The organism is Sphingomonas sp. Leaf230 (genome assembly GCF_001421745.1).
Lineage (GTDB): Bacteria > Pseudomonadota > Alphaproteobacteria > Sphingomonadales > Sphingomonadaceae > Sphingomonas.
The window spans coordinates 461,374-518,190 of record NZ_LMKW01000008.1; the positions used below are offsets into that span (position 1 = coordinate 461,374).

At 65.9% G+C, this 56,817-nt stretch carries 51 protein-coding genes (2 of these 51 cut by a window edge); 22 read left to right on the forward strand and 29 right to left on the reverse strand.

What is annotated here, in order from left to right; translation table 11 throughout:
• Both ASE82_RS07725 and ASE82_RS07730 read right to left on the reverse strand, forming a co-directional pair.
• A protein-coding gene (locus tag ASE82_RS07725; protein ID WP_056061059.1) for an ABC transporter ATP-binding protein crosses the window boundary here: on the reverse strand, nucleotides 1-317 show its start. 592 nt of this gene lie to the left of the window's left edge; 317 of the gene's 909 nt are visible here — the first part of the coding sequence; it begins with the start codon at nucleotides 315-317; its stop codon lies beyond the left edge, outside the window.
• The gene (locus ASE82_RS07730; RefSeq protein ID WP_056061063.1) at nucleotides 317-1,426 is read right to left on the reverse strand and encodes an ABC transporter permease; all 1,110 of its coding nucleotides are present in this window, start codon (nucleotides 1,424-1,426) and stop codon (nucleotides 317-319) included. Before ASE82_RS07730 ends, ASE82_RS07725 begins: the two co-directional genes overlap by 1 nt.
• 62 nt (nucleotides 1,427-1,488) lie before the next feature.
• On the opposite strand from ASE82_RS07730, the gene ASE82_RS07735 reads away from it, so the two are divergent.
• Entirely contained in the window at nucleotides 1,489-2,193 is a 705-nt protein-coding gene (locus tag ASE82_RS07735) for an HAD family hydrolase (protein ID WP_235524634.1), read from the forward strand.
• Between the two features lie 469 nt (nucleotides 2,194-2,662).
• Here ASE82_RS07735 and ASE82_RS07740 read toward each other — a convergent pair whose 3' ends face one another.
• The 5 genes from ASE82_RS07740 to ASE82_RS07760 form a co-directional block, all read right to left on the reverse strand.
• On the reverse strand, nucleotides 2,663-3,832 hold the full coding sequence (locus tag ASE82_RS07740) for a hypothetical protein (RefSeq protein WP_056061066.1): 1,170 nt from the start codon (nucleotides 3,830-3,832) through the stop codon (nucleotides 2,663-2,665).
• Nucleotides 3,833-4,598: 766 nt separating this feature from the next.
• Nucleotides 4,599-5,867, reverse strand: coding sequence for a DUF445 domain-containing protein (locus tag ASE82_RS07745; protein WP_082441370.1), 1,269 nt, complete (start codon nucleotides 5,865-5,867; stop codon nucleotides 4,599-4,601).
• Nucleotides 5,868-5,945: 78 nt separating this feature from the next.
• Nucleotides 5,946-6,224, reverse strand: coding sequence for a hypothetical protein (locus ASE82_RS19375; protein ID WP_156348814.1), 279 nt, complete (start codon nucleotides 6,222-6,224; stop codon nucleotides 5,946-5,948).
• Nucleotides 6,225-6,368: 144 nt separating this feature from the next.
• On the reverse strand, nucleotides 6,369-9,590 hold the full coding sequence (locus tag ASE82_RS07755; protein ID WP_056061076.1) for an efflux RND transporter permease subunit: 3,222 nt from the start codon (nucleotides 9,588-9,590) through the stop codon (nucleotides 6,369-6,371).
• Between the two features lie 4 nt (nucleotides 9,591-9,594).
• Entirely contained in the window at nucleotides 9,595-10,785 is a 1,191-nt protein-coding gene (locus ASE82_RS07760) for an efflux RND transporter periplasmic adaptor subunit (RefSeq protein WP_056061077.1), read from the reverse strand.
• Nucleotides 10,786-10,992: 207 nt separating this feature from the next.
• Between ASE82_RS07760 and ASE82_RS07765 the strand changes: the two genes are divergently transcribed.
• A complete protein-coding gene (locus ASE82_RS07765) occupies nucleotides 10,993-11,730 on the forward strand; it encodes an SIMPL domain-containing protein (RefSeq protein ID WP_056061080.1) in 738 nt (245 codons plus the stop codon).
• Between the two features lie 234 nt (nucleotides 11,731-11,964).
• On the opposite strand, the gene ASE82_RS07770 is transcribed toward ASE82_RS07765, so the two are convergent.
• The 3 genes from ASE82_RS07770 to ASE82_RS07780 form a co-directional block, all read right to left on the reverse strand.
• Complete coding sequence (locus tag ASE82_RS07770; protein WP_056061084.1) at nucleotides 11,965-12,222, reverse strand: GlsB/YeaQ/YmgE family stress response membrane protein; 258 nt, start codon at nucleotides 12,220-12,222, stop codon at nucleotides 11,965-11,967.
• A gap of 93 nt (nucleotides 12,223-12,315) precedes the next feature.
• Nucleotides 12,316-12,615 (reverse strand): CtrA inhibitor SciP, encoded by a 300-nt coding sequence (sciP, locus tag ASE82_RS07775; RefSeq protein WP_056061087.1) that lies wholly within the window; start codon nucleotides 12,613-12,615, stop codon nucleotides 12,316-12,318.
• A gap of 103 nt (nucleotides 12,616-12,718) precedes the next feature.
• Complete coding sequence (locus ASE82_RS07780; protein ID WP_056061089.1) at nucleotides 12,719-12,946, reverse strand: hypothetical protein; 228 nt, start codon at nucleotides 12,944-12,946, stop codon at nucleotides 12,719-12,721.
• 195 nt (nucleotides 12,947-13,141) lie between these two features.
• On the opposite strand from ASE82_RS07780, the gene mnmA reads away from it, so the two are divergent.
• Together mnmA and ASE82_RS07790 are read left to right on the forward strand one after the other, a co-directional pair.
• On the forward strand, nucleotides 13,142-14,263 hold the full coding sequence (mnmA, locus tag ASE82_RS07785; protein WP_056061092.1) for a tRNA 2-thiouridine(34) synthase MnmA: 1,122 nt from the start codon (nucleotides 13,142-13,144) through the stop codon (nucleotides 14,261-14,263).
• A gap of 14 nt (nucleotides 14,264-14,277) precedes the next feature.
• Nucleotides 14,278-14,526: a UvrB/UvrC motif-containing protein gene (locus ASE82_RS07790; RefSeq protein WP_056061094.1), complete on the forward strand. Its 249-nt coding sequence runs from the start codon at nucleotides 14,278-14,280 to the stop codon at nucleotides 14,524-14,526.
• Between the two features lie 180 nt (nucleotides 14,527-14,706).
• On the opposite strand, the gene ASE82_RS07795 is transcribed toward ASE82_RS07790, so the two are convergent.
• Genes ASE82_RS07795 through pdxH form a run of 3 tightly spaced genes read right to left on the reverse strand, consistent with a single transcriptional unit; the run spans nucleotide 14,707 to nucleotide 17,060 of the window.
• A complete protein-coding gene (locus ASE82_RS07795; RefSeq protein ID WP_056061096.1) occupies nucleotides 14,707-15,498 on the reverse strand; it encodes a PhzF family phenazine biosynthesis protein in 792 nt (263 codons plus the stop codon).
• A gap of 39 nt (nucleotides 15,499-15,537) precedes the next feature.
• Nucleotides 15,538-16,485 carry a cation diffusion facilitator family transporter gene (locus ASE82_RS07800; RefSeq protein ID WP_056061098.1) on the reverse strand — a complete coding sequence of 316 codons (948 nt, stop codon included), beginning with the start codon at nucleotides 16,483-16,485 and terminating at the stop codon, nucleotides 15,538-15,540.
• Nucleotides 16,482-17,060, reverse strand: a complete 579-nt coding sequence (pdxH, locus tag ASE82_RS07805; RefSeq protein WP_056061794.1) for a pyridoxamine 5'-phosphate oxidase — start codon at nucleotides 17,058-17,060, stop codon at nucleotides 16,482-16,484. The genes ASE82_RS07800 and pdxH overlap by 4 nt, the downstream gene beginning before the upstream one ends.
• 110 nt (nucleotides 17,061-17,170) lie before the next feature.
• Here pdxH and ku point away from each other — a divergent pair, with 110 nt between their 5' ends.
• The 4 genes from ku (at nucleotide 17,171) to ASE82_RS07825 (ending at nucleotide 24,574) form a co-directional block, all read left to right on the forward strand.
• Nucleotides 17,171-18,052, forward strand: coding sequence for a non-homologous end joining protein Ku (gene ku, locus ASE82_RS07810; RefSeq protein ID WP_056061796.1), 882 nt, complete (start codon nucleotides 17,171-17,173; stop codon nucleotides 18,050-18,052).
• A gap of 111 nt (nucleotides 18,053-18,163) precedes the next feature.
• On the forward strand, nucleotides 18,164-20,677 hold the full coding sequence (ligD, locus tag ASE82_RS07815) for a DNA ligase D (RefSeq protein ID WP_056061101.1): 2,514 nt from the start codon (nucleotides 18,164-18,166) through the stop codon (nucleotides 20,675-20,677).
• 392 nt (nucleotides 20,678-21,069) lie between these two features.
• Nucleotides 21,070-23,520, forward strand: a complete 2,451-nt coding sequence (locus ASE82_RS07820) for a circularly permuted type 2 ATP-grasp protein (RefSeq protein WP_056061800.1) — start codon at nucleotides 21,070-21,072, stop codon at nucleotides 23,518-23,520.
• 169 nt (nucleotides 23,521-23,689) lie between these two features.
• On the forward strand, nucleotides 23,690-24,574 hold the full coding sequence (locus ASE82_RS07825; RefSeq protein WP_056061104.1) for a transglutaminase family protein: 885 nt from the start codon (nucleotides 23,690-23,692) through the stop codon (nucleotides 24,572-24,574).
• Nucleotides 24,575-24,711: 137 nt separating this feature from the next.
• Here ASE82_RS07825 and ASE82_RS19380 read toward each other — a convergent pair whose 3' ends face one another.
• A complete protein-coding gene (locus ASE82_RS19380; RefSeq protein ID WP_156348815.1) occupies nucleotides 24,712-24,855 on the reverse strand; it encodes a hypothetical protein in 144 nt (47 codons plus the stop codon).
• A 94-nt stretch (nucleotides 24,856-24,949) separates the two neighbouring features.
• On the opposite strand from ASE82_RS19380, the gene ASE82_RS07830 reads away from it, so the two are divergent.
• The 7 genes from ASE82_RS07830 (at nucleotide 24,950) to ASE82_RS07860 (ending at nucleotide 29,873) form a co-directional block, all read left to right on the forward strand.
• Nucleotides 24,950-25,888, forward strand: coding sequence for a DnaJ C-terminal domain-containing protein (locus tag ASE82_RS07830; RefSeq protein WP_082441371.1), 939 nt, complete (start codon nucleotides 24,950-24,952; stop codon nucleotides 25,886-25,888).
• Between the two features lie 82 nt (nucleotides 25,889-25,970).
• On the forward strand, nucleotides 25,971-26,846 hold the full coding sequence (locus ASE82_RS07835) for a YihY/virulence factor BrkB family protein (RefSeq protein ID WP_235518308.1): 876 nt from the start codon (nucleotides 25,971-25,973) through the stop codon (nucleotides 26,844-26,846).
• Between the two features lie 23 nt (nucleotides 26,847-26,869).
• Nucleotides 26,870-27,661: an enoyl-ACP reductase FabI gene (gene fabI / locus ASE82_RS07840; protein ID WP_056054995.1), complete on the forward strand. Its 792-nt coding sequence runs from the start codon at nucleotides 26,870-26,872 to the stop codon at nucleotides 27,659-27,661.
• 35 nt (nucleotides 27,662-27,696) lie between these two features.
• Nucleotides 27,697-27,909 (forward strand): DUF4160 domain-containing protein, encoded by a 213-nt coding sequence (locus ASE82_RS07845; protein ID WP_235524614.1) that lies wholly within the window; start codon nucleotides 27,697-27,699, stop codon nucleotides 27,907-27,909.
• Nucleotides 27,893-28,246, forward strand: a complete 354-nt coding sequence (locus ASE82_RS07850; RefSeq protein ID WP_056061113.1) for a DUF2442 domain-containing protein — start codon at nucleotides 27,893-27,895, stop codon at nucleotides 28,244-28,246. Before ASE82_RS07845 ends, ASE82_RS07850 begins: the two co-directional genes overlap by 17 nt.
• Entirely contained in the window at nucleotides 28,243-29,310 is a 1,068-nt protein-coding gene (gene aroC / locus ASE82_RS07855; RefSeq protein WP_056061118.1) for a chorismate synthase, read from the forward strand. Before ASE82_RS07850 ends, aroC begins: the two co-directional genes overlap by 4 nt.
• A gap of 56 nt (nucleotides 29,311-29,366) precedes the next feature.
• Complete coding sequence (locus ASE82_RS07860) at nucleotides 29,367-29,873, forward strand: hypothetical protein (RefSeq protein WP_056061121.1); 507 nt, start codon at nucleotides 29,367-29,369, stop codon at nucleotides 29,871-29,873.
• Nucleotides 29,874-29,935: 62 nt separating this feature from the next.
• On the opposite strand, the gene ASE82_RS07865 is transcribed toward ASE82_RS07860, so the two are convergent.
• From ASE82_RS07865 to ASE82_RS07885, 5 genes are all read right to left on the reverse strand, one after another.
• Nucleotides 29,936-31,225 carry an adenylosuccinate synthase gene (locus ASE82_RS07865; RefSeq protein ID WP_056061123.1) on the reverse strand — a complete coding sequence of 430 codons (1,290 nt, stop codon included), beginning with the start codon at nucleotides 31,223-31,225 and terminating at the stop codon, nucleotides 29,936-29,938.
• Nucleotides 31,226-31,255: 30 nt separating this feature from the next.
• Nucleotides 31,256-32,356, reverse strand: coding sequence for an ATP phosphoribosyltransferase regulatory subunit (locus ASE82_RS07870; protein ID WP_056061127.1), 1,101 nt, complete (start codon nucleotides 32,354-32,356; stop codon nucleotides 31,256-31,258).
• Complete coding sequence (locus ASE82_RS07875; protein ID WP_056061804.1) at nucleotides 32,353-32,673, reverse strand: endonuclease domain-containing protein; 321 nt, start codon at nucleotides 32,671-32,673, stop codon at nucleotides 32,353-32,355. Before ASE82_RS07875 ends, ASE82_RS07870 begins: the two co-directional genes overlap by 4 nt.
• A gap of 151 nt (nucleotides 32,674-32,824) precedes the next feature.
• Complete coding sequence (serA, locus tag ASE82_RS07880) at nucleotides 32,825-34,402, reverse strand: phosphoglycerate dehydrogenase (protein WP_056061130.1); 1,578 nt, start codon at nucleotides 34,400-34,402, stop codon at nucleotides 32,825-32,827.
• Between the two features lie 195 nt (nucleotides 34,403-34,597).
• The gene (locus ASE82_RS07885; RefSeq protein WP_056061133.1) at nucleotides 34,598-35,752 is read right to left on the reverse strand and encodes a phosphoserine transaminase; all 1,155 of its coding nucleotides are present in this window, start codon (nucleotides 35,750-35,752) and stop codon (nucleotides 34,598-34,600) included.
• 234 nt (nucleotides 35,753-35,986) lie between these two features.
• On the opposite strand from ASE82_RS07885, the gene ASE82_RS07890 reads away from it, so the two are divergent.
• Complete coding sequence (locus ASE82_RS07890) at nucleotides 35,987-36,640, forward strand: extensin family protein (protein WP_056061138.1); 654 nt, start codon at nucleotides 35,987-35,989, stop codon at nucleotides 36,638-36,640.
• A gap of 46 nt (nucleotides 36,641-36,686) precedes the next feature.
• Nucleotides 36,687-37,571: a TIGR00730 family Rossman fold protein gene (locus tag ASE82_RS07895; protein WP_056061140.1), complete on the forward strand. Its 885-nt coding sequence runs from the start codon at nucleotides 36,687-36,689 to the stop codon at nucleotides 37,569-37,571.
• Nucleotides 37,572-37,709: 138 nt separating this feature from the next.
• On the opposite strand, the gene ASE82_RS07900 is transcribed toward ASE82_RS07895, so the two are convergent.
• Nucleotides 37,710-38,429 (reverse strand): c-type cytochrome, encoded by a 720-nt coding sequence (locus ASE82_RS07900; protein ID WP_056061807.1) that lies wholly within the window; start codon nucleotides 38,427-38,429, stop codon nucleotides 37,710-37,712.
• Nucleotides 38,430-38,575: 146 nt separating this feature from the next.
• Between ASE82_RS07900 and ASE82_RS07905 the strand changes: the two genes are divergently transcribed.
• Nucleotides 38,576-39,478: a prephenate dehydratase gene (locus tag ASE82_RS07905; protein WP_056061144.1), complete on the forward strand. Its 903-nt coding sequence runs from the start codon at nucleotides 38,576-38,578 to the stop codon at nucleotides 39,476-39,478.
• Nucleotides 39,479-39,621: 143 nt separating this feature from the next.
• Here ASE82_RS07905 and ASE82_RS07910 read toward each other — a convergent pair whose 3' ends face one another.
• Genes ASE82_RS07910 through ASE82_RS07920 form a run of 3 tightly spaced genes read right to left on the reverse strand, consistent with a single transcriptional unit; the run spans nucleotide 39,622 to nucleotide 42,057 of the window.
• Nucleotides 39,622-41,019, reverse strand: a complete 1,398-nt coding sequence (locus tag ASE82_RS07910) for a sensor histidine kinase (protein ID WP_082441372.1) — start codon at nucleotides 41,017-41,019, stop codon at nucleotides 39,622-39,624.
• Between the two features lie 10 nt (nucleotides 41,020-41,029).
• Nucleotides 41,030-41,695 carry a response regulator transcription factor gene (locus tag ASE82_RS07915; RefSeq protein WP_056061146.1) on the reverse strand — a complete coding sequence of 222 codons (666 nt, stop codon included), beginning with the start codon at nucleotides 41,693-41,695 and terminating at the stop codon, nucleotides 41,030-41,032.
• 23 nt (nucleotides 41,696-41,718) lie between these two features.
• A complete protein-coding gene (locus tag ASE82_RS07920; RefSeq protein WP_235524615.1) occupies nucleotides 41,719-42,057 on the reverse strand; it encodes a hypothetical protein in 339 nt (112 codons plus the stop codon).
• 97 nt (nucleotides 42,058-42,154) lie between these two features.
• On the opposite strand from ASE82_RS07920, the gene ASE82_RS07925 reads away from it, so the two are divergent.
• Together ASE82_RS07925 and ASE82_RS07930 are read left to right on the forward strand one after the other, a co-directional pair.
• Nucleotides 42,155-43,936 carry an ABC-F family ATP-binding cassette domain-containing protein gene (locus ASE82_RS07925; protein ID WP_056061148.1) on the forward strand — a complete coding sequence of 594 codons (1,782 nt, stop codon included), beginning with the start codon at nucleotides 42,155-42,157 and terminating at the stop codon, nucleotides 43,934-43,936.
• A 98-nt stretch (nucleotides 43,937-44,034) separates the two neighbouring features.
• A complete protein-coding gene (locus ASE82_RS07930; RefSeq protein ID WP_056061153.1) occupies nucleotides 44,035-44,277 on the forward strand; it encodes a hypothetical protein in 243 nt (80 codons plus the stop codon).
• A gap of 44 nt (nucleotides 44,278-44,321) precedes the next feature.
• Here ASE82_RS07930 and ASE82_RS07935 read toward each other — a convergent pair whose 3' ends face one another.
• The 5 genes from ASE82_RS07935 to ASE82_RS07955 form a co-directional block, all read right to left on the reverse strand.
• Nucleotides 44,322-45,125 carry a DUF815 domain-containing protein gene (locus tag ASE82_RS07935; protein WP_056061156.1) on the reverse strand — a complete coding sequence of 268 codons (804 nt, stop codon included), beginning with the start codon at nucleotides 45,123-45,125 and terminating at the stop codon, nucleotides 44,322-44,324.
• Between the two features lie 62 nt (nucleotides 45,126-45,187).
• Nucleotides 45,188-47,098, reverse strand: a complete 1,911-nt coding sequence (locus ASE82_RS07940; RefSeq protein WP_235524616.1) for a tetratricopeptide repeat protein — start codon at nucleotides 47,096-47,098, stop codon at nucleotides 45,188-45,190.
• Nucleotides 47,099-47,201: 103 nt separating this feature from the next.
• Nucleotides 47,202-48,560: a PEP-CTERM-box response regulator transcription factor gene (prsR, locus tag ASE82_RS07945; RefSeq protein ID WP_056061158.1), complete on the reverse strand. Its 1,359-nt coding sequence runs from the start codon at nucleotides 48,558-48,560 to the stop codon at nucleotides 47,202-47,204.
• Nucleotides 48,557-50,596 (reverse strand): XrtA/PEP-CTERM system histidine kinase PrsK, encoded by a 2,040-nt coding sequence (gene prsK / locus ASE82_RS07950; RefSeq protein ID WP_235524617.1) that lies wholly within the window; start codon nucleotides 50,594-50,596, stop codon nucleotides 48,557-48,559. Before prsK ends, prsR begins: the two co-directional genes overlap by 4 nt.
• Before the next feature lie 19 nt (nucleotides 50,597-50,615).
• Nucleotides 50,616-52,004, reverse strand: coding sequence for a TIGR03013 family XrtA/PEP-CTERM system glycosyltransferase (locus tag ASE82_RS07955; protein ID WP_056061161.1), 1,389 nt, complete (start codon nucleotides 52,002-52,004; stop codon nucleotides 50,616-50,618).
• Nucleotides 52,005-52,165: 161 nt separating this feature from the next.
• On the opposite strand from ASE82_RS07955, the gene ASE82_RS07960 reads away from it, so the two are divergent.
• Together ASE82_RS07960 and ASE82_RS07965 are read left to right on the forward strand one after the other, a co-directional pair.
• A complete protein-coding gene (locus ASE82_RS07960) occupies nucleotides 52,166-53,254 on the forward strand; it encodes a mannose-1-phosphate guanylyltransferase/mannose-6-phosphate isomerase (RefSeq protein WP_082441373.1) in 1,089 nt (362 codons plus the stop codon).
• A 477-nt stretch (nucleotides 53,255-53,731) separates the two neighbouring features.
• Nucleotides 53,732-55,546 (forward strand): DUF885 domain-containing protein, encoded by a 1,815-nt coding sequence (locus ASE82_RS07965; RefSeq protein WP_056061821.1) that lies wholly within the window; start codon nucleotides 53,732-53,734, stop codon nucleotides 55,544-55,546.
• A 466-nt stretch (nucleotides 55,547-56,012) separates the two neighbouring features.
• Here ASE82_RS07965 and ASE82_RS07970 read toward each other — a convergent pair whose 3' ends face one another.
• Nucleotides 56,013-56,817, reverse strand: partial view of a glycoside hydrolase family 3 C-terminal domain-containing protein gene (locus ASE82_RS07970; RefSeq protein ID WP_056061166.1) — the end only. Its footprint extends 1,499 nt past the window's final position; 805 of the gene's 2,304 nt are visible here — the last part of the coding sequence; the start codon falls outside the window, past its right edge; it ends in the stop codon at nucleotides 56,013-56,015.

The window sequence follows — 56,817 nt, forward strand, 5'->3', positions numbered from 1 at the left end:
GTCAGCGTCGAGAACAGCGCACCACCCTGGAACAGCACGCCCCAGCGCTTGCGGATCTCGGTCGCCTCGGTTTCCTCGCGGCCGATATTGGGCTCGCCGAACACCGTGATCTCACCCGCGACCGGCGTCTGAAGCCCGATGATCGAGCGCATCAGCACCGACTTGCCGGTACCCGACCCGCCGACCACGCCGAGGATCTCGCCGCGCCGCACGTCGAGGTCGAGCCCCTCGTGCACCACCGAATCGCCGAACGCGTTCTTCAGCCCCTTCACGGAGATGATAAAATCGTCTGTCTTGTTGTCCGTCTTGCGGGGCATCAGTCCCAACCCAACCAGGTGAAGAACACCGCGAAGAACGCGTCGAGCACGATCACTAGGAAGATCCCCTGGACCACCGCCGACGTGGTGCGCAGGCCGACCTGCTCGGCGTCCGACTCGACCTGCATCCCCTGGAAACAGCCTGCGATCGCGATGATCGCGCCGAACACCGGTGCCTTGATCAGCGAGATATACAGATCGGTGATCGGCACGACTTCGCGGATGCGCGCGATGAACGTCACCGGCGGAATGCCGAGCTGGACCCAGCACAGCAGCCCGCCGCCGATGATCGCGATGATCGACGCATAGAAGCCGAGCAGCGGCATCATCACGATCGCCGCGAGCACGCGGGGCAGCACCAGCGCCTCCATCGGCGAGACGCCGATCGTCCGCATCGCGTCGATCTCTTCGGTGAGCTTCATCGTGCCCAACTGCGCCGCGAACGCCGATCCCGAGCGCCCCGCGACCATGATCGCGGTCATCAACAGGCCGAGTTCGCGGATCGTCAGGCGGCCGACGAGGTTGATCGTGAACACCTCCGCGCCGAACTGCCGCAACTGGACCGCGCCCTGTTGCGCGATGACCATGCCGATCAGGAAGCTCATCAGCCCGACGATGCCGAGCGCGGCGACGCCGACGACCTCGAATCGCTGGACCACGGCGTTGAACCGGAAGCGGCGTGGGTGGCGGATGACGCTGCCGAACGCGATCGTCGTCGCGCCGAGAAACCCGAGCAGGCCGAGCATCGTCTTGCCCGACAGCACGACCGCGTCGCCGATCTCGCCGACCACGCGGGACAGCGCACCGACCTTCGCAGGCCTGGCGGCGATCGGCTGATCGGAGGCGACGACCTGGTCGAACAACGCCTGGTCGTTCTCGTCGAGCCCATCGATCGTCGCATCGTTGCGCGCCGCGAACCGGTGAACGACCCACGCGCCGATCGTGTCGATCCGGTCGACTCCGCTGAGGTCGACATGCTTCACCGAAGCCGCGTCGATCGCCTCGAGCCGATCGGGCAGATTGCCGATCTTTGCGAGCGACAGATCGCCGGTAAAGCGAAGCGTGCCGGTATCGGCACCGTCCTGCTGGAAATCGGCCATCGCGCTCATCGGGGGCACCTTTGCGGCAAAGTGACTGGATCGGCAAGATGAATGCGGCGTAAGTGACGACGATGATCGAAAAGCCTTCCGCCCCCCCGACCATCCGTCTCGCGATCTACGACATGGACAAGACGATCACGCACGCGCCGACCTGGACGCCGTTCCTGCTCCACACCGCGAAGAAAGGCGGCGCGCCGTGGCGGCTGGCGCTCGTCCCGTTCGCCGGAGTCGCCGCGCTCGGCTATGTCGGCAAGCTGATCAGCCGCGGCCGGCTCAAATACCTGATGCAGCGCATGATGCTCGGCAAGCGCATGACCCCCGCCGAAGAACGCCGCGCCGCCGAAGCCTTCGCCGACCGCGTCATGCGCGACGGCGTCTTCGCCAGCGCCCGCGCGCAGATCGAGGCCGACCGCGCCGCCGGCTACCGACTGGTCATGGCGACCGCATCGTACCGATTCTACGTCGAGGCGATCGCCAAGCGATTGGACTTCGACGCGGTGATCGGCACCGAGAGCCTGCGCGACCGCGACGGCGTGCTGCTCGCCGGCATCGAAGGCGAGAATTGCTACGGCCCGGCAAAACTGCGGATGATCCAGTCCTGGATGGACCGCGAAGGCATCCCCCGAGACCACGCCCACATCCGCTTCTATTCCGACCATGTTTCGGACGCCCCGACCTTCGAATGGGCCGACGAACCCTTCGCGGTGAACGCGCATGGGCCGTTGCGACTGCTGGCGAAGGCCAAGGGTTGGGCAATGCCGGATTGGGAGCGGTAGCTCCGTTCGACCAGTGACCGCTGCCAACACCTAATTCAGTAACTAACACCCAATCTAGGACGTTTGAAGCCGTCTTCGTCAACCCTACTCCGGTCGCTTATTCAGCTCCAGTTCTGACGTGGGGTGGCCGATCGCGACTCGCCCCTATTTTCAGTTCTGTTCGACTCGCCCCTATTTTCAGTTCTGTTCGAAAGGCAAAGTTGCTGCCCTTATCGACCCAGTGAGCAAGGCTGCGATTAGAGCGGTCAAGCGCATGCCCTGCGCGAACGGAATGTAGCTGCAATAAACTGATGTGCGATGACTGCCTAGGGCTGAGGTAGATAGCGCCAGAATCAGCGTTTTGCTAATTAAGTAAGCTACTTAGCATGCATCGAGAGATAAGTGCGGATAAGTTGGTAAGGACCGGGGCAGGACCAACACCGTTGCTCGCGACGTTGAACTGCTGAGAAGCTTAAAATCTCATTATTGTTTAAGCTAAGGGTTCGGCACTTTGCGTAAGGATTATATAATCTCGCCGGATGCGCTCCCACAATCTTCCAGTGACTAGAAGACGCTGACCTATTTTCATAAGGTCTCGATCAATCATCTCCTGATACTTCTCCGCTAACGGATTCACCGTCGTCTGTCGCCCCGCAGCGTCCTTGACTATAAAGGTCTTAGCGTCATCATTTAATTCAATGATAGTGCCTTTAATTCGCCTGATCGGAGCCTGAATGCTCTGTCTCGCAGCTACTATGTTGTCCCCAGTTCGCTTGTCTATCGAGACAAGTTTCACTCCTGCCTTCGTTCGGAAGCCGACCTGAAGACGAGTCAGTTCGTTCTTAGTTGTGGGAACAATACCGGCAATGCGATCAAGTAGCTCAAAATGAAGATTTGCTTCTGCCTTGGTTAAGCCGTTACCTCGCGCCAGATTTGCCGTCTCTTCAAGTTCCTCTACAAATCTGGCTCCCAAGTCTTCACTTTCGGAGACGAGGCTCTCGGGCGTAAAGCCGGCGGTTTCCTTCGATGATAGTAGTCCTTGCTCGTCAAACTGCGGCTCTTTTATTGCAATAAGAAGGCTGTCAAAACGCAGCGGGAATACTTCTGGGTCGAAAAAACGTCCTTTTCGCCCATAAGACAATCGTTCTGGCATCAATGCGCCACGCACAACGTCAGAAACAGCATCTAGGCGACCTTTAAGAACGCTCAGAGGCATCGACAGCGCCGACATTAGACCCGACTCAAACTTAAAAGACAAAAATGCTTCTGATTGCTCAAGAGTATCAGCCGCTTCGCCAAAACTCGAATAAAGAGCCACGCCCTTATCAGGCAATAACTTGCCGTACTCCTGATAAGATTGTTCTTGATAGCGAATAACTTCAAAATCGAAGTTAATTTCCGCGAGCCATGCTTCGCGGTGACTCATAGCACCACGCATCGATAGATTGCCACTGCGCAGTGCTACCAATTCTTCATCTTCAACGGGAGCAACTAGAAAAACGTCACCCTCGTTCTCTTCTGCAACCTTGAAACAGAGAAATGTCGCCGGCCCTGCGTGACTTGTGAAAATAGCGGGGCCATCAAGCTCGTAAAGAATTTCCGCGGGGCTGACGGCACCGCCATACCATTTCGTAAGGAACGGGCGACCATCAACCCACATCGACTGTAGCCCTATCGACTGGACCAAACGCGAGCTCTGCACGTTCGTCTAGCTTTGTTGAGGCACGTGGCCAGTACGTGTAATGTTCTGCGGATCGCGTCGGTAGCAGAGCCCCCTCGTTCGCGTTCACGTTAGTGGTGTAGACAAAAGCACCTTGAGCAAACGGAAAAAGTTTGCAGGCGTGCCGAATGCCTTTCTCCGTGAGATAAACCGAGAGACCTGACGGAGTGCAATCTTGTGGATCACGCTTAAGCGCGGCCTGCGCCTGCTTCACCTTGCGTAAAGAGGTTGATCTGGCATGTGAGGTATAGTCCTCCGCATCCGGTGGGCTGGCGCCGCAGATTCGATAAAGCGTCGCGGCTTTTTCTTCGGCCTGCGCGGGAGGGCAATGAGCCGGCACGCCATCCTCATACTCTATCGACAACGCTGATACACTCCCCCTTCTCATCCGAGGCCCTATGCAGTATAAATCCTGATTGTGTCCATCGGCTGCGAAAGCCTTCGGCTAATCAGGTCGACTGCACCAATACGTGCCCCCGGTCCTGCCCGAGCAAAGGTGAACCAGCGGAGGGGCCCGCTAAGTCATTGAAGAAATGGTTCTGCCGATAAGGATTGACCCAGACATTCGATGTCGGCAAGCGCCGCCCCATCTCGATCTGTTTTCAAAGTTAACTTCTCCAGGTCTTACTTAACCCAGACGGCCACACGCTACCGAGCGATAATGCTGCCGTTCCGCGCGCGATCGAAACGATCACACGCCGCCCCCTCACAACAGCACATCAACGCTGTGGATCACCAGTCCGACCAGCCCGCCGACGATCGTGCCGTTCACGCGGATATATTGCAGGTCGCGGCCGACGGCGTTTTCCAGGCGGCGGGTGATCGTGTCGGCGTCCCAGCTGCGGACCGTTTCCGAGACCAGCTTGACGATGCCGTCGCCGTAGTCCGCCGCCGCGCCGACCGCCGCACGCCGCACGAACCGGTTGATCGTCCGCGACATGCGCGGATCGTGCTGCAACGTCTCGCCGAGCTGGCGCAGGATGTCGCCAAGCTTGCCGGCCATCGCCCGCTCGGGGTCGCGCGCGATCGCCAGCAGCGCGCCGCGTGCCTGCTCCCACAGGCCGTCGAGCCAGCGCTGCATCGCCGGATTGTCGAGCAGGTCGTTCTTCATCGTCTCGACGCGCTCGCGCATCCGGCGGTCATATTGCAGGTCCCAGGCGAGCCGATCGAGCCCCTCCTCCGCCTTCAGGCGCAGCGGATGCTCGGGGTCCTCCGCCATCTCCGCGAGCAGCTTGTCGAAACCGCTGATGAGCTTGTCCGCGACGGTCGTGTCGAGCCCGGTCCAGCGCAGGATCGAGCCGGCCTTGTCGTGGACCATCGCGCGGACGAGGTGGTCGTTCGCGGCCAGCGTCTTGGCCGCCCAGCGGATCGCGCTTTCGAGCAGCGGCGCGTGGCGGCGCTCGGCGATCGCGGCCTTCAGCAACTGGCCGAGGATCGGCGACACCTCCGTCGCGCGCAGGCGGGCGCCGATCCCGGCCTTGACCATCCCGCCGAGCCGCGCCGGATCGAGACCCTTCAGCACCTGTGCGACCAGCTTCGACGCGCCCTGCCGAAAGCGTCCCCCTGCCCCCTCGGGCGGATCGGTCAGCCAGCGGGCGATCGCACCCGCCACGTCGAGCCGGCGGGTTCGCCTGGCGATGACGACGGGGATCAGGAAGTTCGCGCGGAGGAACTGCGCGAGCGTGTCGCCGATGCGGTCCTTGTTGCGCGGCACGATCGCGGTGTGCGGGATCGGCAGGCCGAGCGGATGGCGGAACAGCGCGGTCACCGCGAACCAGTCCGCGAGGCCGCCGACCATCGCCGCCTCGGCGAACGCGCGGACGAACGCGAAGGCGGGGTGGACGGGGACGAGCGCGCGGCTGACGAAGAAGGTCGCGGCCATGAACACGAGCAGCCCGGTCGCGACGATCCGCATGCGGACGAGGGCGGGCGGCGTTGCTTCGCTCGCCGGGCGCGTGCGGGTTGAAACTGTCATGCCCGAAACAATCCCCCAGCGCGGGGATAGTTCACGACCGCCGCCGACGATCCGGCTTTCGCCCGGCGAGCGCTCGATTCAGGTGCGCTCGGCTGGTGGAATTTTGCCACCCCCGCGCGTGATTGGCTGGGTTCCGAGCGGTCCGTGCTCGACTGCCACACGGCTTTCGACCGAAGCCGGCATGACCGGCCCACGCTCAACCGCCGCGTGTTTGCTTCGCCCGTGCTCGACCAGACGGCTCGCGCTGGTGACGTTCGTGCCGTATTCCTCGACGCCACGCCGACGCGCAATGCTCTTGACCGGCCCGCGCTCGACTGGCCCATGCTCGACCGCGCGGCTTTCGAATGAGTCCGGCATGACCGTTCTACGCTCGACCGGCACGCGCTCGACCTTCCCATGCTCGACCCGACGGCCCGTGCATTCGCCGTTCGTGCCGTATTCGTCGACGCCCCGCCATTACGCAGCACTTTGGAGTCGTTCAACACGAGGGGCGCGATGGCGTCACTCGGCTGGCTGCGTGCCATCGCCGAGCTTGGGGGTTGCCGGTCCGAGCCGTGGCCCCGACGGTCCGGCGAGCCCGATGACTTCGCTGCCGTCGTCGCCAGGGCGATAGGTCAGCAGGCTGCGGCCGAGGCGTGGGCCGATATACCGCTCGATCCCGACCGCGAGGCTGAACGCCGCGGGGACGATCAGCAGCGTCAGGATGGTCGACAGGACGAGCCCGCCGATCACGACGATGCCCATCGGCGCGCGCCACGATCCGTCGCCGCCGAGCGACAGCGCGGTCGGGATCATGCCCGCGACCATTGCGACCGTGGTCATCACGATCGGCTGCGCGCGCTTGTGGCCGGCATCGACCACCGCGGTCCAGACGTCGACGCCCTTGCCCATCTCCTCCAGCGCGAAATCGATCAGCAGGATCGAGTTCTTCGCGACGATGCCGAGCAGCATGAGGATACCGATGAACACCGGCATCGACACCGGATTGCCCGTCGCCCACAACGCGATCAACCCGCCCAGCGGCGCCAGCAAAAGCGACCCCATGTTGACGAACGGCGGCAACGCGCGGCGGTACAGCAGCACCAGCACCGCGAACACCAGGAACGTCCCCGCGATCACCGCGAGGATGAAGTTGTTGATCATCTCCGCCTGGAACTTGGACTGCCCCAGCACGAGTTTGTTCACGCCGGTCGGCAGGTTCGCCATCGTCGGCAGCGCATCGATCTGCTTCTGCGCGACGCCGGAGACTATCCCCGGCGCGAGATCGGCGCCGATCGTCAGCTGACGCTGCTGATTGACGCGGTCGATCTTGGTCGGACCGGAGCCGAGCGTGATCTCCGCCACCAGGTTGAGCGGCACCGAACCACCCGAGGCGGTCGAGACCGGCAGGTTCTGGATCGTCGACAGCTCGCTACGCGCGCCCTGGTCGAGCGCGACGCGGATCGGGATCTGGCGATCGGAGAGCGAGAAGCGCGCCGAGTTCTGGTCGATGTCGCCGAGCGTCGCGATCCGGATCGCCGACGACAGCGCCTGCGTCGTCACGCCGAGATTGGCGGCAAGATCGAAGCGCGGCTTGATGACGATTTCCGGGCGCTGCATGTTGCCGGCGACGCGCGGCGCGACCAGCGTCGGCAGGCGCGACATCTCGGTCACGATCTTCTGCGCGGTCGCATCGAGCAGCTTGGGATCGTCGCCACCCAGCGTCACGCTCATGTCGCGCGTGCTGCCGCCCCAGCCATTCTGAGATCGGAACGAGACGCGTGCGTCGGGGATCGCCGCGAGCTGGGGTGCGAGGCTGCGCTCGAACTCCGTGCTCTTCATCTTGCGGTCGTCTTTCAGCGTCGCGGTGACGCGGCCGGCATTGACCGAACCGTTGGCACCGCTGCGCGCGTAGACGGACTGGACGTCGGGCTGCGATCCGATCAGCGCCGCGACCTTGGTCACCACCGCTTCGGTCTGCGCCAGCGTCGTGCCCGGCACCATGTCGATGACCGCCATCGAGGTGTCGTTGTCCTGCGCAGGCTGGAACGTCATCGGCAGGACCGCGAACATCACGATCGTCATCAGGAACGCGAACAGGCCGAGCCCGAGCACCCAGAACCGGTGATCGCGGAAACGGCTGGTCAAGCGGTGGAAGCCGCCACGGGCGGCCGAGGCCTTCGCCTTGCCGGTCTCCAGCGTCCACTTCAGCGTTGCCATATAGCCGTCCATCAGGACGCCCTCGCCGTGCACAGCGGGGCCGGCGGACTTGAGGAAATACGCGGCGAGCATCGGCGTGACGAGACGCGCGACCGCGAGGCTCATAAGTACCGAGGCGACCACCGTCAGGCCGAAATTCTTGAAGAACTGCCCCGAGATACCCGGCATCAGGCCGACCGGCAGGAACACGGCGACGATCGCCATCGTCGTGGCCAGCACGGCGAGACCGATCTCGTCGGCGGCGTCGATCGAGGCCTGATAGGCGGACTTGCCCATCCGCATGTGCCGGACGATGTTCTCGATCTCGACAATCGCGTCGTCGACCAGCACGCCCGCGACGAGACTGAGCGCAAGCAACGTCATCTGGTTCAGGTTGAAGCCGAGCAGGTCCATGAACCAGAAGGCCGGGATCGCCGACAGCGGAATCGCGAGCGACGAGATCACTGTCGCGCGCCAGTCGCGAAGGAACAGGAACACCACGATCACCGCGAGCACTGCGCCCTCGATCATCGCGTGGATCGCGCTCTCATACTGCATCTCGGTGTATTTGACGCTGTTCGAGCGCAGCACGAAATGCACGTTCGGATTGCGTTTTTCCATCGCCGCGAGCTTCTTCACCGCCTCGTTAAAGACGGTGACGTCGGACGATCCCTTGGAGCGCTGGAAGTCGAAGCTGATCGTCTGGCGGCCGTCGATCGCGGCACGGCTGCGCTGTTCGGCGTAGAGATCGCGAACCTGTGCGATGTCGGCCAATCGCACGGTACGGCCGTTACCGACACTGATCTGGGTCTGGGCGAGTGCGACCGCGTCCTTCGCGTTGCCGAGCACGCGGACCGACTGTTCGGACCCGGCGATCTCGGCGCGACCGCCCGCTGCGTTCAGATTGACCTGACGGAGCTGGGCGTTGACCTGGCTTGCGGTGAGCCCTTGGCTTTGCAGCTTGAGCGGATCGAGGATGATGCGGATTTCGCGACTGACGCCGCCGTTGCGGTTGACCGCGGCCATGCCGGGGACCGACAGCAATTCCTTCGCGACGTTGTTGTCGATGTACCAGCTCAGCTGTTCGACCGTCATGTCCTTGGCGATCACCGAATAGCTGGCGAGATCGTTGTCGGTGGTGTTCGCACGGAACACCTGCGGCTCGAGGATACCCTCGGGCAGGTCGCTGCGGATCTGTGCGATCGCGTCGCGGACGTCGGTGACGGCACGGTCGATCGGCGTGCCGATGCTGAGCTGGACGACGGTCTGCGACTGGCCCTCGGTAACGGTCGAGGTGATCTCGTCGATGCCCTGGAGCGAACGAACGGCCGCCTCGACGCGCTGCGTGACCTGCGTCTCGAGCTCGGTCGGCGCGGCACCCGGCTGGTTGATGACGACGATCGCGATCGGGAAGTCGATGTCCGGATCGTTGTTCACGTCCATCCGCATGAAGCTGACGATGCCCGCCAGGGTCAGCGCGATGAACAGCACGATCGGCGGCACCGGGTTGCGGATCGCCCAGGCCGAGATGTTGCGAAAGTTCATGAGCTCAGCTCGCTTTCTTCGTGACCGGCTTCACCTTCTGCCCGGGCGCCAGGAACCCGCCTGCAGACAACACTACTCGCTCGGTTCCATCGAGTCCGCTGAGAATCGTCACGCCCGCATCGGAGACCTGGCCGATCTTGATATCGCGGCGGGCCGCCTTGTTATCGGCGCCGATGATATAGACGAAGCTGCCCTTCTCGTCGCTCTGCAGCGCCGAATCAGGGAGCAGCGGTGCCTGGGTGGCACCGCCGACGATCGTCGCCGCGGCGAAACCGCCCGGCCGCAGCGCGGGGTCATAGGCGACAGCGATCCGCGCAATGCCCTGGCGGCTCTGCGGGTCGATGACCGGCGAAACCTGCCACACCTGGCCTGGGAAGCCCTGAGTCGTGCCGACCGGAACGACGGTCGCGCGCGCCCCGGCGTGGAGCCCGGCGAGATCAGCTTCGCTCAACTGCGCGCGCATTTCCATCTGGCCGTCCGCGGCCATGCGGAACAGCACGCCCGTACCCGCGCCGACGACCTGGCCCGATTCGACGCCGCGCGTCAGCACGAGGCCGGCGGCGGGCGCACGGATATCGAGGCGACCGTTGCGCGCGCGCGCCTCGCCGAGCGTCGCCTGCGCCACCTTCACGCGGGCGGCGGCGGCGTCGCGGGTCGCGGCCTTGCGCTGGAGATCGGCCTTCGAGATGAAGCCGCGATCGACGAGCTGCTTGGCGCGATCGAGTTCAGCCTGCGCGATCGTTTCGTCGGAGCGCGCGACGCTGACCGAGGCGGCGAGCGAGGCGGCGGTCTCGGTCTGGACCGAGCGATCGACCGTCGCCAGCACCTGACCTGCCGCGACCCACTGGCCCGGCTCGACCAGCACGCGCGTGATCATCCCGCCTTCGCCCGCGACGCCGACCGGCATTTCGCGCCGCGCGGCGATCGTACCGGTGGCGGAAATCGTGCGGTCGACGGTCTTGCGCCCCGGTACCATGACCGAGACGGTCGGCACCTGTTCGACGACCGGACCGGCGGCGGCGTCCTTCTTGCCGCCCTTGAACGCGAAGACGGCGCCGATGATCGCCAGCACGACGACGACCGCGATGATGATGTTGCGGCGGCGGTGCGACGGTGCGGTGTAATCGGGAAGCACAAGCTGGTCCTCGTGCTCGCCACCGTCAATCTGGCCGACGGTCTTCGTCTCGTAGTTCATGCGCGTCACAATCCCAATTTCGACCGGTCTTGTCTCGACCCGCTTCGCCATTCACCGGCTGTGTTATATGAATAGGTCACCGCGCTCAAGCCCTTTGGCTCATGCGGACCGCAGACATGCTTCGATTCCGATCTATCCGCAATGCCGTTCAGCTTGCGTTGAACTGTGTAGGACGACAGGCAGGTCGTGTTCTACCGGAGAGAAACAATGAAGACAGCATCGTTCCTGAGCGCCCTCGCTACCGTCGCGATCGGCTTGCCTGCCGTCGCTGCCAACGCTCAGGCCGCGCCGACGACCGTCGAGCCCATGGTGCCTGCCGCCGGGACCGTTCTGGACGTGACCGCCGAGGGGCGCACCACTCGAGTGCCCGATCTGGCGACAATCCGCGCCGGTGTCGTATCCCAGTCGACGACCGCGGCGGCTGCGCTCACCGACAATGCGCAGCGGATGGCGAAGGTGCTGGCCTCGCTCAAGCGCGCAGGCGTTGCGCCGCGCGACATCGCTACCTCGACCGTCCAGCTTGCCCCGCAATATCGCTACGCCGACAACCAGCCGCCGGTCATCACCGGGTACCAGGCGACCAACACCGTCTCGATCCGCTTCCGCGACGTCGCGAAGTCGGGGACGGTCCTCGATGCGCTGGTGGCTGAGGGTGCTAACCAGATCGACGGGCCGAACCTGTCGATCGACAAGCCTGACGCAGCGCTCGACGAAGCCCGGACGGATGCGATCGCGCAGGCCAAGCGCCGCGCCGATCTCTACGCCAAGGCGGCGGGGCTGCGCGTGTCGCGGATCGTCTCGATCGCGGAATCGGGCCAGGACACGGGTGGTCCGGCACAGCCGATGTTCATGGCGCGTGCGGCGATGGCCAAGGACAGCACGCAGATCGCACCCGGCGAGAAGGACGTGACGGTCACGCTGTCAGTACGCTTCCTGCTGAACTGACCCTCTTACGATCCTCCCCCGCAAGGGGGAGGTGGCTGGCACTTGCCAGACGGAGGGGGAGGAAGGAGCAACCGCTGCTTCTTGCCCTCCCCCTCCGTCACCTTCGGCGACACCTCCTCCTGGCGGGGGAGGATGCAAAGGCCGGCTGCGGATCGGGCAAATAATCTCACGCACGAAAAAAGGGCCGCCCGGTTGCCCGGACGACCCTTTATCTTCGCGTGACGATGCGAACTCTTAGCGGACGCTACCGCGACGCACGAGGTTCACGATCGCGAGCAGGATGATCGCACCCAGAAGCGACACGATGAACGAGGTCAGCGTCAGCGGCTGGTTGTTGATCGAGCCACCCGACAGGATCAGGCCACCGATGAACGCGCCAACGATGCCGACGATGATGTTCAGGAAGATGCCCTGCTGCGCGTCGGTGCGCATGATCATGCTAGCGATCCAGCCGATGACGCCGCCGATGATCAGCCAAAGAATGAGACCCATGATATTTTCCCTCCGTTGAACCCGTATCCGGGCGATGGCGGAAAGACGTGCGAACGGCGTTTTTTGTTCCGCTCGCGTTTTGAGTTTTGCCGTTCAATACTTTTGTTGGCGCTCGTACAACGACTTATAGTGCTGGATCCGCGTCACGCGCAGTCCGGGCATTCCCGACCGATCGATCGCCCGCTGCCAACCGGCGAACTCCTCGACCGTCAGGCCGTAGCGCGCGCAGACATCGTCGACGCTCAACAGCCCGCCATTCACCGCGGCGACCACCTCGGCCTTGCGCCGAACGACCCAGCGCGTGGTGCTGGGCGGTGGCAGGCTGTCCAGCGTCAGCTGCTCGCCCAAGGGCCCGATGACCTTGCCGGGACGGATTTTCTGGTTCTCGATCATTTGAAACCTCTGGTCGGGGCGGGGGGCCCCCTCTCGATACGCACACACGACCTGTAAGCGCAGGTCTTGAAGATCGGCTGAAACGCCGCGGTAAACAGCATCTTCATTCCTCCTTCCAACGGGTCAACGCCGCGGCCATCGGCCCGTTGAACGCACCGTGGAGTGGCGCGAACAACTTCGGATCGATCGTGGCGCGAGCAAATCCCGCCTGCACCGCCGCTGTCGGGCTCGCTGCCTGCCGGGCGGCGATACCGACGATCAGGACGGCCAGGTCACCCGGAAGAACGGTGACCTCTGCGTCGCGATCGAAACGGGGAAAACTCAGGTCCAACGGGATACTCGCTTCATTCTCGGAAGCCCCTGTCTAGGCCAAGGGGATGAAGACTGCGTAAAACACCCGCCACGCAGTGGCCGATTTGTTGCATCGCGACGTTCGCCGGTCGCATTTTTCACTCGCTTCGGCCTGATCGAGGTTAATCGACGCATCTTTTTGCAACGCGGTGCCTCCGCGCTTATGTAGCGCCGCATGGATCAGACCGATTTTCAGCTCGGGGCCAGCGCCGATACGGGCATGGCCGGAAAGCGCATCGTCGTGGCGATGTCGGGCGGCGTCGACAGTTCGGTCGTCGCCGCGCTCGCGCATGCCACCGGCGCCGAGACCATCGGCGTGACGTTGCAGCTGTACGATCATGGCGAGGCGGTCGGCCGCGCAGGCTCGTGCTGCGCGGGCCGCGATATCCGCGACGCCCGTGCGGTCTGCGATCGCCTCGGCATCGCGCACTACGTGTTCGATCACGAGACCAGTTTCCGCGAGCAGGTGGTCGACAAGTTCGCCGACGAGTATCTCGCCGGTCGCACGCCGATCCCGTGTGTTCAGTGCAACATGGGGCCGAAGTTCACCGACCTGCTGAAGCTCGCGCGCGATCTCGGCGCGGACTGCCTTGCGACCGGGCATTATGTGCGGCGTGTCGAGGGCGCGCACGGGGCCGAACTCCACCGCGGCGCCGATCCCGCGCGCGACCAAAGCTACTTCCTGTTCGCGACCACGCAGACGCAGCTCGATTACCTCCGCTTTCCGCTCGGTGGCCTACCCAAAGCACGCGTCCGCGAGATCGCCGCCGAACTCGGCCTCGGCGTCGCGGCCAAGCCGGACAGCCAGGACATCTGCTTCGTTCCCGACGGCGACTACGCCGGGCTCGTCAAAAAACTGCGCCCCGAGGCGGCGGAGACTGCGGGCGACATCGTCGATCTCGGCGGCGCAAAGCTCGGCGAACATCGTGGGCTGATCCACTTCACCGTCGGCCAGCGCCGCGGGTTGGAGATCGGCGGCAGTCCCGAGCCGCTCTACGTCGTGCGAGTCGAGCCTGCTACGAAGCGGGTCGTCGTCGGCCCCCGTCGCGCGCTGGCGGTCGAGGCAGCACGGATGACCGACATCAACTGGCTGGGTGGCGATTTCACCGGGCCGCTGACGGCCAAGGTGCGATCGATGGCGAAACCCGTCCCCGCCCGTCTGGTCGGCGACCGCGTGGTGTTCGATGCGCCGGAATACGGCGTCGCGCCCGGTCAGGCGGCAGTACTCTATGCGGGCGAGCGCGTGCTCGGCGGCGGCTGGATCGCGGAAACCGAAGCGGCACTCGTCGCCGCCTGACGCGTTCAGGGCGGATGGATATCGAAGATCTACGCCGCCAGATGGAAGCCGCCGCCGCGGCGATGGATTTCGAAACCGCGGGCAAGTTGCGTGATCAGATCAGCGTGTTGCGCGGCGGCGGCGAGGTAGCGGACACGGCTGGTCTGACACGGCAACAGCCCGGCGCGATGGGGCTTGGAACGAGCCAGCAGCGGATGACGCCGCCGCCGGGCTGGGTGAAACCGAAAAAGCCCGATCCGATGACCAAGGGGCGGAAGCGGTAGCTCTTCTTCGCCCCCCTCCCTGAAAAAGAGGGGTTGGGGGTGGGTAGGCCGGCTTGAGTCACGCGCGTTCGGAGAAAGCGGAAGCCGACCCACCCCCGGCCCCTCCCTTCCAGGGAGGGGGGAAGCAACAGGAAGATCACCACGATGATCCCCCCGGGGGCATTGTCAGCCGCGCCTAAATCAAGGCAGCAGGAAGGTGCCTTCGATCGTCGTCACGCACGATCCGCCCAGCACCACGCGGTCGCCGTCCAGACGACACGTCAGCTTCCCGCCGCGCGCACTCGCCTGATACGCCGTGAAGCTGTTCCCCAAGGTCGGCGCCCAATACGGCACCATCACCGCATGCGCCGAGCCCGTCACCGGATCCTCATCGATCGCATAATACGGCGTGAACACGCGGCTGACGATGTCGGTCGCCTCCCCCCGCGCCGCCACGATCGCGACGATCGGGAAGGCAGCCAGCGCGGTGAAGTCGGGCTTCAGGTCGCGAACGATCGACTCGTTCTCAACGATAACAAGCGCATAGCCCTTCTCGTGCCACAACGTCTCCACGGGCTCGGCGACGTTCAGCGCGGCGACGATCTCCGGAATCGCCTTCGGGCTCGGCCCCCAAGCCGGCAGCTCCAGCGTGTATCCGCTATCCGCCCGCGCGACCTCCAGCATCCCCGCCTGCCGCGTCCGGAACCGCACCCGGTCGAGCGCGGTGTCCGACGACAGCACGAAATGCCCGCTCGCCAGCGTCGCATGGCCGCACAGCGCAACCTCCGCCCCCGGTGTGAACCAGCGCAGGTCGAAATCGACACCCTCGTCGTCCGAAGCAACGATGAACGCGGTCTCGCTCAGGTTGTTCTCCTGCGCGATGTTGAGGAGCACGTCGTCGTCGAGCCATGCGGACAGCGGCATCACCGCCGCCTGGTTGCCGCCGAACGGTGTGTCGGAAAACGCATCGATCTGAGCGAACGGTATTCTCATGCCTGAATCCTCAAACGCGTTTGCCGAATCCTGAGCGGACTATACCCGCTTGCCGAACCAATGCGGCGTCACGTCCGCCTCGACCAGCGGATTGTCGGTATCGACATGCCCCTCGGGATCGAGATGAATCAGCACCTCGACCTTGGGGAACGCGGTGCGCAGGTTGCGCTCGACCGCCTCGACGATGTCGTGCGCATGTTCCACGGTCAGGTCGCGGGCGACCTCCATGTGGAACTGCGCGAAATCGTGGCTCCCCGAGCGCCGCGTGCGGAAATCGTGAATGCCGCGAATGCCAGGCTGGCGCGCCGCGACGTCGAGGAATTGCGCCCGGAAATCCTCCGGCCATTCCTTGTCCATCAACTGGTCGATCGCGTTCGACGATGCCTGGAACGCACCCCAGGCGAGCCACAACGCGATGACGATGCCGAAGATCGGATCCGCGCCGCTCCACCCGACATATTGATCGAGCACCAGCGCGACGATCACCGAGCCGTTGAGCAGCACGTCCGACTGGTAGTGCACGTTGTCCGCGAGGATCGCGACCGAGCCGGTCTGGCGGATGATGCGACGCTGATAGGACAGCAGGAACACCGTAGCGACGATCGCGACGACCGACACGCCGATGCCGAAATCCGCCCCGGTGGTCGGCTGCGGATCGCCGAATGCGAGGATGGCACGCCACGCGATGCCGACCGCCGACGCGGTGATCAGCATGACCTGGAACAGCGCGGCCAGTGCCTCCGCCTTGCCGTGGCCGAAGCGGTGGTCGTGATCCGCCGGCGTCGCCGCCAGCCGCACGCCGTACAGCGTGACCAGCGACGCGAGCAGGTCGAGCGCGGTATCGGCGAGCGAACCGAGCATCGCCACCGAACCCGTCGACCATGCCGCAAAGCCCTTCAGCAGCAGCAGGAAACACGCCATCGCGACGCTGGCCAGCGCCGCGCGGGTTGCGAGGGGTATGACCCTGCGCCGTTCGTCCTGCGTCATGGGAACAGCAGCCCTTCGCTCCAGTTGCCGTCTTCGCGAACGAACAACCGCCGTTCGTGGAGCCGGTGCGCACGGTCCTGCCAGAACTCGATCCGCGTCGGCTTGACGCGGTAGCCACCCCAATGCGGCGGCCTCGGCACGTCCTGGCCTTCGAACTTCGCGGTCATTGCGGCAAAGCGCTGCTCGAACGTCTCGCGGCTATCGAGCGGCCGGGACTGCTCCGACGCCCAGGCGCCAAGCTGCGAATCACGACCACGCGAGGCGAAATAGGCGTCGGACTCTTCGTCCGTCGCCCATGATACCGGACCCTCGATGCGGATCTGACGGCGCAGCGACTTCCAGTGGAACAGCAGCGCACCCTGCGGATTGGCGGCGAGCTCGCCTGCCTTGCGACTTTCGCGATTGGTGTAGATCACGAAGCCGTCGGGGCCATGCCCCTTCAACAGCACCATGCGCACCGACGGCCGCCCCTCGGCATCGGCGGTCGCGAGCGCAACCGCGTTCGGGTCGTTCGGCTCGGACTGCTTGGCTTCGGCGTACCAGCTATCGAACAGCGTGAAGGGATCGTCTGACATGCCGCGCGCCATAGCGGGATTTGGCGCGGAACGAAACTTTGGAACGACTCTACCGTGCCGATGATTGACCCAGGTAATTGAATCGTTTCCGCAACGAAGGAACACGCAAGGTGGCAGCGCGCGCGTATTGGCAGGGGCAGATCCGGCTGGCCCTCGTCTCGATCCCGGTCGAGATCTATTCCGCGACGAAATCCGGCGCGGCGGTGTCGTTCAAGCAGATCCACGAGCCCTCGGGCCAGCCGATCCACTACGACAAGGTCGTCACCGGCGTCGGCCCGGTCGACGCCGACGAGATCATGAAGGGCTATGAGGTCTCGAAGGGCGAATACGTCCTGCTGGAGCAGGACGAGATCGATGCGGTGAAGCTCGAGTCAAAGAAGACGCTGGAACTCACGCAGTTCGTCGATGCGAGCGAGATCGACGTGCTGTATTACGAGAAGCCGTATTTCGTGGTGCCCGCGGATGATCTCGCAGAGGAGGCGTTCATCGTTCTGCGCGAGGCGTTGAAGCGGACGAAGAAGGTCGGGCTCGGCCAGCTTGCGATGCGCGGCCGCGAATACGTCGTCAGCCTGAAGCCATGCGGGCGAGGGATGGTGCTGGAGACGCTGCGTTATGCCGACGAGGTGCACAAGGCGCAGGGGTATTTCCGCGAGATCCCCGACGACAAGCCGTCCGAGGAGCTGCTCGAACTTGCCGAGGCGCTGATCGAAAAGCGCAGCGCGGACTTCCATCCGCAGGAGTTCCACGATCGCTATGTCGACGCGCTGAAGGACCTGATCGAACGCAAGCGCAAGTCGAACGGCAAGAAGATCATCGAGGACAAGGACACCGGCGGGAAGACCGGGTCGAACGTGGTCGATCTGATGGCGGCGTTGAAGAAGTCGATGGAGAAGAGTGGGGGGAGTGCAGAGAAGGCGCCGGCGAAGAAAGCCCCTGCCAAGCGCGCGCCTGCCAAGACGGCGGCCAAAGCGCCAGCCAAAAAACGTGCTTAAGCTCCCATCCCTGAAAGGGAGGGGTTGGGGGTGGGTCGCTCACCGTAATAGCGCCCCGCCCGCCAAGCAGCCGACCCACCCCCGGCCCCTCCCTTCCAGGGAGGGGTGAAGATGACCAACGATCCCCTCGCGCTCTACAATGCCAAGCGGAACTTCACCAAAACCGCCGAACCCGCCGGCACGCTGGCCCCCGGCAACGGCAACAGCTTCATGGTGCAGAAGCACGACGCCACCCGCCTCCACTGGGACTTCCGCCTCGAAATCGACGGCGTCCTCAAAAGCTGGGCGGTCACCCGCGGCCCCAGCCTCGACCCCAACGAAAAACGCCTCGCCGTCCGCACCGAGGACCACCCGCTCAGCTACGCCACCTTCGAAGGCACGATCCCCGCCGGCGAATATGGCGGCGGCACCGTGATGCTGTGGGACCGCGGCACGTGGTCGCCCATCAAGGGCAAGTCCGCAAAGGATCTCGACAAAGGCCACCTCCACTTCGTCCTCGATGGCGAGCGGATGAAGGGCGAATGGCTGCTCATCCGCCTTAAGCCCCGCGCGAAGGAGAAACGCGAGAACTGGCTGCTGCGCAAGATCGACGATGCGGCAGCCGGCGGCACGGACACGCTGGTAGAAGAAGCGCTGACCAGCATCTCGACCGGCCGCACGATGATCGAGATCGAAGAAGGCAAATCCTCCCCGGCACGGGGAGGGGGACCAGCGAAGGTGGTGGAGGGGGCGGCCCGCAAGAGTACCGCCAGCCGTAAAGTTCTCGCGCGCGGCAAGCCCCCCTCCACCACCGCGAAAGCTAACGGCGGTCCCCCTCCCCGTGCCGGGGAGGAATTTCAGGACCTGCAACTTTGCACTCTCGTCGACGCCGTCCCCACCGGCTCCGCCTGGCTTCACGAGGTAAAATACGACGGCTACCGCGCGCTGATCTCCCTCGCCAACGGCAAGGCCAAGGTCTTCACCCGCACCGGCCTCGACTGGACCGACAAGTTCGCTGCGATCGCCGACGCCGCCGCGAAACTCCCGGTAAAATCCGCGTTGATCGACGGCGAGATCGTCGCGTTCAAGGACGGCCACCCCGATTTCTCGACGCTGAAGGACGCGATCTCCACCGGCGGCAACATGACGTTGTTCGCGTTCGACCTGCTCGCGCTCGACGGCGAAGACCTGACCGGCCTCTCCAACCTCGACCGCAAAGCGCGCCTGCAGCCCCTGATCCCCGAGGATGAAGACCGTCTCCGCTACTCCGACCACGTCATCGGCGCAGGCGAGCAGTTGTTCGAGACGATGTGCCGCGAAGGCCTCGAAGGCATCGTCTCGAAACGCGCCGACGCGCCGTATTCGGGCAAGCGGACCAAGGCATGGCTCAAGGTCAAATGCACGCACCGCCAGGAGTTCGTGATTGTCGGCTGGCTGCCGTCCGACAAGAAACGCGGCTTCAGGTCGCTCTTGCTCGGCGTCCGCGAGGGCAAAGGGTTTCGCTATGCAGGCAAGGTCGGCACCGGCTTCGACCAGGCGTTGATGGACGACATCCGCGACAAACTGGACGCGCTCGACCGCAAGATGCCGACGGTCGAGGCCCCCAAGGCAGCGGTCCGCGGCGCGAAATGGGTGACGCCGAAACTCGTCGCGGAGGTCGCCTTCGCCGAGATCACCCCCGACGGCGTGCTGCGCCATTCGAGCTTCATCGGTCTGCGCGAGGACAAGGCGGCAAAGGACGTCGTCGCCGAGACGCCCGCGCCTTTGCCCGATGCCGCCCCCGAGACGAGCATAAAGGTCAGCAGCCGGGACCGCGTGATCTTCGACAAGTCGGACGTCACCAAGGGCGATCTCGCCGACTATTACGTCGCAGTCTCGGGCATAATGCTCCCGGTAGCGGGCAATCGCCCGATTAGCCTCGTGCGCTGCCCCCAGGGTCGATCGCGCGCGTGCTTCTTCCAGAAACACGATGCCGGGAGCTTCGGCGACGCTGTCCACAAAGTGCCGATCCGCGAAAAGGACGGCTCGACCGAGGACTATCTGTATGTCGACGATGCGGACGGGCTGGTCGCGTGCGTGCAGATGGGGACGATCGAGTTCCACGGCTGGGGATCGTCGAACGCCGCGCTGGAGAAGCCCGACCGCCTCGTGTTCGATCTCGATCCCGACGAGGGGCTCGATTTCGGCAACACCAAGAAGGCGGCGGAGCATCTGAAGAACCAGTTGGCCGAACTGGGGCTGGTCAGCTTCCCGATGCTGTCTGGGGGCAAGGGCGTGCACGTAGTGGTGCCGCTGACTCCGGAGGCGGAATGGCCGGCGGTGAAGGACTTCGCCGACCGCTTCGCGCGGGCGATGGCGGGGGCCGATCCCGAGCGCTTCGTCGCGACAATGGCCAAGGCGAAGCGGAAGGGGCGGATCTTTATCGACTGGCTGCGCAACCAGCGCGGGGCGACCGCGGTGATGCCGTATTCGGCGCGGGCGAGAGCGGGCGCGCCGGTGGCTGCACCGGTGTCTTGGACCGAATTGCGGGATATTGAGACGGCGGCATGCTGGGGAGTGAAGGATGGGACCGAGTTGATCGCCCGGGCCGGGTCACGGGCGTTGGCGGGATGGGGTGTAGCGGATCAGGTTCTGCCGGATTTGTGAGCCATTCCCCCTCCCCACAACCACAACCACAACCATAACCACCCCGGCAAAGGCCGGGGCCCAATTGGAAAGGTGGCGGTAACGGCGCGATGCCCGTCATTAGCGCCGTCCCCCAATTGGGCCCCGGCCTCCGCCGGGGTGGTGGTTTGTGGAGGCGACAGCTCGCCCCCCTTACTGTTCCCTCGCGAACGCGGGGGGCCAGGGTAACTGCACGCAGCGCTTGGAATTCCGGGACCCCGCGTTCGCGAGAGAACAGGAGTAACGCGCGGCCCCCGCGACAATTTATGTTGCACCGCCGCGTCGAAAGGTGAAACACCGCCGCCTGTATTCGGGGGCATGAGGCATTGAACACGGCGGACACGGCGACGCACACCGCGCCCCTTTTCGACGCGATGATCCATGCCGAGCGCTGGATCGCCGACTATTGCGCTCGCACCACTGGCGCCGACGTGCTGTGCCCCGCTGAAGACGGTAGCGCCGACCCCGCCTGGGCAGCGATGTTCGCCGAGCTGGCGATGGTCGCCTCGGACGACCTCGGCCACATTCGCGAACGCGTCCAGCGGCATGCGGTCGACATCGGCACCGGCTTCCGGATCGCCGACGAGCCCGACGAGCGCCCCTGGCCCGTCTCACCCGTCCCGCTGCTGATCGAGGCCGGCGAATGGGCGGGGATCGAGCGCGGCGTGATCCAGCGCGCGACGTTGATGGAGACGGTGATCGCCGACCTCTACGGCGAGGGAAAGCTGGTCGCGGACGGCCACATCCCCGCCGCGCTCGTCACCGGCAGTCCGTTCTTCCTGCGACCGATGGTCGGGCTCGACCCGCCCGGCGGCCGCCATCTCGATTTCATCGCGATCGACCTCGGTCGCGGGCCGACCGGCGAATGGCGCGTGCTCGCCGATCACCTCCGCGCGCCCGCCGGCGCCGGATACGCGCTGGAGAACCGCATCGCCGTCAGCCGCACGCTCGGCGGGTTGCAGGATCGGCTCAACGTGCAGCGCCACGCGCCGTTCTTTGCAGCCTTCCGCGCCGGGATCGCGGCGATGTGCAAGCGGACCGACCCGCGGATCGGGCTGCTCACGCCTGGTCGGTTCAACCCGAGCTACCCGGAGCAAGCGCATCTCGCGCGCTATCTCGGGCTGCTGCTAGTCGAGGGCGCCGATCTCGCCGCACTTGAGGACAAGGTGTATGTCCGCACGATCGGCGGGCTCAAGCGGATCGACGCGCTGTGGCGACGGCTCGACCCGCGGCTGCTCGATCCGCTGGCGTTCGACACGCATTCGCAGATCGGCGTGCCCGGGCTGATCGACGCGTACGCCGCCGGCAACGTCGTGCTGTCGAACGCGCCGGGGTCCGCCGTGCTGGAAGCGCCGGCGTTCTCGGCGTTCCTGCCGCAGCTCGCGAAGTCGCTGCTCGGCGAAGATCTGCTGCTCCCCAACATCGCGACATGGTGGTGTGGGCAGGACGGCGCGCGGGCCCAGGTCGAGGCGAATTTCGATCGCCTGCTGATCGGTCCGGCATTCCATTCGCGGCCTCTCGGCATGACCGGCGGCCCGGTCACGGGTGCCGACATCGCTGGCGAAGACCGGACGCGCCTGCTCGCCGACATGGCAAATCGGCCGCAGGATTATGTCGGGCAGGAACTCGTCCAGCTCTCGACCATGCCGGTCGTGGTCGGCGATGCGCTCGTCCCCCGCCCCTTCACCCTGCGCGTCTTCGCGGCGCGTAACGGCGACGGCGAATGGACCGTCCTACCCGGCGGGTTCGCGCGGATCGGCGAGCATCCCGACGCGCGGGCGGCGGTGATGGGCGAAGGCATCTGGTCCGCGGACGTCTGCATCTACGGTGCCGAGCCGGTCGCGCCGGTATCGCTGCTGACCGCCGCGGACTCGCTTCAGGTGCGGCGCAATCCGGGGACGTTGCCGAGCCGGGTGGCGGACAATTTCTACTGGCTCGGGCGCTATCTTGAGCGGGGCGAGGCTCTGCTCGGCGCGATCCGGGTGATGCTGGGCAATTCGATCGACGTCGACGGCGGTGCTGTGCTGTCGCCAACCACGGTCGGCAAGCTGGTCGGACTGATCGTCGGGGCGGGCAGCGCGCCGCATCCGCCATCGCTGCGTCGCGCCGACCTGACCGCGCTCGCCCGCACCGCGATGGAGGATGAGCGCGGGCAGTCGATCCTGACGCTCAACCGTCATGCGCGCGAGATCGGCGAAGGCTCGCGCGATCGACTGTCGGCTGACATGGTGCGGTTGCTCGAGGCGCCCTTCCCTACGCACCGCGGGATGCTGGAGCGAGCCGGGTCGCTGCAACGGCGCTATGCGGCGATCGCCGGGCTGTCGGCGGAGCATATGGGGCGGACGGCGGCATGGCGCTTTCATGATCTGGGGCGGCGGGTCGAGCGGGCGATGGCGATGGCGCGCGCGATCCGGTTGTTCGGGATGCCGGGCGCGTCGCCGGACGATCTGTCGGTGCTGCTCGACCTTGCCGACAGCCAGATCAGTTATCGGCAGCGCTATCCGACGGGGATCGCGCGCGTGCCGGTGATGGATCTGGTGGCGCTCGATCCGGGCAATCCTCGGTCGTTGGCGTTTTCGGCGGAGCGGATCGCGGCACGGTTGGCGGAGCTGCCGGTGCTGAGCGACGACGAGATGGCGGAGCCGCAACAGGCTCAAGCGACCGGGCTGCAGGCGATCGTGATGACCGCGACCGCGGCGGAGCTCGATGCGGAGACGCTGGGGGATATCGAGCGGCGTCTCGGCGCGGTGTCGGATGCGCTGGCGCGGCGGTATTTCCTGCAGGGTGCGGAGCCGTTGCGGACTAGCGGGCTGACTTTGGCATGAGGGTGGCCGTGAGCAGCCTACTCCCTCTCCCCTCCGGGGAGAGGGTCGGGGTGAGGGGCAGCCCAGCAGTGCTGCGCGTGGAACAGCCCCTCACCCCAGCCCTCTCCCCGGAGGGGAGAGGGAGCAAGAAGAGGGCGTCCCTCTCAGCTACGGGCATCGGTTTGCGGTCATGATCTATGACATTCGCCACGTCACGACGTTCGATTACGGCGCGAGCGTAAAGTTCGCGCGGTGCAATCTGCGGTTGAAGCCGATCGACTGGCCGGGGCAGCGGCTGGATTCCTATGCGCTGTCGGTGCATCCGGCCGGCCGTACCAGTCCAGCGCGCGCGGAGGCGGGGCTCGCCAACGTCACGCGGCTCGTGGTCGACAGCCCAGTCCGGCACCTGACGATCGAGAGCCGGTCGCGGATGACGGTGGACCGCCTCGTGCCCGTGCCCGATGCCAGCGATCCGACGCTGGGCGAGATCGCGGCGATGGCGCGGGCGAGCACCGATCTTTCCGCGGCGAGCCCTGCGAACTACATCTATCCTTCGCCGCTGATCCCGCTCGACCAGGCGATCGCCGACTATTGCGCGGTGGATCTCGATCCTTCGCGAGGAGCGCTGGAGGCCGGAATCGCGCTCGCGCGCCGGATCCAGGTTGAGTTCGAATTCGATGCGGACGCGACGCTGGTCGATACGCCGCCGCACGAGGCGTTCCTCCAGCGCAAGGGCGTGTGCCAGGATTTCGCGCAGATCATGATCACAGGCTTGCGCGCGGCAGGGCTGCCGGCGGCGTATGCGTCGGGGTATATCCGCACGATCCCGCCCGAGGGTCAGCCACGGCTGGTGGGGGCGGATGCGACGCATGCGTGGGTGCTTCTGTGGTGCGGGCCGGTGCGTGGCTGGGTCGGGGTCGATCCGACGAACGGAATCTGGATGGCGAGCGATCATATCGTGATGGCGGTCGGCCGGGATTACGCCGAGATCGCGCCGGTCGACGGCGTGGTGCTCGGGTCGGGGGCGCAGAACATGGATGTTAGTGTGGATGTCGCGCCTTTGGAGTCCGCATAGGGGCGATGCGATCCTCCCCTGCAAGGGGAGGTGGCTGGCACTTGCCAGACGGAGGGGTGACGCCCTCTCGATGGCGGGTCACCCCTCCGTCAGCCCAAGCGGGCTGCCACCTCCCCTCATAGGGGAGGATGAAGGCGTTACTTCTCGTCGTGCGGGTTAGAATACGAGCCGCCGCCGCTCTCGCCGTCCTTGTCCTTGGCCGGCGCGTCGTTCACGCCATCCTTCTCCTTCGCGCCGTCGTCGTTCTTCGGCACGCCTTGCATCGGTTGTTTGTCGGTCATGATCGTTCCTCTCGTGCAACCAAACACCCCGCGCGCAATTGCGTTGCGCGGGCGATCCCCCCACATAGACGCGCAAGGTATAATGGGGACGTAAGTGGCCGATCCGTACAAGACTCTGGGTGTAGCGCGCGACGCGACCGAAGCCGACATCAAGAAGGCGTACCGCAAGCTCGCGAAGGAGCTTCATCCCGATCGCAACAAGGACAATCCGAAGGCGTCGGAGCGGTTCAGCACGGTCACCAACGCGTACGACCTGCTGAACGACAAGGACAAGCGCGCCCGGTTCGATCGCGGCGAGATCGACGGCGACGGAAATCCCGCGTCGCCGTTCGGGTTCGGCGGCGGTGGCGGCGGACGACCGCAGCCCGGCGGCGGCTTCCGCAGCGAGGGCTATGAGAGCGGCGCCGGCGGGGCCGACATGAGCGACATCTTCGAAGGGCTGTTCGGCGGCGCGCAGCGTGGCGGCGGCGGCGGGTTCTCCGGCGGCTTCGGTCGGCGCCCGCAGCCCAAGGGCGAGAATGCCGCGTATCGCCTGCAGGTCCCGTTCGTCGAGGCGGCGACGCTGGAGCCGCAGCGCGTGACGCTCGCGGACGGCAAGACGCTTGACCTCAAGCTCCCCGCTGGTGTCGAGACCGGCACGCAGATGAAGCTGGCCGGCAAGGGCGAGCAGGGTCCGGGCGGCGCAGGCGATGCGATCCTGACGATCGAGGTCCAGCCGCACAAGTTCTTCACGCGCGACGGCGACGACGTCCGCCTAGACCTTCCCATCACGCTCGCCGAAGCCGTGCTAGGTGGTTCGGTCAAGGCGCCGACGGTCGACAAGCCGGTGATGCTGACGATTCCCAAGGGTACGACGTCTGGCAAGACGCTGCGCCTGAAGGGCAAGGGTTTCCACAAGAAGGGCGGCACGCGGGGCGACCAGTTGGTCACCCTCATGATCGACATTCCCGCCAGCGATGCGGCACTGACAGCGTTCGTCGAAAGCTGGGATGGTCGCGAAGCGGGGAACCCGCGGGGGGCCATGGGCGTCTGAACGCCTTGTGAATGACAATACCCTAACGCCCGAAGCGCGCGCGCACGATCATGGTGCGACGCGCGCCCGTCTCACTCGTGGCATGGCGAAGGTCAGGCCGGGCAGCTACGCGTTCGAAATCGTCAAGCGGGCCGCGGTGGGCGTGTTCAACGATGGCTTCATCCACGCGGGGAACCTTGCGTATCTCGCACTGATGACGGTGTTCCCGTTCTTCATCGTGGCGGCGGCGATCCTGTCGATCTTCGGCCAGAGCGTCGAGACGGTGCGCGCGGTCGAGTCGTTCCTCAACGTCCTGCCGCCCAACGTCGGCGACCTGTTGCGCAAGCCGATCGCCGACGTGCTCGCCGCGCGGACCGGGTCGCTGTTGTGGCTTGGTGCACTCGTCGGGCTTTGGACGGTCGGCAGCTTCGTCGAGACGATCCGCGACATCTTCCACCGCGCCTACGGGATCAAGGCGACCGCACCGTTCTGGAAATCGCGCCTCGGCTCGTCCGCGGTAATCATCCTCTCGGTGGTGATCGCGCTGCTGTCGTTCCTCGTCCAGGGTATCCTGACTGCGGCCGAGCAGTTCATCTATCGCCTCGTCCCCTTCGCGCAGGACGCCGCCGGCTGGGTCGGGCTGTCGCGACTCATCCCCGGCCTGCTCATGTTCGGCGCGCTGTACCTGCTGTTCTACTCGGTCACCCCATCGCGCTATCGCTATTCGAAGTGCCGCAAATGGCCGGGCGCCCTGTTCACCACCGCCTGGTGGGTCAGCGCGACTGCGCTGCTGCCGGTGATCCTGTCGCGGCTCGGCGGTTACGACCTCACCTATGGCAGCCTGGCGGGCGTCGTCATCATGCTGTTATTTTTCTATGTCATCGGGCTCGGGCTTGTATTCGGCGCGCATCTCAACGCAGCACTGGCGGAACCACCCGAAACAACGCTAGAGCAGCCTGCTACGGATATGCAGGTATAGGCGGGGACGGCGTGAACGGTTTGATGGCGGGCAAGCGTGGGCTGATCATGGGCTTGGCGAACGACAAGTCGCTGGCCTGGGGGATTGCCAAGAAGCTGTCCGAGGCGGGTGCGGAGCTCGCGTTCAGCTACCAGGGCGAGACGATGGAGAAGCGCGTCCGCCCGCTCGCCGAGCAATTGGGCGTGGCGCGGCTGTTCGATTGCGACGTGTCGGACATGGGTGCGCTCGATGCGACCTTCGACAAGCTCGCCGAGGAATGGCCGACGATTGACTTCGTCGTCCACGCGATCGGCTTTTCGGACAAGAATGAGTTGCGCGGGCGGTTCGTCGACACCAGCCTCGACAATTTCCTGATGACGATGAACATCTCGGTCTATTCGTTCGTCGCGGTGGCGCAGCGTGCCGCCAAGATGATGACCGAGGGCGGCGCGATGCTGACGCTCAGCTATTACGGCGCGGAGAAGGTCATCCCGCATTACAACGTGATGGGCGTGGCGAAGGCTGCGCTAGAGACGAGCGTGCAGTATCTTGCGGTCGACCTCGGCCGCGACAACATCCGCGTGAACGCGATCTCGGCGGGGCCGATCAAGACGCTGGCAGCAAGCGGCATCGGCGATTTCCGCCTGATTCTGAAGTGGAACGAGCTGAACTCGCCGCTGAAGCGCAACGTGACGATCGACGACGTCGGCGGCGCGGGGCTGTATCTGCTGAGCGACCTGGCTTCGGGCGTCACGGGCGAGACGCACCACGTGGACGCGGGTTACAACGTGATCGGTATGAAGGCCGAAGACGCCCCCGATATCGCTTTGGTCTAGTGCCAACCGTGCTCCGGCTGCATGGCCTGCGGTTCATGATCTTCCTCGACGATCATGCACCGGCTCATGTCCATGTATTTGGAGACGGCGAAGCGAAAGTCGAGATCGGAGGCGACGGGCGGTCTCCGCGCATGATATATGCTGAAGGATTAAGTGGAGCGATGCAGCGGCGTGCGCTTGCCGCCGTCGCTCAGAACCAGACAATGCTGCTGATGAAATGGGTCGAAATCCATGACCGAGCTGACTGACGAGGACATCCTGGCTGCGAACGAACGCGGTCGCATCGCAATGGCGACCAAGCCCCGGGCGAAGAGCGCGCGCTACGATCGCGACCAGGATCGTATCGTGGTCGATCTGGTGAATGGATCGACGTTCGCGTTTCCGCCGCAGCTGTTGCAGGGCTTCGATCGCGCGACCCCGGACCAGATCGCGGAAGTCGAAATTTTGGGTGTCGGATTTGGTTTGCATTGGGAGTCGCTGGACGCGGACTTTACCGTGGCTGGACTCATGACGGGTCGTTTCGGCACGGCGCGTTACATGGCAGAGCGGTTCGGCGCCGCCTGGGACGCGGTCGCAGCAGAATGAGCTTCAATACGTTTGGACGGCTGTTCCGCTTCACCACTTGGGGCGAATCCCACGGCCCTGCGCTAGGCGCGATCGTCGACGGTTGCCCTCCTGGCATTCCGCTGACCGAGGCCGACATTCAGCCCTGGCTCGACAAGCGCCGTCCCGGCACCTCGCGCTTCACGACGCAGCGGCGCGAGCCGGATACGGTGCGCATCCTCTCGGGCGTGTTCGAAGGCCGCACGACAGGGACGCCGATCAGCCTGATGATCGAGAATGTCGACCAGCGCTCGAAGGATTATTCGGACGTCGCCAAGGCCTATCGCCCTGGCCACGCCGACTATGCCTATGACGCAAAATACGGGTTCCGCGATTTCCGTGGCGGGGGGCGCTCCTCCGCGCGCGAGACCGCCGCCCGCGTTGCCGCCGGTGCGGTCGCTCGGCTCGTCGTGCCGCAGGTCCGTGTCCGCGCATGGGTCGAGGCGATCGGTGGCGATGCGATCGATCCGGCCAACTTCGACGATGCCCAGATCGACCAGAACCCGTTCTTCTGCCCCGACGCTGAGGCAGCACTCCGTTGGGAAGCGCTCGTCGACGCCGCGCGGAAATCCGGCTCGTCGCTCGGCGCGGTGATCGCGTGCGAGGCGACCGGCGTGCCGGCTGGCTGGGGCGCGCCGCTCTACGCCAAGCTCGATTCCGAACTCGCCTCCGCCTGCATGAGCATCAACGCCGTCAAGGGCATCGAGATCGGCGACGGGTTCGCGGCTGCCGCGCTGTCGGGCGAGGCGAATGCCGATCCGATGCGGCCGGGCGTCGATGGCCCGGAGTTTCTCGCCAACCATGCCGGCGGTATTGCTGGAGGCATCGCGACCGGCCAGCCGATCACCTTGCGCGTCGCGTTCAAGCCGACCAGTTCCATCCTCACCCCGGTCGAGACGATCAGCCCGACCGGCGAGGCCGCGACGATCGCCACCAAGGGTCGTCACGACCCGTGCGTGGGTATCCGCGGAGTCCCCGTGGTCGAGGCGATGGTGGCGCTCGTGCTGGCCGACCAGGCGTTGCTGCATCGGGGCCAGTGCGGCTGAGGTCGGAACATAAGCAGGACTTAAGCGCTTGCTCTTCAATAACATAGGAGAGCGAAATGCGTATTCTGACTTCGATAGCAGCGGCAGCGCTGATCATCCCGGGCATGGCAATGGCACAGACGGGCACCGGCGGCTCGATGGGCGGCACCACGGGTGGCGCGATGAGCGGCGGCACCATGGGCGGTTCGACCGCAGGCAGCACGACTGGCGGCATGTCGACCGGCACGATGGATCAGGCCAACCCCTCGACCAGCACCCGTTCGACCACGACGACCCGCACGCAGCGTGGCACCAAGGCTCGCAGCCGTACGCGGGGCACGACGTCGGGCACAATGAGCGGCACCGGTACGACGGGCAGCACGATGTCGGGCACGACCGGTAGCACGATGGGCGCCGACACGATGGGCGGCACGACTGGTACGATGGGTACCACCGGCACGATGGGCGGAACGATGGGCGGCTCGACCGGAACCATGGGCACCACGGGCACGATGGGTGGCACGACCACCGGCACGATGGGTTCGACCACGGGCGGGACGACCGGCACGACCACCCCGCGCTGATCCGACCTCGCTACAGCAAATAAAAAGCCGGGCGAGCGATCGCCCGGCTTTTTAGTGTCCGCTCAGTCCGAAAATGGATCGCGGACGAGGATCGTGTCGGCACGCTGCGGGCTGGTCGACACCAACGTCACCGGGCAGCGGATCAGCTCTTCGATCCGGCGAATGTACTTGATCGCCTGCGCCGGCAGGTCGGCCCAGCTCCGCGCACCGGCAGTCGTCTCCTGCCAGCCTTCCATCGTCTCGTAGATCGGCTCGACCAGCGCCTGGTCCGCCGCATGCGCCGGGAAATAATCGAGCGTCTCTCCCCGCAGCTTGTAGCCGGTGCAGATCGACACGGTCTCGAACCCGTCGAGCACGTCGATCTTGGTCAGCGCGATCCCGGTGATCCCACCAACCGCGGCCGCCTGGCGAACGAGCACCGCGTCGAACCAGCCGCAGCGGCGCTTCCGCCCCGTGACCGTCCCGAACTCATGCCCGCGCACGCCTAGCCGCTCGCCCGTCTCGTTCTCGAGCTCGGTCGGGAAAGGCCCCGAACCAACGCGTGTCGTGTAAGCCTTGGCAATCCCGAGCACGAAGCCGACCGCCGATGGCCCGAGGCCGGAACCGCCGGCCGCTGCGCCCGCGATCGTGTTCGACGAGGTTACGAAAGGATACGTGCCGTGATCGACGTCGAGCAGCACGCCCTGTGCGCCCTCGAACAGGATCCGCTTGCCGGCCGAACGCGCGGCGTTGAGATCGCGCCAGACCGGCTTGGCGAACGGCAGCACGAAGCCGGCGATCTCGCGCAGCTCGGCGATCAGGCGCGCGCGGTCGATCGGCGGCTCGCCGAACCCTGCACGCAGCGCGTCGTGATGCGCGGTGAGGCGATCGAGCTGCGGCCCGAGATCGTCGAGATGCGCGAGATCGCAAACGCGGATCGCGCGACGGCCGACCTTGTCCTCATACGCAGGCCCGATCCCGCGGCGGGTCGTGCCGATCTTGCCGGCACCGCTCGCATCCTCGCGCAGACCATCGAGATCGCGGTGGAACGGCAGGATCAGCGCGCAGGTATCGGCGATCCGCAGCGTCTCCGGCGTCGCGACGACGCCCTGCGCCCCGAGCCGCGCGATCTCGTCCTTCAGTGCCCAGGGATCGAGCACCACGCCATTGCCGATGAAGGACGGCGTGCCGCGGACGATACCCGACGGCAGCAGCGACAACTTGTAAACGTTATCGCCGACGACCAGCGTGTGGCCGGCATTGTGCCCGCCCTGGAACCGCACGACCATGTCGGCACGCTCGGCGAGCCAGTCGACGATCTTGCCCTTGCCTTCGTCGCCCCATTGCGCGCCGATGACTGCTACGTTGGCCAAACTCTATCTCCTGAGGATTACGCGCAGCGCCTACAGCGCGCGGGGCTCGCCCGCCACCCATAGATGCGTGCAGACTTGTGCTTCGGGGGTATCGCCTGCGTCGAGAGCGGCGACGGTGACCCAGCCTTGCGCGCGCATTGCTGCACCTTCGCTGGCGGGCGTGCCGAACGGAAGGAAGAGGCGGCGGCGATCGACGGTAGCGACGCGCTCAACCAAGGCGTCGGCGAATAGCGAGAAGCCGGTGGCAGCTTCCTCGGCGCCGTTCTCGTGGACAATGGTGTAGGTGCCGCCCCTACCCACTTCCCGCGCGCTGCCGTCGGCGAAGAGCGAGAAGCCGAGCCAGCTCTGGTATTCGAACCCGTGCCGCTCCGTCGGGTCGAGCGTCAGCGCGACGCGACCGTCAATCGCTTCGGCAATTCGCGTGAGACCGTCGAGGCGGGAAGCCAGCGCACCGGTCGTGTCGAACGCACGGAGGCGGTCCATCGCCTGGTCGAACGGCCCGGCGGCTTCGATCAACGGAAGATAGGCGGGGGCGAGCGCGGCGACGGCACCGGCGTCCTTGGCGTCGAGGCGATCGCGCAAGGTTGCGACGAGGTCATCCGCGACCGGCAGTGGTCCAGCGGCCAGCGTTGGCACCAGGTCGGGGAGCGTGAAGTCGATCGACGCGCCGGTAACATCGGCGGCGGCGATCATGTCGACTGCGACCGCGACGAGTTCCTGCGCGGCGGCGACTGAGTCCAAGCCGATCAGCTCGCAGCCAATCTGCCGGGTCTCACGCGCGGGCGCGAGCTGTGACGCCCGCAGCTTAAGCACCGACCCCGCATAGCTCAGCCGAACCGGCCGAGGGTGGTGCCCCATCCGCGTGGCAGCGATCCGCGCGACCTGTGCGGTGATGTCAGGCCGGATCGCGAGCGTGCGCTGCGACACCGGATCGACGAAGCGCACTGCGTCATGGAGGCCACCAGCTTTGAGGCGCATTTCCAGACCGTCGGCGAATTCCGCGAGCGGCGGGTCGACACGTTCGTAACCATGAAGGCGCGCAGCTTCGAGCACGCGGGCTTCTAGTGCCGCGGCCGAATCGGCGAACGGGGGGAGGCGATCTCGGAAGCCTTCGGGGAGGAGTGCGGTCATCGTGTCAGGTCCACGCGTGTGACAAGTGCATCGCCCAACACCTGCAAAACGCCTTCGAGATTGGTCATCACATCGGTATTGGCGAAACGGATCACCCGATATCCCTGCTCTTCCAGCCACGCCGTCCTGCGGGCGTCGCGTGCTTGGTCGGTGTGCGTATCGCCGTCAAGCTCGACGACCAGCATGTGCGAACGCGCGACGAAATCCGCGATGAACGCACCGATCACGACCTGGCGGGTGAACTTCACCCCTTGGAAGCGCTTGGCGCGAACTTCGTACCAGAACCGCATTTCCGGCCCGGTCTGTCCGGACCGCATTGCCTTCGCTCGGCCCAGCATGATGTCATCGGTTTTGGTCACGACTCCCTCTCCCCTTTGGGGAGAGGGCCGGGGAGAGGGGCGCCCCAAACGCCATCTCTTGGTACTGCCCCTCTCCCCTACCCTCTCCCCAAGGGGAGAGGGAGTCTTGTTAGAAGTTGAGGCCCATTGCGGTCTTCACGCCTGGCAGCGCACGGACCTTGGTCAGCAGGTCAGGGGTCACTGCTTCGTCGACCGAAAGCAGCAGCACCGCCTCACCGCCAGCCGAACGACGCCCAAGATGGAACGTCCCGATGTTCACCCCAGCCTCGCCAAGCGCAGTCCCCAAACGACCGATGAACCCCGGCGCATCCTCGTTGACGACATACAGCATCGGCCCAGCCAGATCGGCCTCGATCTTGATCCCAAGCAGCTCGACCAGACGTGGTGCCGAATCGCCGAACAGCGTGCCCGCAACCGAACGCTCGCCGTCCTCGGTCTTCACCGCGACGCGCAGCAGCGTGTGGTAATCCGCCTCACGCTCGGTACGCACTTCGCGAACTTCGAGACCACGCTCACGCGCCAGCACCGGCGCGTTGACCATGTTGACGGTCGCGGTCTGCGTCTGGAGATAGCCGGCGAGCACCGCGCTCACGATCGGCTTCGCGTTCAGATCCGCCGCCGCGCCCTCGGTATGCACCGAAATCCGCGACACCGCACCGGTCGTCAGCTGCCCGACCAGCGAACCGAGCTTCTCCGCCAGCGCCATGTACGGCTTCAGCTTCGGCGCTTCCTCCGCCGACAGCGACGGCATGTTCAGCGCGTTCGTGACGCCGCCCGACATCAGGAAATCGGCCATCTGCTCGGCGACCTGGATCGCGACGTTGACCTGCGCCTCGGTCGTCGACGCGCCGAGATGCGGCGTGCTGACGAAGTTCGGCGTGTTGAACAGAGGCGATGCCTTGGCGGGCTCCTCGACGAACACGTCGAGCGCGGCCCCGCCGACCTGCCCCGAATCGAGCGCCGCCTTCAGCGCGACCTCGTCGATCAGGCCGCCGCGCGCGCAGTTGATGATGCGGACACCCTTCTTGGTCTTGGCGAGCGCCTCGGCCGAGAGGATGTTGCGCGTCTGGTCGGTCAGCGGCGTGTGCAGCGTGATGAAGTCGGCGCGCGCGAGCAGTTCGTCGAGCGTGACCTTCTCGACGCCGATCTCGATCGCACGCTCGGGCGTCAGGAACGGATCGAACGCAACCACCTTCATCTTCAGGCCACGCGCGCGGTCGGCGACGATCGAACCGATATTGCCCGCACCGATCAGGCCGAGCGTCTTCGACGTCAGCTCGACACCCATGAAGCGATTCTTCTCCCACTTGCCGGCCTGCGTGGAAGCGTCAGCTTCCGGCAGCTGCCGGGCGAGCGCGAACATCAGCGCGATCGCGTGCTCGGCGGTGGTGATCGAGTTGCCGAACGGCGTGTTCATCACGACCACGCCCTTCGCCGACGCGGCGGGGATATCGACGTTATCGACGCCGATCCCGGCGCGGCCGACGACCTTCAAGTTGGTAGCGTGCTCGAGGATTTCCTTGGTCACCTTGGTCGAGCTGCGGATCGCGAGGCCGTCATACTCGCCGATGATCGCGATCAGTTCGGCAGGCGTCTTGCCGGTGATCTCGTCGACCTCGACGCCGCGCTCGCGGAAGATCTGGGCGGCGCGGGGGTCCATTTTGTCGGAGATGAGGACTTTAGGCATGGGATTGCTCCTGTGAATTCAGTGAATTGGGGCGCGTCCCTATTCCAACTCCCCCGTCATCCCGGCGGAAGCCGGGACCCACGGTAGCGGTTCGCTTCATGAGCGAATGCTCCGTGTCCATGGGTCCCGGCGTGCGCCGGGATGACGGAATGGGGGTGATTGTTGGAAGGAGGGCGTAAAAGACGCGGTAGCTAGTTAGGCCGCCTTGGCGGTCGCGTAGGCCCAGTCGAGCCAGGGGCCGAGCGCTTCGATATCGGCGGTATCAACGGTCGCGCCGCACCAGATCCGCAAGCCCGGAGGCGCGTCGCGGTAACCCGCCACGTCATACGCCGCGCCAGCCTTCTCAAGCGCAGAAGCCATCGCCTTGATCAGCGCCTCGTCCGCACCCTCGACCGTCAGGCACACGCTGGTCTTCGACCGCGTCGCCGGATCGACCGCCAGATGCCCCAGCCAGTCACGCTCCGCCACGATCTTGTCGAGCGCCGCCGCATTCGCATCCGACCGCTTGATCAGCCCGTCTTCGCCCAGCGACTTCGCCCATTCAAGGCTGAAGATCGCATCCTCGACCGCCAGCATCGACGGCGTGTTGATCGTCTCGCCCTTGAACACGCCTTCGGCGAGCTTGCCCTTCGAGACGAGGCGGAACACCTTCGGCAAAGGCCACGCGGGCGTGTAGGTCTCCAGCCGCTCGACCGCACGCGGCCCGAGGATCAGCACGCCGTGCGCGCCCTCGCCGCCGAGCACCTTCTGCCACGAGAAGGTGGCCACATCGATCTTGGTCCAGTCGATATCGTACGCAAACACGCCCGACGTCGCATCGGCGAACGAGAGCCCCTCGCGGTCGTCCGGGATCCAGTCCGCATTCGGCACGCGCACGCCGCTGGTGGTGCCGTTCCAGGTGAACAGCACGTCGTTCGACCAGTCGACCGCGTCCAGATCGGGCAGCTGGCCGTAATCGGCGCGCACCACCGTGGGATCGATCTTGAGCTGCTTCACAGCATCCGTGACCCAGCCCTCGCCGAAGCTTTCCCAGGCGAGCGCGGTGACGGGCTTGGCGCCGAGCATCGTCCACATCGCCATTTCGTACGCGCCGGTGTCGGAACCGGGGACGATGCCGATGCGGTGCGTTTCGGGGAGCTTCAGCAGCTCGCGCATCAGGTCGATGCTGTACTGAAGGCGGGTCTTGCCGATCTTCGAGCGATGCGAGCGACCGAGCGAGTCGGTGGCGAGCTTGTCCGCGGACCAACCCGGAGGTTTCGCGCAGGGACCGGAGCTGAAAAAGGGACGTGCCGGCGTCGTAGCAGGCAAAGCAGGCGCATGTGTAGCGGGTGCGTAGGTCGTATCAGTCATGTATCTCTCCTCACAGAGAGCACGCGCGGCGTTGGGACCGCGTGGCCCGTCGCCGGCCCTAACGGCGTTCACGGGGGTGTCAACCGCGTTCGATTGCGAGCGCGCGGCGGCGGGACTCGCCCCACCGTGCGCCAAACTCGCTCCGTCACCCCGGGCTTGTTCCCGGGTCCACCGTGCCGCACGGCCATTGGCATGGGGGACAAGATGATGAGTGGATGCCGGAACAGGCCCGGCATGACGGAGTGGGTGGTAGTAGCGGCTCTCGCACTGACTTTAGCCGGCTGCGGACGTGCCGATCGCCCCACGGCACCGACCAAGACTCGCCCCAACCTCTCAGTCCCAAGCAACCGCGAAACCGCGCAGTGCCTCGCCGACCTGCGCGAGTTGCACGTCTCGTTCCAGGTCCTGCCCGACCGCGAGACCGGCCCCGGATGCGGCCTGAACGGCACCGTGAAGCTCGTCGATATCGGCGTCCCCGTCGCCAACCTCACCGCGGTCCGCTGCGGCGCGGCGCGCGCGTTCATCGGCTGGACGCGCAATGCGGTCGCGCCGGCCGCGTATCAGATGCTCGGCAGCGAACTGGCGCGGATCGACAGCATGGGGAGTTACGCATGCCGCAACGTCGTCGGCTCCGCGCGCAACACCAGCCGCCGCTCGGGCCACGCGATCGCCAACGCGATCGACGTCGGCGGGTTCGTGCTGAAAGACGGGCGGCGAATCACGGTGCTGAACGACTGGAACTCGGCCGACCCGCAGGTCCGCCAATTCCTCCAGACGATCCGCGCCTCGGCATGCAAGCGCTTCGGCACGGTGCTCAGCCCCGACTACAACGCCGCGCACCGCAACCACCTCCATCTCGAAGACGATCACGCCAATTTCTGCCGCTAGCGCACCGCTCTAGCCCTCCCCTCGCGTTTCCTCTAATCGCGCCTGAATGACCGATACACGAGTACCATCGCGCGTTTTTCCGAACGCCAGCCAGGATGCCGAGTCCGCCCGCGACTCCGTTTCCACCCCCCAGACGCAGCACCCGCATTACCGGCTCGCCTTCCAGGACATGGATTTCCTGTTGCGCGAAGACCTGCGACCGGTGCGGTTCCAGCTCGAACTGCTGAAGACCGAACTCGTCCTCGACGAGGCGAAGATCGGATCGACCTTCGTGTTCTACGGCTCCGCGCGCATTCCCGAGCCGTCGAAGGCGCAGGCATTGTTGAAGCTCGCTACGGATGAGAAGTCGAAGAAGATCGCCGAGCGGCTGGTCGAGAAGTCGAAATATTACGACGTCGCGCGCGAGTTGGCGGCGAAGGTCAGCGTGCTGCCGCGCGACGAGCGTGGCTGGCGGCAGTTCGTGGTGTGTTCTGGCGGCGGTCCGTCGATCATGGAGGCCGCCAATCGCGGTGCTGACGATGTCGGCGCCGAGTCGATCGGGCTTAACATCGTCCTGCCGCACGAGCAGGCGCCGAACCCGTACGTCACCCCGTCGCTGTCGGTGCAGTTCCACTATTTCGCGCTCAGGAAGATGCACTTCCTGCTGCACGCGCGGGCGCTCGCGGCGTTTCCGGGTGGGTTCGGGACGTTCGACGAACTGTTCGAGCTGCTGACGCTGATCCAGACGGGCAAGATCCAGCCGATCCCGGTGCTGCTGTTCGGACGGGCTTTCTGGGAGCGGGTCGTGAATTTCGACGCGCTGGTCGAGGAAGGCGTCGTCAGCGAGAAGGACCTCGGGATCTTCCGCTACGTCGAGACCGCCGACGAGGCCTGGGATGCGGTGCAGTCGTTCTATCGCGAGCGGGCGGAGAAGGAAGCGGCCGAGGGCTGAGCCTTCCCGGGGGAAGTACTCTTCTGCTCCCTCTCCCCCTTCCGGGGAGAGGGTCGGGGTGAGGGGCAGCCAAGCAATGCTCCACCTGGAACAGCCCCTCACCCCAGCCCTCTCCCCGCAGGGGAGAGGGAGAAGCGGCTACTTTTCCGAGCGGGCGCCCTTGCGAGCAGCCTCAGGATCAACCGACGGCGCACCCGACGCGGGCGTTCCGGTATTCGCGATGTCCGCAGTCGGCGCGCCCTTCGTAGCCGCAGCCTCCGCCGCATTCGCCGTCGCCGGCTGATCCTTGGCCGCCGCATCCTTGGCCGCCGCCGGAGCAGCGCCAGCAGCAGGTGCCGCCGGCAACGGCAGGTTCGAACCCTGCTGGTTCAGATACAGGATCACGTTCGCGCGGTCCTGCGCATTGCCGAGCCCGGCGAAGGTCATCTTCGTCCCCGGCGCGAACTTGCGCGGCGAGGTCAGCCACGCGTTCAGCTTGTCGAAGTCCCACTTGCCGCCGATCCCGGCCAGCGCCGACGAGAAGGCGTACCCGGCCTTGCCCTTGGCGATTTCCTCGCCGACCGTGCCGTACAGGTTCGGGCCGACGCCGTTCGCGCCGCCCTGGTTGATGGTATGGCAGGCAGCGCACTTCTTGAACACTTCGGCGCCCTTGGCGGCGTCGGCGGTCGGCAGCAGCGAGGCGATCGGCACTTCGGCGGCCGCGCCCTCGCCGCCCTCGGCGACGACGCCCTCGATCGCATAGCCCATCTTCTCGGGGCGCTCGCCGTGGAACATCATCCCGCCGACGATCGACAGCCCGAGCGCCGCACCACAGCCTGCGAGCACCCAGCCGGCGATCGTATTGGTCCGATTGTCCATCTTGTGCATCCGCCCTGTTCTGTTTGGGATAGCCATAGAAAACGCGGGCGTGCACCGCAAGCCGCGCTTGAAGGGCGGGTGTATGGCGGGCGGCGGCGCTTTACGCGGCTTGAACAGGCAGGCAGCGCGCTTTAGGCGCTCGGCGCATGGAAAACTTCGCCGCACCCGCCCGCCCGATCGTCGCGCGGATGACCGCCGCAGCCGCCGCAGAGCCCGCGCGCGCCGTCGCGTTCCAGGGTGCACCGGGCGCGAACAGCCATGTCGCCGCGGTCGAGGCGTTCCCGGACGGCCTGCCCCTGCCCTGTTTCGATTTCTCCGACGCGATCGACGCGGTGAAGGACGGCCGCGCCGATTGCGCGATCATTCCGATCGAGAATTCATTGCACGGCCGCGTCGCCGACATCCATTTCCTGCTCCCCGAATCGGGGCTGGTCATCACCGGCGAGCATTTCCTGCCGATCCGCCACGCGCTGATGGCATGCGGCCCGCGCGACGGCATCCGCAAGGCGATGAGCCATCCGCAGGCGCTCGGGCAGTGCCGGCATTGGCTGAAGGCACACGGGATCGAGCCGGTGAGCTATCCCGATACGGCTGGCGCAGCGGCGGTTGTCGCGGAGCTGGGCGACCCGGCGATCGCCGCACTCGCACCGCCCGCCGCTGCCGCGCTATATGGCCTTGACCTGCTCGCGACCGACATCGCCGATGCGGACCACAACACGACGCGGTTCGTGGTCCTCGCGCGCGGCGGCAAGCCGCCCGCTGCGCAGGAGCCGGTCGGCGGCGAATGGATGACGACGCTGATCTTCGAGGTCAGGAACGTCCCCGCCGCTCTCTACAAGGCGGTCGGCGGGTTCGCGACCAACGGCGTGAACATCACCAAGCTCGAAAGCTACCAGCGCAACGGCAGCTTCTCCGCAACGGAATTCTATGCGGACGTAGTGGGGAAGCCGGGTGACGCGAACCTCGACCATGCGCTGGAGGAACTGGGATTCCATTCGAAGTGGCTGCGCGTGCTGGGGACGTATCGGCAGGCAAGATCGCGGGGGTGATATGACACTGATCCTCCCCCGCTAGGGGGAGGTGGCTGGCCCTCGCCAGACGGAGGGGGAGGCAGAGGACAACGTGTGTTCCGTGTCCTCCCCCTCCGTCGCTTCGCGCCACCTCCCCCTTGCGGGGGAGGATCGAAACGGCGTCAGTTCGCTGCTGGCAACCGCAACCGCACGAGCAACCCACCAAGATCCTCGCTCTCCTCAAGCGCAACCGTCCCCTCGTAAATCTCCGCCACATCGCGCACGATAGCCAGCCCAAGCCCCGTCCCCGGCTTCCCCGTATCCAGCCGCACACCCCGATCGAAGATGCGCACCCGCTCCTCTTCCGGGATGCCGACCCCGTCGTCCTCGACCAGGAACTCGACGAAGCCAGACTGCGCGCCCACCGTCACGAACACGCTGCCGCCACCATATTTCGCGGCGTTCTCGATCAGGTTGCCGAGCATCTCGTCGAGATCCTGCCGCTCGACATGCACCTGAAGCCCACGCGGCCCAGTCACGTCGATCCGGACATGCCGGTAAAGCCGACCGACAGCCCGCTCGACCGACTCCAGGCTGGGCCACACATCCGCTCGACTATGCGCAGATCCCCGCCGCCCGACCGCCCGCGCCCGCGCGAGGTGATGGTCGACCTGCCGCCGCATCGTCCGCGCCTCGCGGATCACCGTGTCGGCGAGGTCGTCCGACTGCGCCGTCGCCGCGTTCATGATCACCGTCAACGGCGTCTTCAGCGCATGCGCGAGGTTGCCGGCATGCCGCCGCGCCTCCTCCGCCTGGCGCTCGTTATGCTCGATCAGCGCGTTCAGTTCCTCGACCATCGGCGCGACCTCGACCGGCATCGCGCTCGACACGCGGTTCGACTGGCCCGCCCGCATCCTCGCAATCTCCTCGCGCACCCGCCGCAGCGGCCACAGCCCGTAAAACGTCTGCAGCGCCGCCATCACGATCAGCCCGAGCGCAAGCAGCGCGAAGCTGCGCACGAGCGTCCGCCGCAAGGTCGTTATCTGCGCGTCGAGCCCATCGCGGGCCTGCGCGACCTGGAAGCGCCAATGCACCTTCGAGCCCGGAATGACCGCGTCGCGCTCGACGATCCGCAGCTTCTCATCGGGAAACTGCGTGCTGTCGTAAAAATGCGCGGTGCGGTCGTTGTGCGGGCCACCGAATGCCAACTTCCGATCCCACAGCGAACGCGACAGCAGATCATCCTGGCCTTTCGAGGACACCTGATAATAGAGCCCCGAACCAGGCTCTAGGAACCGCTGGTCGGCGACCGCTTCACGCGTGAATATCACCTCGCCTTCGGGCCCGATCTCCGACGCATTGAGCAGCGACCGCAGCACATATTCCAGCTGGTCGTCGAAATTACGCGTCACCGCCGCCGACAGCACCCGGTCGAGCGCGAACCCACCGCCGCTGAGCAGCACGCCGATCCACACCGCCGCAATCAGGATCATCCGCCGCGACAGCGATCCCTTGACCGCGGCGGGCACGCGGATCGGCCCGTCCGCTATCGGCGTGTCTGTGACCGGCGCGCTGTCCATCGTCAGCCGATCAGGCGTCCGGATCTTCGAGGCTGTAGCCAAGCCCGCGGATCGTCGTGATAACGTCCTGACCGAGCTTCTTGCGGATTCGCGTGACGAACACCTCGATCGTGTTCGAATCGCGATCGAAATCCTGGTCGTAGATATGTTCGATCAGCTCGGTACGGCTTACGACCTTGCCCTTGTGGTGCAGCAGATAGCTCAGCAGCTTGTATTCCTGCGCGGTCAGCTTCACCGGCTCGCCAGCGCGCGTCACCTTGCCGCTGCGCGTGTCGAGGCGGATATCGCCCGCGGTCAGCTCGGACGAGGCATTGCCCGACGCACGCCGGATCAACGCACGCAGACGCGCGATCAGCTCCTCGCTCTGGAACGGCTTGGCGACGTAATCGTCCGCGCCGGCATCGAGCCCGGCGACCTTGTCCGACCAACTGTCGCGCGCGGTGAGCACCAGCACGGGCATCGTCTTGCCCTCCTTGCGCCAGCGGTCGAGCACCGTCAGCCCGTCGATTTCCGGCAGCCCCAGATCGAGCACGACCGCGTCGTAATTCTCGGTCGAACCTAGGAAATGCCCTTCCTCGCCATCGACCGCGAGGTCGATCGCATAGCCGGCCCCTTCCAGGGTATTCTTCAATTGCTGGCCGAGATTCGGCTCGTCCTCGACGATCAGAACGCGCATGACAATCCTCTCGATTACAGTGTTCAGCGACCCGTGCGGCCGACGATCTGGCCGTTACGGCCATCGACGTCGACCCAGATGACGGTTCCATCGCGCAGGAATTTCAGCGTGTAAATGGCGCTGCCCGAATCATAGTCCGAGCCGAGATACTGCGCACCCCGCATCGTCGGGATCACGCGCGACTCGATCTCGCGCAAAGACGGCGCTCCGGTCTTGCGCGCCTGCAACGCCGACATCTGGTCGCTGCGGCGCTGCGGAGGCTCGCCCGCCAGCATGGGTGCGGCACCCATCAGGAACGGCGCAGCGGCCAGGGTTGCAAGGAAAAGCAGCATCTTCATGTCGGTGACATAGGCCTCCCGCATTGAACAGCCTGTGAATGATCGCGACAGGCCGCCGACAGCACGAAGCCCGCGCGGTGTAACTTGCCTGCATCACTTCGCACCCCTACGTGGCGCGAACATGGCAGCACCAATCTTAGCATTCGAAGGCCTCGGACTCGTCCAGGGCTCGGGATGGCTCTTTCGCAATCTCGACATCCATATCGGACCGCGCGACCGGCTCGCGCTCATCGGCCGCAACGGCGCCGGCAAGACGACCTTGCTCAAACTGCTCGGCGGCAGCGTCCAGGCGGACGAGGGCCGCAGGACGATAGTCCCCGGCACCCGCGTCGTCATCCTCGAGCAGGAGCCCGACCTGCGCGGCTTCGCGACGCTGCGAGACTATGTGATGGCGGGCGACGACGCGCCGGTGAACTACGAGGCGGATTCGATCGCGGATCAGCTCGGCATCGACCTGTCGCGCGAGGCGGCTTCCGCGTCGGGCGGCGAGCGGCGTCGCGCGGCGATCGTCCGCGCGCTGTCGCAGGACCCCGACGTGCTGCTGCTCGACGAGCCGACCAACCATCTCGACATCGGTGCGATCGAATGGATCGAGGATTGGCTCAAGCGCTTCCGCGGCGCGTTCGTCGTCATCAGCCATGATCGTACCTTCCTGACCCGACTCACGAAGCAGACCTTGTGGCTCGATCGCGGCGCGATCCGGCGTGCGGAGATCGGTTTCGGCGGGTTCGAGGCGTGGACCGAGCAGGTCTATGCCGAGGAACAGCGCCAAGCCGAGAAGCTCGACGCGCGGCTCAAGCTGGAGGAGCATTGGCTGCTCCGCGGCGTCACCGGCCGGCGCAAGCGCAACCAGGGCCGCCTGACCAAGCTGCACGAGATGCGCGCCGAACGCGCCTCGATGATCGGGCCGCAGGGCTCGGCGAACCTGACGACCGCCAGCGACGACACGAAGTCGAAGGTCGTGATCGACGCGAAGAACGTCACCAAGGTCTACGGCGACCGCACGATCATCGGCGACCTGACGCTTCGTGTAACCAGAGGCGACCGCATCGGCATCGTCGGCCGCAACGGCGCCGGCAAGTCGACCCTGCTCAAGCTGCTGACCGGCGAGATCCAGCCCGACAGCGGCACGATCAAGCTGGCCCAGACGCTGGATGCGGTCGTGATCGACCAGCAGCGCAGCCTGATGGCGCCCGAGAAGACGGTGCGCGAGGTCGTCGTCGACGGCGGCGAATGGATCGACGTGCTCGGCGTGCGCAAGCACATCCACGGCTATCTGAAGGACTTCCTGTTCGACCCGAACATGGTCGACGCGAAGATCGGCTCGCTGTCGGGTGGCGAACGCTCGCGCCTGCTGCTGGCACGCGAGTTCGCCAAGCCTTCGAACCTGCTGGTGCTCGACGAGCCGACCAACGATCTCGATCTCGAGACGCTCGACCTGTTGCAAGAAGTGATCGGCGATTACGACGGCACCGTGCTGATCGTCAGCCACGACCGCGACTTCCTCGACCGCACCGTGACGATCACGCTCGGGCTAGATGGTTCGGGCACGGTCGACGTGGTCGCGGGCGGATACGAGGATTGGGAAAAGCGTCGCGTGTCGACGACCACAGGCAAGCGCGCTTCGAAGAAGGTCGCGGCGACCGCCCCCATCGCTGCCGCCCCCCGCGCGAAACTGACCTACAAGGACCAGCGCGACTATGAAATGCTGCCGAAGCGAATCGAGGAACTCGACGTGCAGATGGCAGCCGATGCGGTCAAGCTGGCGAAGCCCGACCTCTACATGCGCGACAATGCGACGTTCGCGAAGCTGACCAAAGCGATGGATGCTGCCCGCGCCGAAAAGGAGGCCGCGGAGCTGCGTTGGCTTGAGCTTGCAGAAATGGTCGAGGGAACTTCTTGAACTAGATTTAGCTGGACGTTTCCATCTTCGGTCAATACGGGAACCACGGTGTGATTGCTGCGTTGCGGCAGTTCTGTTTGTTTAATGCGGAGATGTATATGAAGCTCAAGGCCCTTACCGGCGGCGCACTTGCCGTTGCAATGATGACCACCTCGGTTGCAGCGTCGGCTGCTCCTGCCAGCCTGTCGGTTGCGAACGCACGCGTTGGCTCGGCAACGTCCGGCAAGAACGAGCTCGCAGGCGGCGGCGGCATCTTCGCCCTCCTGATCGTAGCTGGCGTTGCAGCGATCGGCGTTATCGCCATCGTCAACGACAACGACGACGATTCGGACAGCAACTGATGTTGCCGGGCCGGTGCTTCGGCACCGGCCCACCGTTTTGAAGGTTACAACGCCTTGCCAGCGCGACCGGCTAGATCGACTATATATTGCCACGCGACGCGGCCCGATCGGCTGCCCCGACGTGTAGCCCAACCGATGGCCTCGCCCGGTTCGAACTCCAGGTCATGTGTCGCCGCATAGGCCGCAACGATCGCAAGATACCCGTCCTGATCAAGCGCATGGAAGCCCAGGCTCAGGCCGAAGCGATCCGACAGCGCCAGATGATCGTCCGCCGAGTCGCGCGGATTGATCGCGCTTTCCTGTTCGGCAATGTCCCGCGGCGCCAGATGTCGGCGATTGGCGGTCACCAGCAATCGGACATTGGCAGGCCGGGGTTCCGCCCCACCCTCCAGCATCGACCGGAGCGCACGCGCCTCGGCCGGAACATCGAACCCGAGATCGTCGACGAACACGACGAACGCGCGCTGCACCTGTGCCAAGGCCGCGAAAAGCGTCGGCAGTCCGGCAAGCTCGGTAACCTCGACCAGCGCAATGTCGCCGCCCGAACCTTGCACGTCAGCCACCGCGCTTTTGACGAGCGCAGACTTACCGGTTCCCCGCGCGCCCCACAGCAGAACGTCCTGCGCGGCATGCCCCGCCGCGAGATGGCGCAGATTGGCCAGCAGCGACGCCTTCTGGCGATCTACACCGATCAGCATATCGAGCGGCAACGGCGCAAACCCGCGGGCTGACTGGAGCACTCCACCACGCCAGACATACGCAGGATGCGCGCGCGGATCGGCAGCCGGTGGTGGCGGTGGCGACAGTCGCTCGAGTGCGGCGGCGATGCGGTCCAGCGGATCGGTCATGCGCGGCTTCTGACGACACGCTCACCTAGAGGCAAGGGTTCCGAAGGCAGGACCAGCAGCGTTCAGCCAAGCTGACGGCGGTGGCCTGCAATCACCGCATCGCCCGGCGCGAGTCGGACCGCCTTGTCGAGCAATTGGCGCGCACCATCACTATTCCCGCTCGCTGCCAGGGCGACGCCGTAAGCGTCCGCCGCGGCCGCGTTCATCGGCGCGAGGCTATACGCAGCCTTGCCATAGCGCACCGCGATGGCGCCATCGTCACTGCCCGCATAGGCGAGCGCCAAATCGACCAGCACGCCGCCATCGCGATTGCCGACCCTTCGCCGCACGCCTTCCAGCGTCTCGATCGCCTTGTCCCAGTCCCCCGACGCGACCTGCCAATGCCCCAGTAGGCGCAATCCGGTCAGGCTTTGCGGGTTCTGCGAAAGATACAGCGCCAGCGAGGCCGCCGCGTCCTGCGCACGCCGGGCTCGCCCAAGCGCATCGACAAGACGCAGCATCGTCGGTTCGTCGAACGACAGATCCGCGGCACGCGCATAGACGCTGGCCGCCTCGGGATAGCGCCCGGCAACAACCAGTGCGTCCCCAAGCGCAAGTTGCGCGGCAGGTGCGCCGGGGCTCGCCGTGACGAGCGCACGCGCCCGAGCAATTGCGCCGGCAGTATCCCCACGCGCGATCTGGCCGCGGATCACCCCCAGCACATAGGTCGGGTCGTTCGACGCGGCATCGGCGACGGCCAACAATGCGCCGACCGAATCGTCCGTGGCGAAGATCCCGGCGGGCGCCGTCCGCCCCCCCGCCGCACGATCAAGGAATTGCGCCGCGGTTGACGTATCCCCGGTCGCGTCGAACGCCCGCGCGATCACCGTCAGCGAGTAACTGTCCGCGTCGGCGCGCAGCCCGATCGGCCTCAGCACGCCTAGCGCGGCCTGCGCGTCCCCCGACCGGAGCAGCGCCGCACCGAGCAATCGGCGCGCCGTCACGTTGAGGGGCTGGATCGCAACCAACTGTCGCCACGTCACCGCCGCCTGTTCGAACTTGCCTTCCGCATAATCGAGACTGCCCGACAGCAGCATCGCACCCGGCAAACCAGCAACCGCGCCACCGGTTCGCTGCAGCAGCCCGCGCGCCAGATCGATGCGTCCTGCGCGCGCGGCCAATACCGCCTGGAGGTACAGCGCCTGCGGGCTGCCCGGCCGCGCCAACAGCGCGCGACGTGTCGCCGCCAGCATGTCGGCATTCCGCCCCGCCTCGCCCAGCGTCGCCGCATATTCGATCAGCGCGGGGTGATAATAGGCGTCGCGCTGCAACGCCGCCTCGAACCACGGCAGCGCGGCAACGAGCCCGTAGCGGCTGCGAATGACCTCCCCCTGCAACGTCAGCGCCGCAGGTTCGCCCCGCGCCAGCGTCACCGCGCGCACCGCCGCGACCGACGCGCCACCGACATCGCCCGCCGTCAACCGGACACGGCCAAGATCAGTCCACGCCGCGCCATCGTTCGGCACCTGCTCGAGCAGCGCCCGAAGCACCGCCTGCGCCTCTACCGGTTTGCCTTGCGACGCCAGCGCCCGTGCCTGGATTCGCGCAGCGTACCCGGCATACCGCGGTTGCGCCTGCGCCGCCTCGTCGATCGCGTCATCGGGGTCGCCCTGCAACAATCGCGCATGTGCCTGAAGTTGATGCAGGCGATCCGCGGGCAACCCCGCGTCGGTCGCCCGCGCCAGTTCCGCCTCCGCCGCAAGCCCGTCGCCGAGTTCGAGATATGCGCGCGCCAGTACCGCATGCGCGATCCCCAACGTCGGGGCAGCCTTAATGGCGGCCTGCGCGTTGGTCCGCGCGGCACTGTAGTTCCCTGCTGCCAGCGTCGTCAGGCTGTCGATCAGCGACCGACGCGCATCTGGCCGCGGCGGACGAGTCGCGAGGGCGATCGCGATACCGACGATCAGCAGACACAGGACGCCGATCGCAACCAAGCGTGTATATCTCGCGGTAACGACGCCGCGCATCTTCAGGCGCCGACGCCGGCCCCGGCTCAGCAACGGATAACGATGCGTGTGCGTCGCCGCGGATCCGGTCTCAGGCATGGAGATCATAGCTTTTCAGGAGGTCGTACAGGGTAGGACGGCTGATCCCGAGCAACCGCGATGCGCCCGAGATATTGCCGTCGGCGCGCGCCAGCGCCTGGCGGATCGCCTTCCGGTCGGCGAGTTCGCGAGCGGCGCGCAGGTTGAGCGCGGCGGCCTCCTCGCCCTTGCCGTCGAGGTCGAGATCGGTCGCCGTGACGAGCTTGCCGTCGGCCATGATGACCGCGCGCTTGATCCGGTTCTCCAGCTCGCGGACGTTGCCGGGCCAACCCCAGCCGTCGATCGCAGCACGCGCATCGGGGGCCAGGCCGGTGACGACGGGGTTCATCGTGCGGGCATAGCGCGTGACGAAGTGGCGCGCGAGCAGCACCGCGTCGCCGGTCCGCTCGGCCAGTGCCGGTATCCGCACGACGATCTCCGCGAGCCGGTAATACAGATCCTCGCGGAACCGCCCGTCCGCGACCATCGCGTCGACGTTCTGGTGCGTCGCGCAGACGATCCGCGTATCGACCGGGATCGCTTTGCGCCCACCGACGCGTTCGATCACGCGCTCCTGGAGGAACCGCAGCAGCTTCACCTGAAGCGCGAGTGGAACGTCGCCGATCTCGTCCAGGAACAACGTGCCGCCCGCGGCCTGCTCGATCTTGCCCTCGGTGGTCTTCACCGCGCCGGTGAACGCGCCCTTCTCATGACCGAACAGCTCGCTTTCGAGCAACGTCTCGGGGATCGCCGCGCAGTTGATCGCGACGAAATTCCCCCGCGACCGCGGCGACGCGTCGTGCAGTCCGCGCGCGAGCAGTTCCTTGCCGGTACCGCTCGCGCCGAGCAGCATCACCGAGACATTGGCAGGCGCAACTCGCTCCAGGGTGCGGGTCACCACCGCCATTTCGGGCGAAGCGCTGATCAACCCGCCGAACCCGCCCGCGTCGATCCGCGCGGCGAGCCGGCGGTTCTCGGCCTCCAGCGCATGGACGTGAAACGCGCGGCTGACGATCATGCCAAGCGCGTCGATGTCGATCGGCTTGGCATAGAAGTCCCAGGCGCCATCCGCGATCGCCTGCAACGCACTGTCGCGCGCGCCGTGCCCGGAGGCGACGATCACCTTGGTATCCGGCTTCATCGCTAGAATATCGCGCAGGGTCGCAAACCCTTCGGTGACTCCGTCCGGATCGGGCGGCAGGCCGAGATCGAGCGTCACGACCGCGGGCTCATGCGCGCGCACCGCGTCGAGCGCCTGCGCCCGATCGCTCGCGACGACGATCTCATACCCCTCATACGCCCAGCGCAATTGCCGTTGCAGCCCGAGATCGTCCTCGACGATTAGCAGGACGGGGCGCTCGTCACTGCTCACGCCGCCACCTCCAGCGCCGCAACTGCGGGCAGCAGGATGCGGAAGCGCGTACCCTCCCCCTCGCGGCTGACGACATCGAGCGCGCCACCCATCGCGTGCACCAGTTGTCGTGCCTCGAACGCGCCGATCCCGAAGCCGGCGGGCTTGGACGACACGAACGGCTTGAACAGCTGGTCGCGGACGAAGGCCGGCGTCATGCCGCAGCCATGGTCGATCACGTCGATCGCGACCTGTTCACCGACGGTCTCGACCGCCAGCAAAACAGGCGCATCCGCAGCGCTAGCCTCGACCGCGTTCTGGACGAGCTGCCCCAGCACCTGTTCGATTCGGGCCGCGTGCCCCAGTGCGTAGGCCGGACCGCCGCGCGCGACGATCGGGTGCTGCGCCTTGCGATCGGCCGCGACTCGCTCGACGATGGTGGCGACGTCGATCGGCTGAAGCGGTTCGCCGCGGACGGGTCCGTGCTGCGAAAGGCGGGCGAGCAGCGCGTTCATGCGATCGGAAGAGTCCTTGAGGGTGGCGACCATGTCGACGCGGAAATCGGGATTGTCGGCGTGCCGCTCGGCGTTGCGTGCGACCAGCGTCAACTGGCTGACGAGGTTCTTGATGTCGTGCAGGATGAACGCGAACCGCCGATTGAACTCGTCGAACCGCGCCGCGTCGGCCAGCGCCGCATGCGCGCGGTCCTCGGCAAGATAACTCGCCGCCTGTCGCCCCGCGACGCGAAGCAGATCGAAATCCTCCCAGTCGAGCGCACGGTCGACCGGCGGTCGCGCCAGCACGATCGCGCCGACCAGCGTGCCCCCGTGCACCAAAGGCACGATCGCCCACGCCTCGGGACAGTCGCGCAGCCACTCGGGAACGCTTGCCAGGTCGTCGCTTGGCGCCGTGCCGGCGCGGACGCGGTCCAGTTCAATGATCCGCGCGTCCTGCGCGAGATAGCGCGCCAACGTCTCGTCACGGGGGCCATCGGCGACCCCAACCCAGTTCCATGTCGCGCCAAGGCCCAGCGACGCCCCGTCGGGAACCAGTAACAGCCCCCCGGGCGAGTCGGTAAGGTCGGCGATCGACTTCACCACGCGACAATCGAGCGACTCCACACCGGAATCGGGTCGGCCCAGCGTATCGGTGAAGCGCTGCCACTCGGCACGGTAGTCATAGCGGTGGCGAAACAGGTGCTTGGCCACTTTCACCTTGGCCCAAGCCCGCAGCCAGGGCGTCGACAGCAGCGCCACCACCATCGCCGTCGCGCCAAACACGATCGCCGTCTGCGCCACCCGCGCATAGGGCCCGGCAAGGCTGGCGACGATGGCGGTCGCAAGCGCGGTGATGCCCGCGTAGAGGACCAACGCGATCGCCGACAATGCACGCACCGCGATCGGTCGCGACAAGGCGAGCGTCCACTCGCCGCTGCGATGCACGCCGACGACCAGCAGAGCCGCGACGCCGATCATCACGACGCCCCGCGCGACGAACGCGATCGGCGCTGCCACCGTCGAGGCATAGGCCAATGCCGCCACCAACAGGTCGACGCCCCACATCGCCGCAAGCGCCAACATCACCATACGGACTCCGCCCCGCGATGTCGGCGCCGCCTGATACAGGTGATGCGTGAGGACGAGCGCGCTCACCGCCTCCATCATGCCGAGCATTCGGCGGGCGGACGCGACCGCGGCGAATGCCTCGTCGTGAAGGACGGCAACTTCCACGAACGCGAGCAGCGCCGCCGCACCGGCGAGCGTCGTCACCACCAGATACACCGCGTCCAGCGCCCGGTTGCCCGTACGATCGCGCCGCACCATTGCCAGCATGAACCCGAGCCAGGCGACATCGCGACCGCTCGCCGCGACGCGAGTCGCGATGTCCTGCGCGCCGATCCCCGCGACCGCGAGCGCCCACAGGCTGGTCGCGACCAGCGCCACCAGCAATGCGCGATGCGGCCAATGCCCGCTCGGCCGCCGCATCTGCCCAAGCGCCACCGCGCCGAACAGCAACGCGGCCAGCGCATGGCTCCACAGGACCAGGGTCGCGATCACGCGCTGTCAGCTACAAAAATCATCGCGCCCCCGCCGGCCACAACACCACGCGGAGAGTCTGCAACAGGATCAGCATGTCGAGGAACGGCGAATAATTCTTCGCGTAATACAGGTCGTATTCGAGCTTGTGGCGCGCATCCTCGATCGACGCGCCATAGGGATAATTGATCTGCGCCCAGCCGGTGATCCCGGGCTTCACCATATGCCGCTCGGCGTAGAACGGCAGTTGCTCCTCGAGTTGCTGGACGAACTGCGGCCGTTCCGGACGTGGGCCGACGAAGCTCATTTCGCCCTTCAGCACGGTCCAGGTCTGCGGCAGTTCGTCGATCCGCACCTTCCGGATGAAGCGACCGATGCGCGTGATTCGCGGATCGTCCTCCGCCGCCCAAACTGCCTTGCCTGCGACCTCGGCGTCCTGCCGCATTGACCGCAGCTTCAGGATATCGAAGCCCTCGTTGTAGAGCCCGACGCGACGCTGGCGATAGAAAGCGGGACCCTTCGACTCGAGCTTGATCGCGATCGCGGTGAGCAGGATGATCGGCAAGGTGACGACCAGCAGCAGCCCGCTGGCAACGATGTCGAACGCGCGCTTGAACACGCTCGACAGCATTCGGCTGGAGGCAAACCCGTCCGAGAAGATCAACCAGGACGGGTTGACGCTCTTCAGGTCGATGCGTCCCGTCTCGCGTTCGAGGAAGCTCGATATCTCGCTGACCTGCACGCCGGTGGTGCGGACGCGGAGCAGATCCTTCATCGGCAGCGCGTTGCGGCGTTCGTCGAGCGCCAGCACGACCTCGCTCGCATTCTGGTCGACGATATGCGCGGCAAGATTGGGGATGTCGGCGCGCGGCATCGCATTCTGGACGACCGGCTCGACCTCACCCATGCGGACGAAGCCGGCGACAACGAAGTTCACGCCGGGTTGCGCGGCCAGCGTCTCGATCCGCGCCGCGCGCGTGCCGGCGCCGAGCACGACGATCCGCCGCTTGAACGTCTCGCCGCCGAGCGTCTTGCCGAGCACCGCACGGACCGTGACGAGCAGGACGGTCGCAATCACCGTCGAGTAGAGCAGGTTCGATCGCCACAGCGCGAGCGGGGGGACGAGGAAGAAGATCAGCGACAGGAACATCACGCCCAGCGAGAGCGCCACCGCCAGCCGCGCGGCGGCAAAACGCAGCGACAGGAACGACGCGACGCCGTACGCCCCGACCGCGACCAGCGAGACCTGCAATGCCAGCGCGAACGTCAGCAACTGCGCGATCCGGGTATGGATCGGCCCGACCTCCATGCCGATCTGATGCGCGCGGACGATCCAGCCGATCTCAGCCGACGCGATCAACAACACCGCATCGACCAAGCCGAGCAGGAGGACCGCATAGGGTACGTAATGCTTGAAGAGCCGTATCATCGTCCGCTATCCCGACGCACCAGTGTAAACGCTTCCGACACCTGAACGCCACGTTTCGCAGTAAAACACCAAAAAAGCCTGAAGACGGCATAGCAATCCGATCATTCGGCGATTGGCGTGCGAAATTGCCACGTTATAGCTCGGCGCCAGCAGGAGGCTTCATGACCGCACGTAAGATCGTTCCCGTTATTCTTTCAGGCGGTTCGGGCACGCGCCTCTGGCCCATGTCGCGCCCTGAAATGCCCAAGCAGATGCTGGCGCTGACCGCGGACGAGACGATGCTCCAGCTGACCGCGGGCCGCGCGTTCGGCGATCGCTTCGCCGCGCCGATCGTTGTCGCCAATGCGCGTCACGCGGACCTCGTCGAGCAGCAGCTCGCCGAGGCTGGCGCGACCCCACAGGCGTTGATCCTCGAGCCCATCGGCCGCAACACCGCGCCTGCTATCGCGCTCGCGGCGATCGCTGCTGGCGGTGGTGGCGACGCGTTGCTGGTAATGCCATCGGACCACGTCATCGGCGATGTCGCGGCCTTCCACGCAGCGATCGAAGCAGCGATGCCGCTCGTCACCCAAGGGTGGCTCGTCACATTCGGCATCGCACCCGATGCACCCGAGATCGGCTATGGCTGGATCCAGATCGGCGACGAACTGCAGCCCGGCGTCAACCGCGTCGCGCGGTTCGTCGAGAAGCCCCCGCTCGACAAAGCGCAGTCAATGCTCGCCAGTGGCGATCACGCCTGGAACGGTGGGATCTTCCTGTTCCTCGCCGACGCCTATCTCGAAGCCCTCGCGCAGTTCGATCCGGGTATCCTGACCGCCACGCAGGAGGCAATGGACAAGGCACGTACCGAGGGCTCGCGGATCTACCCCGACGCGGTCGCCTTTGCCGCCTCGCCCGACGATTCGATCGATTACGCGGTCATGGAAAAGGCCGACCGGGTCGCGGTCGTGCCGGTCGCGATGGGCTGGAACGACGTCGGCAGCTGGGACGCGCTCCACGCGATCAGCGACACCGACGGCGACGGCAATGCGCACCGCAGCCACGGTGACGGCAACGTGCTCGCGATCGATACGAAGAACTGCTTCGTCCGCAGCGACGGCGTCCGCGTCTCGCTGGTCGGCGTCGAGGATTTGATCGTGGTCGCGAGCGGCAACGACGTGCTCATCATGCGACGCGGCCGCAGTCAGGAAGTGAAGAAGCTAATCGAGGCGATGAAAAACGCCGCGAAGAACATCACGCCGAGCAGCTGAGGTCAGGATATAGAATCGGTCCGGCCCGCGCCGGACCGATCAAATTACGGTTTCCTGCGGGTCTTCGGCACCTGCGACAGGCGCGTGAGCAGCGTCGGGATGTCCTCGGTGATCATTGTGTCCGTGGGAGTCTGCCAGGACGAGCGCAATCTCTCGCCGACATCATGCAATCGTGCGCCGGCTTCACGCCTGCCGGCTTCACGCCTGCCGGCTTCACGCCTGAATGTCTCGTCTCGCACGTCTACCTCACCTACGCATACACCCGACGGCATCCTTCGGGGGGGGTAAGGACACCGCCGGGCTCTCGGGTCAAACCGACGATATCCCCGCTTGTTCCGGCAGTTTCCCGCGGTTTCGCCATATGCGCATGTTTCGCGCCGGTTCCGGCCGCAGACGCGTCAAAATTCAGTTTCCGAAGCGCTGGCGATCCGCGCGGAGATCGGCTTAGATGCGCCAAAGTTCACGGGAGAGTTCGTCATGGATCGTCGCCAGTTCCTCGCATCGGGGGGCGTCGCCGCGCTCGCTACTACGCTGCTGCCGTCGTCGGCCTTCGCGCAGTCGAGCGGCGATACCGCGCTCAACGCCGATTTCGAGCGGATCTTCCAGGCGAGCGTCGCGCGGTCGCCCGAACTCGCGACGTCGCTTGGCCTCGACAAGGGACCGCTAGCATCGCTGAAGGGGCAATTGTCGCCACGCACACCTGACAAGCGCGCGCGCGACGTCGCCGAGACCAAGGCCGCGCTCGCCAGTCTCGCTCGCTACGACGGCGCAGGCCTGTCACCCGCCGCCAAGCTCAACCTAGAAGTCGTCCGCTACTCGCTCGCCACGCAGATCGCCGCGCCCGAGAAGTTCGGCATGGACAGCCCGATCCGCCCCTACCGGATCTTCCAGCAGGGCGGCGCCTATTTCCAGGTGCCGGATTTCCTCAACACCGCGCACACGATCAACGCCACCCCGGATGCCGAAGCGTATTTGTCGCGGCTCGACCAGTTCGGCACGGTGCTCGATCAGGAAAGCGCGATGCAGCAGGCCGAGGCGGCCCGCGGCCTGCTCGCACCCGGCTGGTCGCTCGACCTGACGCTCGGCCAGATGCGGAAACTGCGCGGCCAGCCTGCCGCCACGTCGAGCATCGTCCAGTCGCTGGTGAAGCGCGCGGCGGCAAAGGGCCTGACCGGCGACTGGCAGGCGCGCGCCGCGAAGATCGTCGACGCGAAAGTGTATCCCGCGCTCGATCGCCAGATCGCGCTGATCGAGCGACTGAAGCCGACCACCAAGCCCGGCGACGGCATCTGGCGCGTGCCCAATGGCGATGCGATCTACGCTATGGCGTTGAACCAGGCGACCACCACGACGATGAGCCCCGACGAGGTCCACCGCATCGGCCTGGCCCAGGTGGCGGAGATCACCGCGCAGCTCGACACGATCCTGAAGTCGCAAGGGTTCACGACCGGCACGGTAGGCGAGCGGCTGGCGAAACTGAACGTCACGCCGGACCAGCTCTACGCAAACACCGCGGAGGGCCGCACCGAACTGATCGCCGGCCTGAACGACGGCATCAAGGCGATGTACGCCAAGCTGCCCCAGGCGTTTTCGGAAGTGCCGACGCAGCCGCTCGAGATTCGCGCGGTCCCGGTCGAGATCCAGGACGGCGCATCGAACGGCTATTACAACCGCGCCTCACTCGATGGCAGCCGTCCGGCGATCTACTTCGTCAATCTGAAGGACGTCGGCGACTGGCCGAAATACACGCTGCCGTCGCTCACCTATCACGAGGGCGTGCCGGGGCATCACCTCCAGATCAGCCTCGCGCAGGAATCGAAGGACATCCCGACGCTGCGGAAGATCGGCTTCTTCTCGGCGTATTCGGAAGGCTGGGCGCTGTACGCGGAGCAACTCGCCGACGAACTCGGTGCCTATGCGTCGCCGCTGGAGCGCGCCGGGTATCTCCAGTCGTTCCTGTTCCGCGCGACGCGACTGGTGGTCGATACCGGCATCCATGCGAAGCGCTGGAGCCGCGAGAAGGCGACCGACTACATGGTCGCGACGACCGGCTTCGCCCGGCCCCGCACGCAGCGCGAAGTGGAGCGCTACTGCACGCAGGCAGGCCAGGCCTGCAGCTACAAGGTCGGCCACATGGCCTGGACGCGTGCACGGATGAAGGCGAAGGCGGCGCTAGGCGACAAGTTCGACCTGAAGCAGTTCCACGACATCCTGAAGGAAGGCGCGATGCCGCTCACGATCCTGGAACGCCGCGTCGACGAGCGGATCGCGGCGCTCCGAGGGCGGGCTTGACATCTGTCGGTTGATTCTCCCCCGCTCGGGGGGAGGTGGCGCCGAAGGTGACGGAGGGGGAGGACACGCAACCCCGGTGATTCCTTACCTCCCCCTCCGTCTGGCAAGCGCCAGCCACCTCCCCCTGCGGGGGAGGATCAGGTAAATCGATCGGGATCGCTTCCACCCTTCCCTCTCCCAACGAGAGAGGGGGACGAATACGGTACGACGTAAGGGGGGTCTTCGCCCGGCGACGGACCTTCACCTCATGCCGCTTTCCGGCAGCGTCGCCTCACCCGATCTGCGTCGGGTCGTGCACCCCGCTCCACACCCGTTCGTGCCGAGTAGAGACCGAGTAGCCCCCTTGGGCGTATCGAGGACTCGTATCGAGGTACAGGTTCCGCGCGACACCCCGTCCCTCGATACGCCGTCTCGATACGCTCCTACGTAGCTGCTCGCCCCCTACTCGGAACGAACGGGCGAGCCCTCACTTTCCCCCACGATCCAACGTCTGCGCCGCGACCCGCACCGTCACCGTCTGCACGACATCCGCCGCCGACGTCGCCAGCATCACCTTGTAGTCGCCGCCAGCGATCTTCCACCCACCGCTCGCGACATCGAACGTCGCCAGCAATCGCGGATCGATCGTCATCGACACCGTCTGGCTCTTGCCGGGCGCCAGATCGACCTTGCGGAAGGCGCCGAGCCGCTTGGGGGCCTCCCAGCCGGCGCCCGACACATAGACCTGCGCGACAGCCTTGCCCTGCACCGCACCCGTATTCTGGACGGTAAAGTCCGCCTTGACGCCCTTGCCGGCGGGCGCCGCCGTCAAACCACTCATGGCAAAGTTCGTATAGGAAAGTCCATAACCGAACGGAAACAGCGGCTTCGCGCCGGTCTTGTCGAACCACTTATAACCGACCGCGGCGCCCTCGACGTCGTAATTGCCCATCGGATGCGAATCGCGGTCGAGCTTGGGATCACCTTCGAGCTTCGGGCGCGGGATCTGCGCGAGCGACGCCGGGAAGGTCGCGGGCAGATGCCCCGACGGATTGACCTCGCCGGTCAGCACGCGCGCGATCGCCTCACCGCCAGCCGTACCCGGGTACCACGCCTCCAGCACCGCCCCGACCTTGCCGAGCCACGGCATCACCACCGGCCCGCCGGTTTCGAGCATCACCACCGTCTTTTTGTTCGCCCCCGCGACCGCGTCGATCAGCGCGTTCTGGCCAGCCGGCAGGTTCAAGTCGGGCACGTCGAACGACTCGCCGGTCCACTGCTCGCCGAACACG

Excerpts from the sequence above, each read along its gene's own strand:
- ASE82_RS07860 (WP_056061121.1), top strand. The coding sequence starts at position 29,367 with ATGCGTATTCTGACTTCGATAGCAGCGGCAGCGCTGATCATCCCGGGC.
- sciP (WP_056061087.1), bottom strand. The coding sequence starts at position 12,615 with ATGATCGAGAACCAGAAAATCCGTCCCGGCAAGGTCATCGGGCCCTTG.
- ASE82_RS07795 (WP_056061096.1), bottom strand. The coding sequence starts at position 15,498 with ATGAGAATACCGTTCGCTCAGATCGATGCGTTTTCCGACACACCGTTC.
- ASE82_RS07915 (WP_056061146.1), bottom strand. The coding sequence starts at position 41,695 with ATGCGCGTTCTGATCGTCGAGGACGAGCCGAATCTCGGCCAGCAATTG.
- ASE82_RS07905 (WP_056061144.1), top strand. The coding sequence starts at position 38,576 with ATGGAAAACTTCGCCGCACCCGCCCGCCCGATCGTCGCGCGGATGACC.
- ligD (WP_056061101.1), top strand. The coding sequence starts at position 18,164 with ATGACCAACGATCCCCTCGCGCTCTACAATGCCAAGCGGAACTTCACC.
- ASE82_RS07790 (WP_056061094.1), top strand. The coding sequence starts at position 14,278 with ATGGATATCGAAGATCTACGCCGCCAGATGGAAGCCGCCGCCGCGGCG.
- ASE82_RS07770 (WP_056061084.1), bottom strand. The coding sequence starts at position 12,222 with ATGGGTCTCATTCTTTGGCTGATCATCGGCGGCGTCATCGGCTGGATC.
- ASE82_RS07875 (WP_056061804.1), bottom strand. The coding sequence starts at position 32,673 with ATGCGGTCCGGACAGACCGGGCCGGAAATGCGGTTCTGGTACGAAGTT.
- ASE82_RS19380 (WP_156348815.1), bottom strand. The coding sequence starts at position 24,855 with ATGACCGACAAACAACCGATGCAAGGCGTGCCGAAGAACGACGACGGC.
- ASE82_RS07835 (WP_235518308.1), top strand. The coding sequence starts at position 25,971 with ATGGCGAAGGTCAGGCCGGGCAGCTACGCGTTCGAAATCGTCAAGCGG.
- fabI (WP_056054995.1), top strand. The coding sequence starts at position 26,870 with ATGGCGGGCAAGCGTGGGCTGATCATGGGCTTGGCGAACGACAAGTCG.
- ASE82_RS07825 (WP_056061104.1), top strand. The coding sequence starts at position 23,690 with ATGATCTATGACATTCGCCACGTCACGACGTTCGATTACGGCGCGAGC.
- ASE82_RS07930 (WP_056061153.1), top strand. The coding sequence starts at position 44,035 with ATGAAGCTCAAGGCCCTTACCGGCGGCGCACTTGCCGTTGCAATGATG.
- ASE82_RS07850 (WP_056061113.1), top strand. The coding sequence starts at position 27,893 with ATGACCGAGCTGACTGACGAGGACATCCTGGCTGCGAACGAACGCGGT.
- ASE82_RS07925 (WP_056061148.1), top strand. The coding sequence starts at position 42,155 with ATGGCAGCACCAATCTTAGCATTCGAAGGCCTCGGACTCGTCCAGGGC.
- ASE82_RS07740 (WP_056061066.1), bottom strand. The coding sequence starts at position 3,832 with ATGTGGGTTGATGGTCGCCCGTTCCTTACGAAATGGTATGGCGGTGCC.
- ASE82_RS07870 (WP_056061127.1), bottom strand. The coding sequence starts at position 32,356 with ATGACCGCACTCCTCCCCGAAGGCTTCCGAGATCGCCTCCCCCCGTTC.
- ASE82_RS07890 (WP_056061138.1), top strand. The coding sequence starts at position 35,987 with ATGACGGAGTGGGTGGTAGTAGCGGCTCTCGCACTGACTTTAGCCGGC.
- ASE82_RS07955 (WP_056061161.1), bottom strand. The coding sequence starts at position 52,004 with ATGATACGGCTCTTCAAGCATTACGTACCCTATGCGGTCCTCCTGCTC.
- ASE82_RS07735 (WP_235524634.1), top strand. The coding sequence starts at position 1,489 with ATGATCGAAAAGCCTTCCGCCCCCCCGACCATCCGTCTCGCGATCTAC.
- ASE82_RS07765 (WP_056061080.1), top strand. The coding sequence starts at position 10,993 with ATGAAGACAGCATCGTTCCTGAGCGCCCTCGCTACCGTCGCGATCGGC.
- ASE82_RS19375 (WP_156348814.1), bottom strand. The coding sequence starts at position 6,224 with ATGCCGGACTCATTCGAAAGCCGCGCGGTCGAGCATGGGCCAGTCGAG.
- ASE82_RS07745 (WP_082441370.1), bottom strand. The coding sequence starts at position 5,867 with ATGACAGTTTCAACCCGCACGCGCCCGGCGAGCGAAGCAACGCCGCCC.
- aroC (WP_056061118.1), top strand. The coding sequence starts at position 28,243 with ATGAGCTTCAATACGTTTGGACGGCTGTTCCGCTTCACCACTTGGGGC.
- serA (WP_056061130.1), bottom strand. The coding sequence starts at position 34,402 with ATGCCTAAAGTCCTCATCTCCGACAAAATGGACCCCCGCGCCGCCCAG.
- ASE82_RS07935 (WP_056061156.1), bottom strand. The coding sequence starts at position 45,125 with ATGACCGATCCGCTGGACCGCATCGCCGCCGCACTCGAGCGACTGTCG.
- ASE82_RS07965 (WP_056061821.1), top strand. The coding sequence starts at position 53,732 with ATGGATCGTCGCCAGTTCCTCGCATCGGGGGGCGTCGCCGCGCTCGCT.
- ASE82_RS07900 (WP_056061807.1), bottom strand. The coding sequence starts at position 38,429 with ATGGACAATCGGACCAATACGATCGCCGGCTGGGTGCTCGCAGGCTGT.
- ASE82_RS07885 (WP_056061133.1), bottom strand. The coding sequence starts at position 35,752 with ATGACTGATACGACCTACGCACCCGCTACACATGCGCCTGCTTTGCCT.
- ASE82_RS07895 (WP_056061140.1), top strand. The coding sequence starts at position 36,687 with ATGACCGATACACGAGTACCATCGCGCGTTTTTCCGAACGCCAGCCAG.
- pdxH (WP_056061794.1), bottom strand. The coding sequence starts at position 17,060 with ATGTCAGACGATCCCTTCACGCTGTTCGATAGCTGGTACGCCGAAGCC.
- ASE82_RS07920 (WP_235524615.1), bottom strand. The coding sequence starts at position 42,057 with ATGCGGGAGGCCTATGTCACCGACATGAAGATGCTGCTTTTCCTTGCA.
- ASE82_RS07820 (WP_056061800.1), top strand. The coding sequence starts at position 21,070 with ATGATCCATGCCGAGCGCTGGATCGCCGACTATTGCGCTCGCACCACT.
- ASE82_RS07730 (WP_056061063.1), bottom strand. The coding sequence starts at position 1,426 with ATGAGCGCGATGGCCGATTTCCAGCAGGACGGTGCCGATACCGGCACG.
- ASE82_RS07800 (WP_056061098.1), bottom strand. The coding sequence starts at position 16,485 with ATGACGCAGGACGAACGGCGCAGGGTCATACCCCTCGCAACCCGCGCG.
- mnmA (WP_056061092.1), top strand. The coding sequence starts at position 13,142 with ATGGATCAGACCGATTTTCAGCTCGGGGCCAGCGCCGATACGGGCATG.
- ASE82_RS07960 (WP_082441373.1), top strand. The coding sequence starts at position 52,166 with ATGACCGCACGTAAGATCGTTCCCGTTATTCTTTCAGGCGGTTCGGGC.
- ASE82_RS07755 (WP_056061076.1), bottom strand. The coding sequence starts at position 9,590 with ATGAACTTTCGCAACATCTCGGCCTGGGCGATCCGCAACCCGGTGCCG.
- ASE82_RS07760 (WP_056061077.1), bottom strand. The coding sequence starts at position 10,785 with ATGAACTACGAGACGAAGACCGTCGGCCAGATTGACGGTGGCGAGCAC.
- ASE82_RS07845 (WP_235524614.1), top strand. The coding sequence starts at position 27,697 with ATGATCTTCCTCGACGATCATGCACCGGCTCATGTCCATGTATTTGGA.
- ASE82_RS07910 (WP_082441372.1), bottom strand. The coding sequence starts at position 41,019 with ATGGACAGCGCGCCGGTCACAGACACGCCGATAGCGGACGGGCCGATC.